Origin of the sequence: Streptomyces pseudovenezuelae, from assembly GCF_001513955.1 — a bacterium.
GTDB classification, from domain to species: domain Bacteria; phylum Actinomycetota; class Actinomycetes; order Streptomycetales; family Streptomycetaceae; genus Streptomyces; species Streptomyces pseudovenezuelae.
This window is the reverse complement of sequence record NZ_KQ948146.1, coordinates 326,075-381,997: the sequence shown is the minus strand read 5'-3', so window position 1 is coordinate 381,997 and position 55,923 is coordinate 326,075. Positions and strand designations below refer to the sequence as shown.

Genomic DNA, 55,923 nt, shown 5'->3' with positions numbered 1-55,923 from the left:
GTCCGTCATGGCACTCCCTCCCCCCACGGTTCAGGAGACTCGGCGTGAGTGACGGCGACGTAGTGGTGATCGGCGGCGGCTATGCGGGCGTCCGGCTGGCGAAACGGCTGGACGCGACAGCCCGGGTCACGCTGGTGGATCGCAAGGAGGTCTTCTTCCACCGTATCTCCTCCCTGCGAGCGGGAGTTCGCAGGGAGTGGAGCGCGACCCCCTTCATCCCCTACGACCGGCTGCTGCGCCACGGCCAGGTCGTCGTGGGCAAGGTGGTGCGCATCGACACGGCCGAGCGGCAGGTCGTGCTGGCCAACGGCACCCGGCTGCCCTACGACGTGGTGGTGATCGCGACCGGCGCCGACTACCCGGAACCGGCCCGCTTCGCCGGGACCACCACCGAGGAGGCGATGAAGTCCTTCGCGGAGCACCAGCAGAAGATCACCTTCGCCGAGCACGTCCTCGTCGTCGGCGGTGGGCCCTCCGGGGTCGAACTCGCCGCCGAGATCCGGCTGGCCCGGCCGGACGCCCGGGTCACGCTCGCGCACTCCGGTCCCGCCCTGCTCGGCAACACGGGCAGCGAACGGGCCGGCCGCAAGGCGCGCGCCTGGCTGGAGTCCCATGACGTGGAGGTGCGGCTCGACTCCTTCATGTCCCCGGGCAACGACTTCGGCACCTACCGTGACGCCCGCGGCGACGTCATCACCGCGGACCTGTCCTTCTGGGCCACCGGCACCACTCCCAACACCCTCTGGCTGCGCCTGGGCGGACACGGCGACTGGCTGACCCCCTCCGGGCATGTCAAGGTCGACCGCTCGCTGCGGGCCGAGGGGCAACTGGACGTCTTCGCGGTCGGCGATGTCAACGACGCCACCGAGCTCAAGATCACTCCGGCGGCGCTCGCCCAGGCCGACCTCGCCGCCTGGAACATCCGCGCCCACCTGAACACTTCGGGCCGGCACCGCAAGGAGCCCCGCTTCTACCGGCCCATCCACCGCACCCCGCTGATCGTGCCCTTCGGCCCCGCCGACGGGGTGACGATGCTGCCGGTGCCGGGCGGCGAGACGGCGGTGCTCGGCAGCCGGACCAGCACCCTGGCCAAGGCGAAGACCCTCATGACGCCCTATATGAGGCGTCAACTCGGCTATACCGCCGCCTGATCGGCGCTGTCCCGCTCCTCGGCCGGGAACACGCGCTGTGCAACGCCGAACATCCGGTGCCCCGGGCGAATCACAGTACGCCGGGGGCACCGGAGCTCACGCGTGCAGCACGTGCTGCGGGGGCCGCACCAGGCCCGACTCGTAGGCGAACACCACCGCCTGGACCCGGCCGCGGGCGCCGATCTTGGTGAGGATGTTGCTGACGTGGGACTTCACGGTGGTCGGGGCGATGGAGAGCCGGTCGGCGATCTCGGCGTTGGAGTCTCCGGAGGCGACCGCGGTGAGCACGTCGCGCTCACGTCCGGTGAGGGTGCCCAGCCGGTTGCCCGGTACGGAGCTCTCGACGGCGCGCCGGCTGCGGACGACGTCGATGAGGGCGCGGGTCAGTCCGGGGGAGACGACCACGTCGCCGGCGGCCACGACCCGTACGGCCGCGACCAGTTCGTCGGCGGTGGCGTCCTCGCGCAGATGTCCGGCGGCTCCGGCGCGCAGAGCGCCGTAGGGATCGGCGTCGTCGCTCGTGGTGAGCAGCAGGACGTGCGGGGCGGGCCCGTCCGGCGCGTGGACGAGGCGGCGGACGGTCTCGACGGTGTCCGTGCCGGAGCCGCGGCCGTCCAGCAGGACGATGTCCGGCCGGAGCAGGGCGCTCAGCCGGACCGCCTCCGGCCCGTGAGCCGCCTCCCCGACGACGGTCAGATCGGGCTGGGACTCGAGGAGCATTCGAAGGCCGACGCGCTGAAGTGACTGGCCTGTGGCGATGAGGACGCTGGTCATGGCGTGCGTGCTCCATTCTCGTCCAGCGGGCAAGGTTCTGAACGAAACGGTTTCGTACTCGTGGGAATCAGGCTAACTCCAGAACTATCGAAACGGGAGCGTATCGATTGTGGGGTGGCTCACATCCCGCCCGTGTTTCGGTCCGCGAAGGCCGAAACCGGTCCGGCGTCCGTCGCGCGTGAGGGAGGGGGCAACCCGGGGCGCCCCGGCGGCGACCCCCCAGTGAATCCCGCCCCCACGAAGGGAGTTCACTCCATGCGCACACGCATCGTGCGTCTCGTCACCGTCCTCGCCGCCCTGCTCGCGGTGTTCGCCACGCCCGCCGTCACGGCGACCCCGGCCCAGGCGGCGGACAACTGGAACCCGCCCGCGAACCTCGTCCAGCCGCTCGACGAGGTGTGGCGCCACGTCGAGTCGACCTACCCCGATCTCTACGGCTTCCGCAACTACGGCTGGGACCAGGTCATGGCCAACAAGGGAAGCGTCAACTACTGCGTTCGCTGGGAGTCCGACGCCCCGGTCAGCGCCGCCCTCCGCGACCAGGTCCACGCCGCGCTGAAGAAGCAGTTCGGCAAGTGGACGGCGGCCATGCTCGACAACGGCACCGGCACCAACGCCTGGCCGTACACCACCGTCCCCGTCAACATCGTCGGCTGGGCGGTGAAGAACCGCTCGACCCTGCAGTGGACCGACAACTCCGTCGACATCTACGCCGGGAACCTCGACTCCGGCGGCGCCCCGCAGTGCGCCCCCGACTGCGGCCGCTTCTTCCACCAGGACGGCAACTACGCGAAGTGCCCCGGCGGCGTGACCCGCCACTACGACCAGTCGCTCTGGCTGACCAAGGGCTTCCAGGGCGGCGCCGGCGGGGACTGGGGTCAGCGGGTCGGCCAGGAGTACTTCACCGGGGCCCTCGCCCAGGAGGACATCCACATCTACCTCCACGAGGTCGGCCACACCTTCGGCCTCGACGACTTCTACGACTGGACCCCGACCGGCCAGTGCTGCTTCCTGATGAAGGCGGGCAGCGCGACCCGGATCACCGACTTCGACCAGTGGATGCTGCGTGACTTCTGGCGCCATCTGAAGAGCCGGTACGGCTACTGAGAGCGCGGGCGGCCGGCAGGTCCGGCCGCCCGTCCCGTACGCGACATCGCGGGGAGGGCGGGGGTGCGGGACGTACTCAGCCGCTCTCCACCAGGCTCTGCGTGCCCAGGACCGAGATCAGCCGCAGCTTCTCGGCGGCCTCCGTGCCGGGCTCGGCCGAGTACACGAGGATGTGGAGGTCGTTCTCCTCCACCCGGAGCAGGTCGCAGTCGAGCGTGAGCAGGCCTGCCTGCGGATGCTCGATCGTCTTGTGCGAGGTGGCGAGACGGCCCACCACTCCCGCGTCCCACAGTTCGGCGAACCGCTCACTCCTCGTGCGCAACTCCGCTACGAGAAGAGCGAGTTGGCGGTCGGCGGGATAGCGGGCCACGGTGGCGCGCAGTTCGGCGACCAGGCCCGCCTCGAAGGCGAGCCGTTCCTGCGGGGTGTGCCGTACCCGGGTCGGAGCGCCCGTGAAGTTGCGCCACACGCCGTTGCGTTCGAAGCCGCGCAGGACGGACGGATCACCCATCAGGGCCGCGTACATCGGGTTGGCCAGCAGCAGCGTCATGGCCGCGTCGGAGACCGCGACGGGGGTGTCGACCAGCCGGTCCAGCAGCCGCTGCACGCTGGGCGTGATGAAGCCGGGCACGACGTCGGGACCCGGCGGCACCAGTCCCGCGAGGCCGAAGAGATACGTCCGCTCGTCCCCCGAGAGCCGCAGCGCCCGGGCCAGTGCCTCGACGACCTGCGCGGACGGGTTCGCCGCACGCCCCTGTTCGAGCCGCGTGATGTAGTCGGCCGAGATACCGGCCAGCAGGGCCAGTTCCTCGCGCCGCAGCCCGGCCGCGCGCCGATGGCCCCCCGACGGCAGCCCGGCCGCGTCCGGGGGGACCCGGTCGCGCCAGCGCCGCAGCGCCTGTCCCAGTTCTGTTGCCGCCATGCTCCTCAGTCAACACCGTCGGCCGGGGATGTGCCTGGTACCGCCAGTCCCAGGAAGAAGGGTCTTCTGGCTGATCCCGCCGCGGCCCGGCAGCCTGGGTGCCATGACGACCACACTCATCACCGGAGCGAACAAGGGCCTCGGCTTCGAGACCGCCCGCCGGCTCGTCGAAGCCGGCCACACTGTCTACGTCGGCGCCCGTGACGCCGACCGCGGCCGCCGCGCCGCCGACCAGCTCGGCGCGCGGTTCGTGCAGCTCGACGTCACCGACGACGCCTCCGTCGAGGCCGCGGCCAAGACCCTGGAGGCCGCCGGCGGCCTCGACGTCCTGATCAACAACGCGGGGATCGAGACGCGGACCGAGGACAACAGCGTGCCGGTCGCGGCGACCGTGACCGCCGACCACATGCGCACCACCTTCGAGACGAACGTCTTCGGTGTGGTCCGCGTCCTGCACGCCTTCCTGCCGCTGCTCCAGCGCTCTGCCGCACCCGTCGTGGTCAACGTCAGCAGCGGCCTGGGCTCGCTGACCCATCTCTCCGACCCGGACCACCCCGCCCACTTCTACCCGGGCATCGCCTACCCGACCTCCAAGACCGCGGTCAACATGCTCACCGTGCAGTACGCGAAGGCCTTTCCGGCCCTGCGGATCAACTCCGTGGAGCCCGGGTTCACCAGGACCGACCTGAACGGCAACACGGGCACGCAGACCGTGGCGGAGGGCGCCGAGATCATCGTCCGCATGGCTCAGGTGGCCCCGGACGGCCCGACCGGCGGCTACTTCGACGTCAACGGCCCGCTGCCCTGGTGACCCGCGGGCTCAGACGACCCCGTCGGCACGCAGCGCCGCGATGTCGTCGCCGGTACGGCCGAGTTCCGTGAGGATCGCCTCGGTGTGCTCGCCCACCCCCGGGACCGGGTCCATGCGGGCGGGCAGTCCCGCCAGATCGGCCGGGGGCAGCAGCGCCTCCACCACGGCCCCGCCGGGGACGGCGACCTCGTGCCAGCGGCCACGCGCGGCCAGGACCGGATGGTCGAGGAACGCGGCGACGTCGTTGACCCCGGCGCAGGCGATGCCGATGCCCTCCAGGTCCTTCAGGACCTGCGCGGCGTCGTGGCGCGCGATCCGCTCGGCGACCACGGCGTTGAGCTCCTCGCGGTGGGCGACCCGCGCCGAGCCGGTGGCGAAGCGCGGATCGCCGGCCAGCTCGGGCCGCCGCAGGAAGTCGGCGCACAGGACGATCCACTCGCGTTCGTTCTGGATGGAGAACAGCACGTCCTTGCCGTCGGCCGCCGTGAAGGCGCCGTACGGGGCGATGGTGGCGTGCTGGGTGCCCAGCCGCGGCGGCTGACTGCCTCCGTAGCGGGTGTAGTTGGCCGGCTGGCTCATCCACTCGGCCAGTGCCTCGAACAGGGACACCTCCACCGCGTGGGCCCTGCCGGTGGTGGCGCGGGTGTACAGGGCGGTCAGGATGCCGCTGTAGGCGTACATCCCGGCCGCGATGTCGGCGACGGAGATCCCGACCCGCGCGGTCTCCTCCGCGGTCCCCGTCAGCGACACCAGCCCCGTCTGACACTGCACCAGCAGGTCGTACGACTTGCGGTCGGCCCACGGCCCGTCGGTGCCGTACCCGGAGATCGTGCACGGGATCAACCGCGGCCGGCGCTCGGCGAGGACGTCCGTGCCCAGACCCAGCCGGTCGGCGGCGCCGGGAGCCAGGTTCTGGACGAACACGTCGGCGTCGTCGAGGAGTCGGTCCAGGATCTCCAGGCCGCGCGGGTCCTTCAGATCCAGGGTGAGCGACTCCTTGGACCGGTTGAGCCACACGAAATAGCTGGAGTGGCCGTGCACGGTCGTGTCGTAGCGGCGGGCGAAGTCACCGTCGCCCGGCCGCTCCACCTTGATCACCCGGGCGCCGAGGTCGGCGAGCTGACGGGTCGCGTAGGGCGCGGCCACGGCCTGCTCCAGGCTGACCACCGTGACTCCGGACAGGGGACGCTGCGGCAGGCTCATGCGGCCCTTTGTACGGCCCGTCCGAAAGGGTGTCAACGACTGCCCCGGCCCTCTGACCTGTGCGGTTCACCACCACATGACCCGATGACGGCCGACGGGCCCGGCGGTGGCGGCCGCTGATCCCCCGCTCTGTCCGAGCGTGTGACATGTCGTCCCCCGGGGCTGACTCAGGCAGACACGCCGTGAGCTTCCAAAGCCCGCACCAGGGGGGCGAGTTCGGGGTTGGCGGCGGCCTGGTCGAGGGCTTCTCGCAGGGCCTTCTCGTTGGTGGGGCGGGCCTGTTCGAGGAGGGCACGGCCGGTGTCGGTGACGTCGGTGTAGATACCGCGGCGGTCGGTGGGGCACAGGTAGCGGGCGAGCAGGCCGCGGTCCTCCAGGCGGGTGACCAGCCGCGTGGTGGCGCTCTGACTGAGAACGACGGCGTCGGCGACCTGTTTCATCTGCAGGTGTCCGCCCTCGCCGTCGTGCTGGCGGCCCAGGACGTCGAGCAGGGAGTACTCGCGCACGCTGAGGTCGTGTGCGGACTGCAGGGCCTTCTCGATGTGCGCCTCGATCCGTCCGTGCAGCAGGGAGAGCGCGCACCAGCCCTGGGCGAGGGCGGTGAGCGAGGGGTCTGTGGCGGTCATGGGGCCTGCTTCCTCCGTCCCGATACGGATACCCCCAGGATATTGCATCGCTGAAACTTTCAGCGTCTGCTTCTATAGTGCGCGCGCAACTATCGAACAACGACTATCGGCCCGTACTCCCCTCCACCCGCCCCCGCAGAGAGCGACTCCGATGACGATCCGGCCCTCCACCACAACCCTCTGGCGCCCGACCGGCCCCGTGGAGCTGGACCTGGTCCGTGAGCTCGACTGGCGCGCGTGGCCGCCGAGGCTGCCCGAGCAGCCGATCTTCTACCCGGTCCTCGACGAGGACTACGCGATCAAGATCGCCCGGGACTGGAACGTCAAGCACGACGGCGCGGGCTTCGTGACCCGTTTCGAGGTCGACTCGGACTTCGTGAGCCGCTATCCCGTCCAGCAGGCGGGCGGCCGTACGATCCTCGAACTGTGGGTCCCGGCCGAGGAGCTCGACGAGTTCAACACGCACATCGTCGGCCGGATCGAGGTCGTGCACGAGTTCCGATGAGCCGGTGAGTCACGGCTACGATCGTGCCAAGTGCCGCATCGCCAGGGCCAGTTGCAGCCGCAGTCGCCCCTGGGGGGTGCGCAGCGGCCAGCCCAGCAGGTGCTCCGCGTGGGACAGCCGGTCCTGGAGCGTGGAGTGGTGGACGTTGATCTCGGCGGCGGCCGCCCGCAGGCTCGCCGTCGAGACCACGGCGTGCAGGGTGGCGAGCAGCCAGGGCGTGCCCGCCCCCGCCGCCTCCAGCACCCGGACGTCGGGCGGCGGCTCCGCGCCCGGTGCGACCAGGCCGGCCAGCAGCGCGACGCCGCCCAGTTCGTCGGCGCGCACGACCTGCGGGCCGGGATCCTGAGCCGTGCCCTCGGCGGTGAAGCGCAGCGCGGTGCGGGCGTCCGCCCAGGAGCGCGGCAGATCGAGCACGGGCACGGCGGGGCCCACGCCGAGGCGCCCCGCGGGCAGTTCGGCGTCGGTCCGCCCGGCCACGATCCGGGGCCGCCCGTCGAGCGGGGCCAGCGCACGCGCGGTTCCCGCGGGGTCCAGTCCGAGCGCACGTGCCGCGTGCAGTCGGGCGGCCTCCGGGGCGGCGGCATCCAGCACGGTCTCGACCAGCGCGGGATCATCGGCGGGCGCGCGTCCCCGCGTACGGTCCAGAACGACCCGTACGGCTCCCGCGGCCCGCTCCAGGATCACCGCGTCGACCACACTGGGCGCCGCTTCGGCCCGCTCCAGCCACAGTACGGCGGCCCCACCGGGCGTCAGCGCGGCGCTGGGCCAGCCGGGCTCGGGCGGCACCGCGGAGTCCCGGCGCGTCCCGTCGGCCTCGACCCGGACCTGCACCCGCCGCTCGGCGTCGACCAGCCGCGCGGGCACCCCGGCCAGCACGGCCGCCCCACGCACCAGAGCCTCCAGCCCGGCACGGGACTCGGACAGCCGATCGAAATAGCCGATCACCCGCACCGCGGCCCCGGCATCCGGATCCAGAGCGGTCAACCGCCCGGCCAGCTCTTTCATACGCCCATGGTGCGGCATGAACCCGAACAGGAGCACCCACGACGCCGCAGCAGCCGTCGACGCTCCCGCGGTAGCCGATGCCGCCGAAGGTCCCCGGCCCGGCATCGCCCTGAAGGGGCGCGGGGAACGGCGCGCCCGGCCACGACACCGCCGCAGCCGTCGACGCTCCCGCGGAGGGCGGTGCCGCCGAAGGCCCCCGGCTCGGCAGCGCCCTGAAGGGGCGCGGGGAACGGCGCGCCCGGCCACGACACTGCCGCAGCCGTCGATGCTCCTGCGGAGGGCGGTGCCGCCGAAGGTCCCCGGCTCGGCATCGCCCTGAAGGGGCGCGGGGAACGGCGCGCCCGGCCACGACACTGCCGCAGCCGTCGATGCTCCTGCGGTAGCCGGTGCCGCCGATGGTCCCCGGTTCGGCATCGCCCTGAAGGGGCGCGGGGAACGGCGCGCCCAGCCCCCACACCGCCGCAGCCGCCACCGCGACCGCCGACGCACTTCCTCTCGCGCCCCCGCAACACCCGTAGGGCCCTCGCACTCCCCTAGCTGCCCAACAGCCTCCGCAACCACCCCACCTGCGCCCCCCGCGCCGCCTGCGACAACGCGGCCTGTGGCGCGAAGCCGTCGAAGCCGTGGAAGCCCCCCGGCCACACATGCAGCTCCGCCACTCCACCCGCCTGCCAGATCCGGGAGGCGTACGCGACGACCTCGTCCCGGAACGTCTCCGCCGACCCCACGTCGAGAAAGGCGGGCGGCAGTCCCGACAGGTCCTCGGCCCGGGCCGGCGCCGCGTACGCCGGAACGTCGGGGCCGCCCCGCAGCTCGCCCAGCAGCGCCGTCCAGCCGGTCTCGTTGGCCGTGCGGTCCCAGACGCCGAGTCCCGCCATCTGATACGTCGACGGGCTGTCGTTGCGGTCGTCCAGCATCGGGCACATCAGCAGCTGCCCCATCGCCCGCGGCCCCTTGCGGTCCCGGGCGAGCAGCGCCAGCGCCGCCGACAGCCCGCCCCCCGCGCTCGCCCCGGCGATGACGATCCGCTCGGCGTCGCCCCCGAGCTCCCCGGCGTGCTCGGCCGTCCACACGAGCCCGGCGTAGACGTCCTCGACGGGCGCCGGATGCGGGTGTTCGGGCGCCAGCCGGTACTCCACCGACACCACGACCGCGTCCAGTTCCTTGGCCCAGGCCAGCGGACTGTCCACGCCTACGCGGTTGTTGCCGAGGACCATGCCTCCGCCGTGGACGTGGTAGATCACCGGGCGCCCGGTTCCCGCGGGCGCCGCGGCGGCGGGCCGGCAGATCAGCAGCGAGATCTCCGGGGCACCCTCGGGTCCCGGCACCGACCGGTCCTCCACCTCGAAGAACCCGTCCAGCGTCAGGTCCAGGTCGGCCAGCATCTCGATGCCCGGACCCTGGCGCGCGTCGTCGATCTCGTCCAGGGCGAGGCCGGGTGAGATCACGTCCTTGATCAGATCCAGGGCGGCGCTGAGCTCGGGGTCGAACGGGGGCGGCACATGCGTCATGGCTTCTCCTCACGCGGGGCGCGGCGGCTCGTGGCGTCATGATCGGGGCAGCGGCGTGCGTCCGGGGCGCCGCCGTACGGCGGAACCTGCCCGCCGTACGGCGGGTGGTGGACTTCGGCCATCCGCCATGTTCCGCGTGACCTGCGATTCCTTGCCATCACATGACCCGTTGTTCACCTCATGGAGGTGGAAGGGATCCCGGGTGGTGACAACGCTGTCGATGCCCCCCTGCACAGGAGAAACCAGTGAACGTCTCTCTCACCGCCTGGCTGCTGACCGTCGTCGCCCTGTGCGTGCTGGTCGGCGCCGACTTCTTCATCGGCCGCAAACCCCACGACGTGTCCGTGAAGGAGGCCGGCGTCTGGACCGTCGTCTGGGTCGTGCTGGCCTGTCTCTTCGGACTCGGACTGTTCCTGTACGCCGGTGGGAAACCCACGGGCGAGTTCTTCGCCGGGTACATCACCGAGAAGTCCCTGAGCGTCGACAACCTCTTCGTGTTCGTCCTGATCATGGGGAAGTTCGCGGTGCCCTCGCAGTACCAGCAACGGGTGCTGATGGTCGGCGTCGTGCTGGCGCTCGTCCTGCGCGCAGGGTTCATCGCGGCCGGCGCGGCGATCATCTCCGCGTTCTCCTGGGTGTTCTACCTCTTCGGCGCCTTCCTGATCTGGACCGCCTGGAAGCTCGTCCAGGACGCCCGCAAGGACGGACACGACGAGGAGTACGAGGAGAACAAGCTGCTGAAGATGGTGGAGAAGCGTTTCGGCGTGGCGGACCGCTACCACGGCACCAAGTTGTGGATCGAGCAGAACGGCAAGCGGGTCATGACCCCGATGCTGGTCGTGATGCTCGCCATCGGTTCGACGGACGTGCTGTTCGCGCTCGACTCGATCCCCGCGATCTACGGCCTCACCCAGGACCCGTACATCGTCTTCACCGCCAACGCCTTCGCCCTGATGGGCCTGCGCCAGCTGTACTTCCTCATCGGCGGCCTGCTGAAGAAGCTGGTCCACCTCTCCTACGGCCTGTCGATCATCCTCGGCTTCATCGGCGTCAAACTCGTCCTGCACGCCCTGCACGAGTCCGGCGTCCACGTCCCGGAGATCAGCATCCCCTTCTCCCTCGGCTTCATCGTCCTCGTCCTGACGATCACCACCCTGACGAGCCTGCGCGCGTCGAGGAAGCAGGACGTGGCCCAGGCGGAACGCGTGGGGTGACGGGAAAGCGCGCTTCACGCGCCCCTCGAACCCGTCCGCCCTTGACTTCGAGAGCACTCCAGGATCTAGCGTCGACGAGGTCGGCGAAGGCCCCCTGAACGGAGACGACCATGCGCGTGGGTGTGCACATCAACCGGTTCAACCACCCCGCGGGAGCGCCCGCTCTCGGTGCCGAGCTGGCCGCCGCGGGTGCCGCGGCCGAGGCGGCGGGGGTCAGCTGGCTGTCGGTGATGGACCACTACTTCCAGATGGAGTTCAACGGCGGCGCCGAGGACCCCATGCTGGAGGCCTACTCGACCCTGAGCTTCCTCGCGGCCCACACCGAGACGGTCCGGCTCGGCGCGCTGGTGACCGGAGTGACGTACCGCCACCCCGGGCTGCTCGCCAAGATCGCGACCACGCTGGACGTGCTCTCCGGCGGCCGGGCCGCCCTCGGCATCGGAGCCGCCTGGTACGACCGGGAGCACGAAGGACTGGGCGTGCCGTTCCCGCCCCTCGCCGAGCGCTTCGAGCGGCTGGAGGAGGCTCTGCGGATCTGCCTCCAGATGTGGGACCCGGCGGCGAACGGCCCCTTCGAGGGCACCCACTACCGGCTCGCCGAGACCCTGTGCGTACCGGCCCCGGTCAGCAGCCCGCACCCCGAGATCATGATCGGCGGCAGCGGTGAGAAGAAGACGCTCCGCCTGGTCGCCCGCTACGGCGACGCCTGCAACCTCTTCGCCACCTCGCCCGAGGAGGTCACGCACAAGCTCGACGTGCTGCGCCGCCACTGCGACACCGAGGGGCGGGACTACGACGAGATCCGCAAGACGATGACCTACTCGGTCGACGAGGCCGACGGCGACCTGGAGGCCTTCGGCCGGGACATCGCCGGCTACACCAAGCTCGGCATCGACACGGTCATCCTCGCCCCGCGCACCGGCGCCCCCGCCGAGTGGATCGAGGCCTTCGCGGCACCCGCCGTACGGCGGCTCGCGGACCTGGACTAACCCGCCCGCGCGGCGGAGGGCCGGCTGCGGGAGACCACGCGGGTCCCGCAGCCGTCGCTCACCCGGACCTGCAACGAGCCGCACGCGCACCGGGTCCACACCGTGCCGCCCGTCGCCGTGCCGTGCCGGGACACCACCTGGAAGGGTTCGGCGCCGTCCGGCCAGCCGCAGTGCGGGCAGACGGCGCGGGTCGTGCTGGTCATGGTGACTCCTCGTACCTCGTGGCTGTGTGCGGCCGTCGCGACACAACCCAGGATGCGGCGGAGTCTTCTTGTACGTCCAGGTTGACTTCCCGGACCCGACCTTGAAGCGTGGGCTTCATGATTGACCTGCGCCGGCTCCACGTCCTGAGGGCGGTCGCCCACTACGGCACGGTCACCGCGGCCGCCCGCGCCCTGCACTTCACCCCGTCCGCCGCGTCCCAGCAGATCCGCCAGCTCGCCCGCGACCTGGACGTCGATCTCCTCGAACCCCAAGGCCGAGGGGTGCGGCTCACGCCGGCCGCCGAGAGCCTGCTCGCGCATGCCGACGCCATCCAGGCCCGGTGGGAACAGGCCGAACTCGATCTGCGCGCCGGCCACGGGGAGCCCGCGGGGCCGTTGCGGGCGGGTGGTCTGGCCGTGGCCGTGTCCGCGCTGCTCGCCCCGATGGCGGCCCGGCTGCGCGAGCGGCACCGCCGGCTGAGCGTCAGCATCCAGGAGACGGGCGTGCCGGAGAGCTTCGACCTGCTCTTCGAGGGGGAGATCGACCTGGCGGTCGTGGAGGCGACTCCGCACAACCCGCCGATGAGCGACACCCGCTACGACCAACAGCCCTTGCTTGACGACCCGTTCGACCTGGTCGTCCCCGCGGATCATCCGCTGGCGGACCGCGACCGCGTGGATCTCGGCGACGCGGCCCACGAGGACTGGATCGCCCCCTTCGCGGACAGCCCCTGCCGCACGCACGTCATGGCGGCCTGCGGCGCGGCGGGCTTCACCCCGAGCGTGGTCCACCACGCACGGGACTGGAACGTCACCGCTCACCTGGTCGCCCACGGCCTGGGCGTGGCACTGATCCCCCGCCTGGCCCACCTGACGCCGAACCTGCCGATCACGAGGGTGCGCTGTGCGGGCGACCCCCACCGAAGGCTGCTGACCTGCACCCGGCACGGCGGCCACGAACGCCCCGCGATCGCCGTCGCACTCGGAGTGCTACGGGACCTGGCACCCACGGCGGTGGCCTGAGACGCGTCGAAGTGGGCGCCGCTCAGGGGCGCGGGGAACTGCGCGACCAGCCCCCACCGGCCCGCAGACAGAACACGACAGGGGCCGGAGTGCCAACACTCCGGCCCCTGTCAGGAAACCCGTTCACGCGCCGCAGGCTCAGGCGGCCGCGACCTCGCCCGTGTTGCTGTGCAGCTGGGCGACGACCTCGGTCAGCTGCGCGGCGACCTCGGCGTCGTCGGCCGGGTGGGTCTCGGCGAAGCGGACCACGGAACCCGGGATGGACAGCTTGACGTCCTCGAGCACCTTGCCGCCGGCGATGCCCACGGCCTTACGGGTCTCGTCCTGCGCCCACACGCCGCCGAACTGACCGAAGGCGGTACCGACCACGGCCACCGGCTTGCCGCCGAAGGCGCCGGCGCCGTAGGGGCGCGACAGCCAGTCGATGGCGTTCTTCAGCACGGCCGGGATGGTGCCGTTGTACTCGGGGGAGAAGAGCAGGAACGCGTCGGACGCCTGCGCGGCCTCACGCAGCCTGGCGGCGGCAGCGGGGACCGCGCCCTCCACGTCGATGTCCTCGTTGTAGAAGGGGATCTCGGCCAGGCCCTCGAACAGCACGACCTCCGCGCCCTCGGGGGCGTGCTTGACGGCCGCCTCGGCGAGCTGGCGGTTGTGCGAACCGGCGCGAAGGGAGCCGACGAGCGCCAGGATGCGAACAGACATGCGTAACTCCAAGGATGCTGAAACACGGCGACAATGTTCCGGACCGGGGTCCGGTTAACGTTTCTAGCATCCTAAACGGACCGAGGTCCAGTTTTCTTCCCGATGCTTTACGCTGGCTTCATGTCCGCGACCCTGCCGCCGTTCCCGAAGTCTCAGGAGCCCTTCGACCCGCCCCGACTGCTGGAGGTCGGCTCCGCGCCCGACGAGCCCTGTCTGCGCGCCGACGCGGCCCGCAACCGTGCCCGTCTGCTGGAGGCCGCGACCCGGCTGATCGCGGAGCACGGTGTGGCGGGAGTCACCATGGAGGCGGTGGCCGCCGCGGCCGGCGTCGGCAAGGGCACCGTCTTCCGCCGCTTCGGCGACCGCACCGGACTGCTCATGGCGCTCCTGGACCACTCCGCGCACACGCTCCAGGCGGACTTCCTCGGCGGCCCGCCGCCGCTGGGTCCCGGTGCCCCCGCGGTGGACCGGCTGCGGGCGCTCGGCGTGGCCGTGCTGTACCGCTCCGCCGAACAGCTGGACCTGCTGCTGGCCGCGCAGGCGGAACCGACCCGTCGCCACTCCCACCCGTCGACCCGGGCGCTGCACATGCACACCACCATGCTGCTGCGCCAGATCGTCCCGGACGCCGACTGCGACCTCCTGGCCCAGACGCTGTTGGGCTATCTCGACCCCGCCCTCATCCACCACCTCACCCGGCAGTGCGGAATGCCCCTGGAGCGCCTGGAGGCCGGCTGGAACGACCTCGTCGCCCGGGTGACCGGCACGGATGCGCCGCACTGAGCGAAAGCGCAACCCCTGGTGTGGGAACCGTCACAGCTTCTGCAAAGATGACGATCGTCATGGTGCAGATACAGAACACGTCCGCGTCCTCCGCCACGCGCTCGGTTCCCACGAGCGCCGACGTGGCCCGCGTGGCCGGCGTCTCGCGTGCGACCGTCTCCTACGTCCTCAACAACACCAGCGCCGTCCGGATCAGCGAGCCCACCCGCCGCCGTGTCCACGCGGCCGCCAAGGAACTCGGGTACGTCCCGCACGCGGCCGCCCGCAGCCTGCGCGCCGGTCACAGCCGGATGGTCCTGATGCCCGCCCCGTCCATTCCGGTCGGCCCGCTCTACAGCCAGTTCATCAGTGAACTCCAGTGGGCCCTGGGCCGGTTGGACTACACGGTCGTGCAGTACGGCAGTGTCGGCCTCCAGGGCGAGGAGGCGGCCCGCGCCTGGGCGGAGCTGCGCCCGGTCGCCGTCCTGGTGCCCGGTGTCGGACTCGGCCCGCAGGGCGTGGCCCTGCTCCGGCGCTCCGGTGCCCGGGCCGTGGTCACCCTCGCTCCCGAGGCGGTCGAGGGGGCGCACGCCCTGCTCATGGATCACGCGGGCGTCGGACACAGCGCCGCCGCCCATCTGTACGCCCGCGGCCGGCGCCGTATCGGTGTCGTGGTGCCCGAGGAGTCCGGCCTGGAGGCCTTCTCGCTGCCCCGCCTCGCGGGGGTGCGCCGCGCTCTGCAGGGCACGGACGCCACGCTGACCGAGCTGCCCCTGGCCTACGAGGAGCAGGCCGCGGCCAAGCTCGCCGTGCGCTGGCGGGACCTCGGCCTCGACGCCGTGTTCGCGTACAACGACGAATACGCGATGCTGTTAATGCGCGCCCTCCAGGACGAGGGCGTGCGGGTACCGGAGGACACGGCGGTGATCGGAGCCGACGACCTGCTCCTCGGCCGGCTGCTGCGGCCCCGGCTGAGCACGGTCCACATCGAGCTCCCGTCCGGCCGTGACCTCGCCGAACTGGTCGATCGCGCGGTGCGTGAACCGGGCGCCGCGACCGAGACGCACACGGTGCTGGGTGCCACGGTCGTGCACCGCGACTCCAGCTGACGCAGGAGGCCTGCCATGCGCACCACGGTCGGGATCATCGGCGGCGGCCCCGCCGGACTGCTTCTCGCCCGTCTGCTGCACCTGGCCGGCATCGACTGCGTGGTCCTGGAGAGCAGGACGCGGGAGTACGTCGAGCACCGTCAGCGCGCCGGGATGCTGGAGCAGGGCACGGTCGACGTCCTGCGCGCGGCCGGCGCCGCCGGGCGTCTGGACGCCGAGGGCCTCGTCCACCAGGGCATCGAGCTGCGGTTCGCCGGGGAGCGGCACCACCTCGACTTCCCCGTCCTCACCGGTGGCCGTACGGTCACGATCTACGCCCAGACCGAGATCGTGAAGGACCTGGTCGCGCTCCAACTGGCCGAGGGGCCACCGCTGTTGTTCGAGGCGGAGGCTCTGGCGGTCGAGCGGCCGGAGAGCGGGGCCCCCGTGGTGCGGTTCCGGCACGAGGGTCGTGAACAGACGCTGACATGCGACTGGATCGCGGGCTGCGACGGCTTCCACGGCATCGCGCGCGGGGCCTTCCCGGCGGAGACGAGCCGGACCTACGCGCACGACTACCCGTACTCCTGGCTCGGGATCCTCGCCGACGTCGCCCCGTCCTGCGAGGAGTTGATCTACGCTCGCGGGGAGCGCGGCTTCGCCCTGCACAGCATGCGCTCGCGCGCCGTGTCCCGGCTCTACCTCCAGGTCCCCAACGGCACCGATCCGGACGACTGGCCGGACGAGCGGATCTGGGACGAGCTCGCCGCGCGGTTCGCGATCGAGGCCGACTGGACCCTCGCGCGGGGGCCGATCACCGCCAAGTCGGTGACGCCCATGCGCAGTCACGTCCACGAACCGATGCGGCACGGCCGTCTCCTGCTCGCCGGCGACGCCGCGCACATAGTGCCGCCGACCGGGGCGAAGGGACTCAACCTCGCGGTGTCGGACGTATCGCTCCTCGCCCGGGCCCTGACCGATGTGCACCGCACAGGATCGACACAACTGATCGACAGATATTCGGAGTTGTGTCTCTCTCGTGTGTGGCAGGCCACGCGCTTCTCGTATGACATGACTAGGATGTTGCATGCTCAACCAAATGGGGATGCGTTCGACAGTCGGGTGCAGCTCGCACGGCTGCGCCGCATCACCGCATCCCGCCATGCGGCCGCCGAACTGGCCGCGAACTACACGGGACTACCGCTCCCCGTGTGAGTCCCACCGGTGATCGAACGGAGAGCCGTCATGTCGTTGCTCGACCCCAAGAGCTGGCAGCCCCACCCCCTTTCGGGACCTGAGTACGCGGTCACCGAACCCGCCACCGGCGACACGCTCGCCACCGTCACCCTCGCCGGCGGCGAGGACGTGGAGCGCTCCGCCGAGGCCGCCCGCGCCGCCCAGAGCGAGTGGGCCCGGCTTCCGCACTTCGTCCGCGCGGGAGTGCTGCGCAAGGCCGGTGACCTGTTTTCCGCGCACGCCGACGAACTGCGCGGCTGGCTCGTCCGCGAGTCCGGGTCCATCCCCGGCAAGGCCGACTTCGAACTGCACGTGGCCGCCCAGGAGTGCTACGAGGCCGCCGCCCTCGCCTCCCGCCCCGCCGGCCAGGTCCTGCCCAGCGAGGCGCCCCGGCTGTCCTACACGCGCCGGGTCCCGGTCGGCGTGGTGGGCGTGATCTCGCCGTTCAACGCCCCGCTGATCCTCTCGATCCGCTCCGTCGCCCCGGCCCTCGCCCTCGGCAACGCCGTGATCCTCAAGCCCGACCCGCGCACCGCGGTCTGCGGCGGACTCTCGCTCGCCGCGGTCTTCGCCGAGGCCGGGCTGCCCGAGGGGCTGTTCCACGTCTTGCCCGGCGGCCCCGACGTCGGCCAGGCCCTGGTCGCCGACCCGCGGGTCCCCGTCATCTCCTTCACCGGGTCGACCGCGGCCGGCCGTGCGGTGGGAGAGGCGGCAGGACGCCACCTCAAGCGCGCCCACCTGGAACTCGGCGGCAATTCCGCCCTGATCGTCCTGGAGGACGCCGACATCGAGGCCGTGATCTCCACGGCGGCCTGGGGATCCTTCTTCCACCAGGGCCAGATCTGCATGACGACGGGCCGCCACCTGGTCCACGCGTCGCTGTACGAGGAGTACGTGGAGCGGCTGGCGGCGAAGGCCGACTCGCTGGCCGTCGGCGACCCCCACCTGGAGCAGGTCCACCTCGGCCCGATCATCGACGACAACCAGCTGGCCAAGGTGCGCGGCCTGGTCGACGCCAGCACCGCGGAGGGCGCCAAGCTGGCCGCCGGCGGTACCCACGAGAAGCTCTTCTACCGCCCAACGGTCCTCGCGGGACTCGACGACAGCACGCCCGCCTACGCGGAGGAGGTCTTCGGCCCGGTCGCGCCCGTACGGTCCTTCAGCACCGTCGACGAGGCCGCCGCCCTGGCCGCCGCGGGGCCCTACGGCCTCTCGCTCGGCATCGTCACCGGGGACGCGGCCCGCGGTCTCGACCTGGCCGAGCGGATCCCGACCGGCATCGTGCACATCAACGACCAGACCGTGAACGACGAGGCGGTCGCGCCCTTCGGCGGTATCGCCGCGTCCGGCACCGGCGCCCGGTTCGGCGGCGAGGCCAATGTGGAGGCCTTCACCGACGTGCGCTGGACGACGGTACGCGCGGACGTGGCGACGTACCCGTTCTGAGAACTACTGGTCGTTCTGCTCGGCCTGGGCCTGCTGCGCGGCCACGGACTTGCGGACCTCGTCCATGTCCAGCTTGCGGGCCTGCCCGATGACGTCCGTCAGGGCCGACTCGGGCAGCGCGCCAGGCTGGGCGAACACCGCGACCTGGTCGCGGACGATCATCAGCGTGGGGATCGACTGGATACCGAAGGCCGCGGCCAGCTCCGGCTGCGCCTCGGTGTCCACCTTGCCGAACACCAGGTCGGGGTTGTCCTCGGCGGCCTTCTCGTAGACCGGGGCGAACTGGCGGCAAGGACCGCACCAGGACGCCCAGAAGTCGATCAGAACGAACTCGTTGTCCGTGACCGTCTGGTCGAAGTTCTCCTTGGTGAGCTCCACGGTGCTGCTCATGACGTGATCCCTCTTCCTGGTCTCGGAGCGAAGCCGTCCGCACAACACGGCCGGTCGGTCCGGTATTCCACAGCTGTCACCACTCGGTATCCCGCGCGCGTACCCCTGGTGGCCCGAGCGCACACCACCCACCAGACTGGGCCCATGACGGAAACGGAAAACATCGCCTACGACGTCGTGGTGCTCGGTGCCGGGCCCGTGGGGGAGAACGTGGCCGACCGCACCCGCGCGGCCGGCCTCTCCACCGCGGTCGTGGAGAGCGAACTGGTCGGCGGAGAGTGTTCGTACTGGGCGTGCATGCCCAGCAAGGCCCTGCTGCGGCCGGTGATCGCCCAGGCGGACGCGCGCCGCCTGCCCGGCCTGAGCGCCGTGGTGCAGGGCCCCCTCGACGCAGCCGCGGTCCTCGCCCGCCGGGACTATTTCACCTCGGACTGGAAGGACGACGGCCAGGTCGGCTGGCTGGAGAGCATCGGCGCCGACCTCCACCGCGGTCACGGCCGCCTCAGCGGGGAACGCACCGTGACGGTCACCGGGCCCGACGGCGTGCGGAAGGTGCTGACCGCCCGGCACGCCGTGGCCGTCTGCACCGGCACCCGGGCGGTGCTGCCCGATCTGCCGGGGCTCGACGAGGTCAAGCCCTGGACCAGCCGCGAGGCCACCAGCGCCAAGGCCGCACCGGGCCGTCTCGTCGTGGTCGGCGGGGGAGTGGTGGCCACCGAGATGGCCACGGCCTGGCAGGCCCTCGGCTCGCAGGTGACCCTCCTGGTACGCGGGAAGGGCCTGCTCAACCGCATGGAGCCGTTCGCGGGCGAACTCGTCGCCGAGGCGCTCACCGAGGCGGGCGTCAGCGTCCGCACCGGCACCTCGGTCCGGTCGGTCACCCGCGAGAACGGCACGGTCGTGGTCGTCACCGACACCGGCGACCGCATCGAGGCCGACGAGATCCTCTTCGCCACCGGCCGCGCCCCCCGCACCGACGACATCGGCCTGGACACCGTCGACCGGGAGCCCGGCAGCTGGCTGGAGGTCGACGACAGCCTCCGCGTGACCGGCAGCGACTGGCTCTACGCGGTCGGCGACGTCAACCACCGAGCGCTCCTCACCCACCAGGGCAAGTACCAGGCCCGCATCGCCGGCGCCGCCATCTCCGCACGGGCCTCCGGCTCCGCGGTCCAGGCCGACGCCTGGGGCGCCCACGCGGCGACCGCCGACCATGACGCGGTGCCCCAGGTCGTCTTCACCGACCCGGAGGCGGCCTCCGTCGGTCTCTCCCTCGCGGAGGCCGAGCAGGCGGGTCACCGGGTCCGCGCGGTCGACTACGACCTCGCCTCGGTGTCGGGCGCCGGCCTCTACGGCGACGGCTACCGCGGCCGCGCCCGCATGGTCGTCGACATGGAACGCGAGATCCTCCTCGGCGTCACCTTCGTCGGGCCCGGCGTCGGCGAACTGATCCACTCCGCCACGATCGCGGTCGCCGGGCAGGTCCCGATCAGCAGGCTGTGGCACGCGGTCCCGTCGTACCCGACGATCAGCGAGGTGTGGCTGCGGCTGCTGGAGGCGTACCGGGACAACTGACGGACGGCACGGGGGCGGGGCGGGCGGATCGCGGGCCGTCCCCGGCACGGGCGTCGCCGGTGGGCGCTCGGCGCCGGGCAGAGGGCGCGGGGGAGTGTGCGGCCGGCTTCCGTACCGTGGCCGCCTCGCGGGATCCCGGCACCCCCACGCTGCCGCCCGCCACCTCCTCGGCCCGCCGACCCGTCAGCCCGGCAGCTCGAAGCCGAGGGACGCGGCCGCCCGCTCCGGCGTCGGCTGCGTCCAGCGCTCGGCCACCGTCTGGTTCGAGGACAGCGAGCGCAGCTCGGCGCGGTCGAGGTAGAGCGCGCCGTCGAGGTGGTCCGTCTCGTGCTGGACGATCCGCGCTGGCCAGCCGCCGAACACCTCGTCGACCGCGCGGCCGTGCTCGTCCTCGCACCTCAGCCGGACCTCGGCGGGCCGCGCCACCACGGCCTGCCACCCCGGCACGCTCAGACACCCCTCGAAGAACGCCACCCGTCCGGCGCCGACCGGCTCGTACGCCGGATTGACCAGGACCCGGAACGGTTGCGGCACCCGCCCACGCGCCAGCCGTACCTCCTCCGGTACGGGCGCCGGGTCCTCGATCACCGCGATACGCAGCGGCACCCCCACCTGCGGGGCGGCCAGTCCCACGCCCGGCGCCGCGTGCATGGTCAGACGCAGTGCCTCGACGAAACGGGACAGCAGCGCTGCGTCCAGCTGGCCGTCGTAGCGCTCGGTACCGGCTCGCAGGACCGGCTCGCCGGCCGTCACGATCGGCAGCGGACCGTCCGTGTCCAGGAGTTGCTCGACCAGCTCGGCAAGGGGCGCGCGATGACTCGGAGTTGCCATCGCGCCAGGATGCCATGGAGCGCCTTGTGATGCAGGTCACTTCGGGGCCCGGGAACTCGACGCCCCCGTCCTCCGACTACTGGACCGTCACCGTCCCCAGCCCCCGGAGAAGCCGCCGATGTCCATCGCCCCCTCGACCACCAAGGACGAGGTCCCTCAACCGGCCGCCCCCGCGCCGGCCCCCAGCAGATGGGCCCCGCTGCGCCCGCTCGTGCTGCGACTGCACTTCTACGCCGGTGTGTTCGTGGCGCCCTTCCTCCTCGTCGCCGCCGTCACCGGGTTCCTGTACGCGGGTGCCTTCCAGGCCGAGAAGATCGCCTACCGGGACGAGATGACCGTCGCCGCCGTCGGCGACCGCAAGCTGCCCGTCTCCGAGCAGGTGGACGCCGCCCGCAAGGCGCACCCCGAGGGCACGGTCTCGGCGATCCGTCCCTCGCCCGCGGCCGACGCCACGACCCGGGTGCTGCTGTCCGGCGTGAAGGGAGTCGACCCGAACCACACCCTCGCCGTGTTCGTCGACCCGTACACCGGGAAGGTCCGCGGCACGCTGGAGCAGTACGGCTCGACCGGCGCGCTGCCGCTGCGGACCTGGATCGACGAGTTCCACCGCGATCTGCACCTCGGCGAGAACGGCCGCCTGTACAGCGAGTTCGCCGCGAGCTGGCTGTGGGTGATCGCGGGAGGCGGCATCGTGCTGTGGTTCTCCCGCCGCCGGGCCCTGCGCAAGGTCCGCGGCACCAGCGGGCGCCGTCGCACGCTGGGACTGCACGGCAGCGTCGGCGTGTGGGCCGCGGCCGGCTTCTTCTTCCTGTCGGCGACCGGACTGACCTGGTCGACGTACGCCGGCGCCAACATCGACGAACTGCGCACCTCGCTGGGCCAGTCCACGCCGTCCGTCTCCGCGGCCGCGGGCGGCGACCACGCGGGTCACGGCGCGTCCGCCTCGGCCGGGGACGCCGAGCACGGCGTCGGTCTCGACAAGGTGCTGGCCGCGGCCCGCGCCGAAGGTCTCGGCGACCCCGTCGAGATCGTGCCGCCCGCCGACGCGTCGTCGGCCTATGTCGTACGGCAGGTGCAGCGCAGCTGGCCCGAGAAGCAGGACTCGGTCGCCGTGGACCCGACCGCAGGCGAGGTCACCGACACGGTGCGGTTCGCGGACTACCCGCTGCTCGCCAAGCTGACCCGCTGGGGCATCGACCTGCACACCGGCGTCCTGTTCGGGCTGGTCAACCAGCTCGTCCTGATGCTCCTCGCGCTGTCGCTGGTCCTGCTGATCGTGTGGGGCTACCGCATGTGGTGGCAGCGCGGCCGGGGCTCCGCCTTCGGCCGGCCGATCCCGCGCGGCGCCTGGCAGCAGGTCCCGCCGCAGATCCTGGTGCCCGGCGTGGTCCTGATCGCCGTCCTCGGCTACTTCGTGCCGCTGCTCGGCATTCCGCTGGCCGGCTTCATCGCCGCCGACGTGATCCTCGGCGAGATCGCGCACCGGCGGGGGAGGAGCGGCACGACGGCCTGAGACGACCGGCTGCTTCCCCAACCCCTACCGGGGCAGGGCGGCGAGCTCCGCGTCGGCCCGCTCGGTGATGAGGCTCAGTACACGTCCGGCGACCTCGAGGTCCTCGGTCGGGATGCCGGCGTAGACCCGGGCGCTGATGGGGGCGGTCTCGGCGGACGTCGTCTCGAACAGCTCCCGGCCGGCGTCCGTGATCCGCACCTGGGACGCCCCCTGAGGAGCCACCAGCCCTGTGGAGATCAGCTCGTCGACCACGGAATGCGCCTGAGGCGGATCGATCTTCAGCGCGCCGACGACGTCCTCGACGATGCGGGCACGCTCGACCGGCCCCTCCGCCACGGCGGCCAGGCGCAGCGTGACCGACTGCTGGAAGGTCACGCCGTGGCGGGCCAGGACGTTCTCCAGGAGCGCGCGGGCGGCGTAGTGGGCCAGGGCTATGACACGGGGGTTCAGGACGGGAGTGGCGGTGGTCATGACTGCTCCTTGAGGTTCTCGTGCGTCGGGTCGAGAGGTGCGTCGAGCAGAGTCGTCAGCTCACGCCTGAACTCCCGCGTGCGTGCGCTGTCCAGGCCTCCGAGCGGTGCCAGCAGCTGCTCCAGGAGACCCTGGACGAGCTCGATGGCCTGCCCGGTCCGCTCGCGGCCCTCCTCGGTGAGCGCCAGTTGCACCGCGCGCGGGTCGCGCGGGTCGCGAGTGCGCTCCAGGAGCCCGGCGCTCTCCAGGGAGCGCGCCAGCTTGGAGACGTAGAGCGGTTCGAGGCCGGTCCGGTCGGCGAGGCGCCGCTGGCTGGGGCGTTCGCCGCCGCGCTGCATGCCGTACAGCGAGGCCACCAGCGAGTACTGGGCGTGCGTCAGGCCGAGCGGCGCCACCGCGCGATCGACCGCGACCCGCCACTTCATCGACAGTCGCCAGACCAGGAAACCGGGCGTCGCGCCCTCGGATGCCGTACTCATGCTCGATACAGTACATGGCTACTATGTCCATGGCTACTATTTTGCCCGCGGTCACAGCCCGGTGCGCGGTCCGTCGCCCCGGAGCCCGGGGGGACGGACTGACGGGAAACGCTCCGCGGGGCTAGGTTGGGCGACATGAGCAATCTTGATCGCCAGGCGGTTCCCGCTCTGTGCGGCGGCCGCGGCTTCGTGGTGGCGGAACCCGTGCGTGAACTCCTCAGCCCCCGCCGCGTGAAGCTGGGCGAGTCCAGCGAGGTGCGCCGGCTGCTGCCCAACCTGGGCCGCCGTATGGTCGGCGCCTGGTGCTTCGTCGACCACTACGGCCCCGACGACATCGCCGACGAGCCGGGCATGCAGGTGCCCCCGCACCCGCACATGGGCCTGCAGACGGTGAGCTGGCTGCACCAGGGCGAGGTCCTGCACCGGGACTCCACCGGCAGCCTGCAGACGATCCGCCCCCGCGAGCTGGGCCTGATGACCTCCGGCCGCGCGATCAGCCACTCCGAGGAGAGCCCGAAGGCGCACGCCCGGTTCCTGCACGGCGCCCAGCTCTGGGTCGCCCTCCCGGACGGCGACCGCCACACCGACCCGCACTTCGAGCACCACACCGGGCTGCCCCAGATCACGGCCCCGGGCCTGACGGCCACGCTCATCCTGGGCGAGCTCGACGGCGCGCGCTCACCCGGAACGGCGTACACCCCCATCGTCGGCGCCGACCTGAGCCTGGCCCGCGGCACGGACGTACGCCTGCCGCTGGAACCGGACTTCGAGTACGCCGTGCTGTCCATGTCCGGCGAGGCCCACGTCGACGGAGTGCCGGTGCTGCCCGGCTCGATGCTCTACCTCGGCTGCGGCCGCACCGAACTCCCGCTGCGCGCCGACTCGGACGCGGGCCTGATGCTCCTGGGCGGCGAGCCGTTCGAGGAGGAGCTGGTGATGTTCTGGAACTGGATCGGGCGCTCCCAGCAGGAGATCGAGCAGGCCCGCCAGGACTGGATGACGGGGTCCCGCTTCGGTGAGGTGAAGGGGTACGACGGTGCGCCACTGCCTGCCCCGGAACTGCCGCCGCTGCCGTTGAAACCGCGGGGGAGGGTGCGCTGAGCCGCGGGGACGCGCGGCACGGCGGCGCTCACCGGCTCCTCTTGTCGAACCATCCGAACGACCGGAGGAGGGAGGCGCCCATGAAGAGGATGCCGAGCGGGACGATCGTGAACCAGATGGCAGCGGCGCCCGCCGATGCGAGCAGGGCGATGGCTCCGATGGCCAGCGCCAGCAGCACGAGCATGCCCAGAAGGACACGAATCTTGGAAACCAACGGATGACTCTCCCGTGTTCGGCTGGGCTCTGTCGACCGGACGGGGTTCGCTGCCCGCCGGAAGCTCATGAGGCGAGTCTCCCCACGCCGATCGCCGAAGGCGTTCGTAGAACTACCTGATCGAGTACGTAGGTTCACCGGCCGGCACGGGGCGCGAGTCGGCCGACGGGATGGCCTAATATCCGAATTGACCATTAACAGGTGGTCGTTTCGGGTGCTCGTCCATGGGAAGGGGGAGGGCCACTTGCCTCCCAAGGATCAGGCCCATGGGAACGGCGCCGTGCTCGTCGGCAGACAGACGCAGATCGAGTGCCTTTCCGCGGTCGTCGAGGGGCTGGCCGACGGCCGGGGAGTGGTCCTGGAGGTCGCTGGAGAGCCGGGGATCGGAAAGACCGCCCTGCTGGGTCTGCTCGCCGAGCGGGCCGGCGCGGCAGGGGCACGGGTGGCGCGAGCCCATGCCGCGCGCGGTGCGACACGACCCGGCCAGATCATCACCGAAGTGGTGGATGCCCTGGAGGTGCCGGATTCCTCGATCGCCCGGGAGCCGGATGCCGGGGTGCGGAGCGTGCTGGGGCGCTGGGCGGCGCGGCGCGGCGGCGTGCTCGTCCTCGACAACGTGCACCTGTGCGACGACCAGTCCGCGAGGCTGATCGCGCAACTTGTGCGGACACCCCCGCCCGGCCCGTTCGTCCTCGCGCTGGCGCACCGCCCGCGGCAGACCGGCCCAGTGCTGAGAGAAGCCCTCGAACACGGAGCGGAGACCGGGTCGGTCGTCTGCCTGACCCCCTCCCCCCTGGACCTCCGGGCGATATCCACCCTGCTCGGACACCCGGGATCCCCCACCGACACCCTCTCCCCGCACGCCGTCTCCCGCCACGCGTACACCGAGTGGCGCGCCGCGGAGGCACCCCTGGTCGACGGCACCTACGCCGAGCAGTTGCACGCTGCTTCCGGCGGCAACCCGCGGATGCTGCGCATCCTGCTCGCGGCGCGCTGGGACCCGGACGAGTGGCCGCTCAGCGCCGGTCCGGACCGGGACGGCATGCTCCGGGAGGCCGTCTCCGTCGTCACCGAGCTGGACTCGCTCAGCGCTGACGCCGCGCACTCGGTCCAGGTCGCCGCCGTTCTCGGCGATCCCTTCCTGCCGGACGACGTCGCCGAAGTCTCCGGTCTCGGTCTGGAACGGACCCTCGGAGCGTTCACCGAACTCGTCGAAGCGGACCTGATCCGGCCGCTGCCCTGGGGCGGCGGCTACGCCTTTCGGCACCCGGTACTCGGCCACGTCGCCCTGGAACACGCGTCGCCGGCCCTGCGCGTCACCGCTCACGGACGGGCCATGGAACTGCTCACCGCACGAGGGGCCTCGGCGCTTCAGCGGGCCCGGCAGGCCGAGCACCTGGTGGGCGCCGGCAGCGCTCAGGTCCGGCAGGCGCTGGTCGACGGCGCGGCGGAGGCGATGGCCAAGTCCCCGGCCACCGCTGCCCGTTGGCTGCGCCTGGCGCTGGACCAGCTGCCCGCCGGAGAGCGGATCAGCGCCTCCCGGGTCGTCCTGGTGCTCGACCACTGCCGGGCCCTCGCCGCCGTGGGCCGCCTGCAGGAGGCACGGTCCCTGGTGCACGAGTTGCTCCGGCACCAGTCGGATCTCTCCGGGGACCTGCTACTGAGCGCCTACGCCGTCTGCGCGGAGCTGGAGCGGTTGCTGGGCCGTCACCAGGAGGCCGACGCGGTGGTCCGGACGGCACTCGACCTCGTACCCCGCCCCCTGCCGGTCCCGCTGCCGGCGCCGGCGGCCGAACTGATCACCGCGTACGGGCGAGTGCAGTTGTTCCGGGGCACGTACGGCGAGGCACGTGAGGTGGTCCGGGAGGCGGCCGAGGCCGCCGGCACCGCCGGCCCGGCGGTGCCCTACCTGCGGGCCCTGGGTGCCCTCGGCGACACCCAGCTCGGGCTGCTGCCCGAGGCCGTCGCCGAGGTCACCGAGTGCGCGCGGATCGTGGACGCCCTGCCGGACTCCGCCGCCGTCACCATGCCCGACGTCCTGGCGATGCTCGGCTGCGCGGAGTTGTTCCAGGAGCGCTTCCATGACGCCTACCGCCATCTGGAACGAGGACTGCAGGCGACCACCGGTGCCACCCGGAGGTTCATCCGGATCAACCAGCTGGTGGCCCTGTGCCACCTCGACCAGCTGACGGGGCGTCTGGAGACGCTCTGCCACCGCGCCGAGGAGGCCCATCGGCTCGCCCGGATGAGCGGGGTCGACGAAGCCGCCGGAGTCGCCCTGGTCCTCAGAGCGACGGGACTGCTGTGGACCCGGCCACGCCGGGACACCGACAGGCTGCTCGAACTCGCCGGGGAGGGGCTCTCCCTCGCCCTGCGCAAACAGGGCTGGCGGGCAGCCGTGGCGGTCGGCCTGCGCGCCCAGGCCCAGTTCCTCGCCGGGGACCCGGAAGGCTGTCTGCGCACCCTCGTCGAGGAGGGCGGTCCGCAGCTGCACCGGCTGCCGCGGGCCTGGCAGCCTTCCCTCCTGGCCCTCGCCTCCGTGGCGGCCCTGCGCTGCGGTGACCGCGACGCCGCACGCGAGTGGGCCACGACGGGGGAGGCCGTGGCCGAACAGCTGGGGCTGCCGCTGCAACAACAGCACGTGCGCAGGGCCCGGGCCGAGCTCCACGCCGCCGAAGGCGAACACCGCCTGGCGGCAGGGCTGTTCCACGAGGTCGCGGAGTCGTTCCGCCGAGCTGGCCTGCCGGTGGAACACGCCTGGACCCTGGTGACCGGGGTGCCTTCGGTGCACGCGGCCCACGGCATCGAGCAGGCGCTGGAGTGGCTCGACAGGGCGGGAAAGGCGGCTCGGAGTTGCGGAGCGCAGCGCATCCTGGAGGAGGCGGCGAGAGTCAGGAGCCTTCTGCCCACGTCCCGCACGGCCACCGGTGCGGCGGTCGCCACGGCGCAGGAGGCGAGCGCCCGGGCGGCGGTGGCCCTTCTCACCGAGCGAGAGCGGGAGATCGCGGAACTGGCGGCAGGGGGCAAACGCACCAAGGAGATCGCGGAGCAGCTCTTCGTCAGCGCCAGGACGGTCGAAGCCCACCTCGGCCGCGTCTACCGCAAGCTCGACATCCCCTCCAGGGCGGCACTGTCGCGCGCACTCGGCGGAGCGGACCACCGGCCGACCGTCTGACCCGTCGCCGGCGGGCCTTGCCGCGCAGCTGCCCACGGTGACCGTGCCGAGGCCGCCCAGGACCTCCGCGGTCAGGCGACGATGCAGGTCATGGCGGCCCACAGCAGGGGGGAGTGCTCGATCCGGCCGTCGGCGCGCCAACGGTCGAGCTGCTCCCGCTGCCAGCGGCCGAGCCGGTGCACGGGGTCGGGGTGCTCGTGCGCGGAGTCGACGGCGACGACCGCCTCCGACAGCGGACGTACGGATTCGGACAGACCGGCGAGTCGATGGAAGGCGAAGCTGGTCGGCAGGACCCAGCGGGTCGCGGTGACCAGCTCGGCACCGTTGTGGATCATCGCCGTGGCCGGCCCGAACGACTCGGCGAACCGCAGATCGCCGCCGCTCTCGCAGCCGATCAGGGCGACCCGCGGGGGCGCGGGCCAGATGCGCCCACCCGGCTCCCCGTCCGCCCGCAGGGGGAGCGTGCCCAGCAGGAGGTCCTTGGCCGACAGCGGCCGATGGGTACGGACCGCCGCGGCCAGTCCGGTGCTCTCCGGGCCGCAGCACAGGTGCAGGGAGCCGTCCTCGCTCTGCCCGCCGTCGACCGGTGCGCCGCTGACGTGCCCGACGTACAGGAGTCTGCGGGCCCCCTTGCGAAGCACCGCGCTCAGCCAGTCCCGGTCCAGGTCGGTGCGGCGGAACGCCTCGGCCGGGGTGTCGAGGGCCGGCTCGACGGCACCCGCGTCCATCCGCGCCCGCACCAGCGACTGGAGCTCCTGATCCGAGCCGGGTGGCCCCAGGACCGAGCCGAGCGGGGAGTCGGCCCGGAATCCCGGCACCCGGGGGTCGAGGACGAGGACGACCGGGCCGGTGTCCCGCGCCGGAGCACCGGGACGCTCGGAGGGGGGTCGCCGTCGCAGCGAGGTCGCCGTGGTGGTCACCACGTCCGCGAGCTCGACGAGCCGGACATCGCCGTCGACGGCCAGGAGCTCCCAGGGGACCTGGGCGACCCGCGGCGACGGCTGGATCCGTATCAGCGGGCGGCCCGCGCGTTCCGACACCTGGCGTATCTGCGCTGTCAGCCCTTCCGGCCACAGCGCCTCGGCCAGCGTACGGGCGAGTCGGCGCTCGGCGATCGGATCGGTCAGCGCCCCCGACGCGAAGGCCCGCCGCATCCCCGCGGCTCCCTCACCCGCCCCGGGCAGCGCCGCCGCCAACTCGCCGACCGCCCGGTCGACTTCGGCGGCCGGACCCCGGCCGGTGCCGAAGCCCCGGGCGCCGCCGGCCCACGTCCAGGTCATGAACAGGTCGCCCGCGTCGGCCAGCCGGACCTGGACCACCGGGCGGTCCGTCAGGTCGTCGGTGAACCAGAAGGGAACCTCCTCCTCGTCCACGATCCGCCGGCGATAGCGGTGCTCGGCCGCCTCGATGAACTCCTGGAGCGCGATCCGTCCGGTCTCCGGCGACATCCGCACCTTCGGCGGCGGCGCCACCCTCAGCCCGGCGGAGGCGGCGGCCTCCGCCGCCACGCCGCCGAGCGACGGCGCACCCTCGCCGGAGTTCCCGTACGTCTTCATCGCCGCGTCCGGGAAGAGCGGCGCGGTGGCTTCGGAGGACCTCGCGGACCCCGGCGCCGGGCTCAGCGCGAGCGCGGCGCCCGCGCAGCGGTGTTCCACCAGCTCGAACAGGAGCCCCTGGTCCTGACGGCGTACGGCCAGCCGGAACGCCAGGCCCATGGCGTCGTCCGCCAGCATCAGCCACTGGCTGCGCGCGTGGGCGGTGACGAAGTCATGGCGTGCGGCGGCCAGGGCCAGGGCGGCCGGGACAGCCAGCGAGAGTGCCGTATCGATGGACCGCCTCTCGTGGTCGCCGTGGTCCGTCCGGTCCAGGTTGTCCTCCAGGGTCCGCGCGAGCATGAGGTCGACCTGCGCGCACCGCTCCAGGATCCCCCGTTCCTGGTAGACGTCACGGGCCCCCTGGGCCAGCCGCTTCATCTCCTCGATGTCACCCCGGTCGTACGCCTGCTGGGCGCCCAGCAGCATGGTGTCGGCCGCGGCCACCGCCGCACCGAGCTGCGCGAACCGGTCCAGGCTCGCCGCCATGAGGTCGTGCGCGCCCGTGGCGTCGCCGCGCCGGTCCGCGAGGAAACTCCGGGCCTGCTCGCAGACGGCCAGGTCGCCGAACCGTCGCTGCTGCTCGAAGAAGGCGGACGCCTCGGTGAACAGGCTTTCCGCGAGGTCGAGTTGACCCCGTTGCATCGCGAGGGAGGCCCGGTGCGCGAGCATGGTCTGCTGCTCGCCGGTGTTGCCCAGCGACCGGAAGGCGTCCTCCGCACGGGCGAAGTGGTCCTCGGCCGCGTCGAACCGGCCGGTCGAGGAGCAGATCACGCCGAGCGCGGTCAGCAGCCGGGGCACGGCCTCCGCCGCACCCGCCGCAGTGCCGGACAGCAGCAGCGTGGCCTGTTCCTCGGCTGTTCCCCACTCGCCCCGGTCCATCAGCAGGAGTACGCGGTTCAGGCCGAGTTCGGCACCGCGCAGCCCGTCGGGATCGTCGAACCCGGTCAACTGGGCCGTGGCCTCGTCGAGACAGGCCAGTGCCTCGTCCGGACGACCGGTCCGGCGCAGGAGGTCGGACCTGGCGATCAGGGTCCGCAGCACGGTTTCCCGCCACAGTTGACGGCCTCGCGGCCCCATCGGCGCCGAGGCGATGCCGTCCAGCAGGGCACGGGCCCGGTCCACGGCGTCCTCGGCGCCTGGCAGGTCCGAGGCGTCGAGGAGGACCGTGCCGAGGTCCGTCAGCAGGTGCGCGCGCAGGAACCGTACGTCGGGAGAGTCCTCCAGGGACTCGGCCACGGCCAGCGACTCGTCGTAGACGGCGCACGCGGCGTCGAAGTCGGCGGCCATGTGGTGCTCGTGGGCCTGGGCGAAGGCACGGTCGAAGGGGTCTCCGTACAGGGGCGCGGGTGCCTGTGCGCTGGTCTCGTCCGCCATGTCTCAGTAGTCCTCGCCGGTGGCGGCGGCCAGGATCTCGGCGAGAAACGGTTGCGTGCCGTACGCGCCGGGCTGTGCCGCGTCCGCCAGTCGCCGCCGGGCCAGGTCCCGGATCGCCGCACGCTCGACCCCGGTATCAGGGCCGTGGCCCGGATCGAAGCCGGGCAGCAGGACACCGACCTCGATGCGCGGCGGCGCCGTGACCGGCAGGCCCGCTCCGGGGCGCAGATCCAGTTCCCCCCGGCCGGTCCACACGTCGTCGCGCCGGGTGAGCGGCACCCGGTGCGGGTCGCCGCCGTTCACCCGGACCTCCGCGGCGAGCGGCACGCCGGCCGCGGGTGCCGTGACGTGTGCGACGACCTCGACCTCGATCTGCCGTAGCTCACCGTGCGCGCGAGCGGTCCAGGACACCGCGTCCTCGGCGGCGTCGACGAACCCCGGCGGGTAGCGGCGCCAGTCGTTCGTCCCCGACCCCCGGGCGATCACCCTGCCGCCCGCACCGGGCGCGGCGCCCGCGGCGAGGGCATGGCCGTCCCGCCCCGCGAACAGCGCGGAGAGGTCCACCGGCGCGGAGGTACGGCCGTGGCCCCGCTCCTCTTCGAGGGCCGAGCGGAGGCGGCGCAGCTCAGGACCGTCCAGCCCGGCGCAGTCCGCCGCGTCGTCGATCAGACGCAGGACACTCCCCAAGTGGCGTGCTGTCTGCGCCGGTCGGGGTGTCGCATGCCACCACCGCAGAAGCGGGTCGAGGGCGGCTCGGTGCTCCTCGATCAGTTCGGCCACGCCGTCGTCCAAGTCGTCGAACAGTTCCTGGCATTGGTGGGTGAGCGCGGCCAACTCAAGTCCCAGCACGTCACCTTCGAGCTCCGCGATGCCGTCCGTGTACGACGCCGGCCACCACCGGGCCGCCCAGTGGCCGAGGCCGAGCCGGGCGGCGGTGCCGGCGAGAGCGCCCGGCCTCGCCCTGACGCGTACGCCTGCCGGTTCCCCTGCCGCCGCGTCGTGCACGGCTGCGGCCACGCCGTCGCCGTAGACCGCCCACAGCCACTGCTGCGCCCGCCGCACGTCATGGACGTCCGCCACGGGCGGCGTCTGCGCTCCGAGGACGGGCCAGACCAGGAGCGCCCCGGCGACGTCCAGCACGGATCGCGTGAAGTCCGGGCCCAGGGCGCTCTCGTCGTCGCCACCGGGGGCGGCAGCCACGCGGATCGAGCCGTCGCGGCCGCGCGCCACATGGACCTCTGTCATCACGCGCTCCTCGGCTCGGCCGCGTCCGCAGCGGTCGCGGGCGCCGCGGACAGGGCGCGCAACGCCGCTCGGACCCTCGCGCGGTGGTCCATCATCACCGAGCGGGCGACCCCGTCGAGGACCGCCCACACCGACGCGAGGTCGGCCGGTGGCGCGCCGCGGACGTCCCTCCCGTGCAGCCGCACCCACAGCCGCCGCATGTAGGGCACCCAAGGGGTACGCAGATCCTGGGCGAGGGCGTCCAGGGCGCCGCCGTCCGGGTCGGGGTGGGGAGAGACGGTCATCCGGCGGGCCCGCAGCACCGAAGCCTCCCGCCGCCAGCGGCTGTTGACGACCTTGTGCGCGGCGGTCCGCGCCGGCCCGGGGGCCCCGGTGCCCAGGGGATCGAGGCCGACCGCGAGACATGCGCCGAGGACGACGGCGACGCGCAGGCTCTCGTCGTACAGGCCGAGCGGGGCGCAACTGCGGCCGGATTCCCGCGCGACGAGCTCCGGCACGGTGGGCAGTTCCTCGCGCCGGGCCGACGACTGGAGTACGACGAACAGGCGCTCGAAGAGCGTGCGGTCCAGGGGCGCGGGCAGGGTCGCGGTGGAGGCGCCCCGGCCGATCTCCGGCCGCGGCGGCACCGGCCGCGCGGTCAGACCCAGATGAGCGGGCGGCTCCGCGCCGCCCCAGAGGCCGCCCGGCTGCGCCCACACGACCCGGCCGAACAACTCCCCGTGCCTCAGCTCGATCATCCGCGCGTACGCCGACGGGTTCGGCTCCGGTGCGGTGCATGTCTCCAGGACCTCGGCCGCCGGCGCCAGCGCCTCGGCCGCGTCCCTCGCCGGCCCACGGCTCTCCCAGGCGGCGGCCAGTTCCTCGGCGAGCCGGGCCCGCAGGGCGGGATCCGCGAGACAGTCCTTCAGCGCCTCCACGGTCCGTCCGCCGCCCGCGTGCACGACCTCGTCGACCACGGCCCGCGCCACCTCGTCGGCCCCGGCCGAGGGCGCCCCGTGTTCGGTCGCCAGCTCGAAACAGCGCTGGAAGTACAGATCCTGGGGATTGCCCGCCACGACCCCCAGGGCCCGGCGCGCCTTCTTGAGCAGTGTGAACCACTGCGCCGTCGCCGTGAGAAGGCTTCCGGACTCGCGGATCAGGGCGTCGAGCCGCGCGGCCTCGGCCGGTTGGAGGAAGTCCGCCGCGAGTTCGGCGTGCAGTGCGGGCCGAACGATCAGCGGCAGCACGATCAACTTGACCGTCCGCGTCAGCGGCGCGCCGCCCGGTCCGCTCAGCGACTCCAGCCCCGCCCCGAGGTCACGCCAGGCGTGGTCGATGACCTGGGCGCGCGGTCGGCGCTCGCCGATCGGCTGGCTCGGAGGCGGCATGGGGGGAGAGTACGTCGTCCACGAACAGGCGGTCGAACCTGGGATCGGTAGGCGTCCCGGGCCTCCTAGCGTCCCCTCCATGCACCGCGCCGGATGCGGTGCTCACCACAAGGAGAAGCGGACATGGGAATCTTCGGCAAGCGCGGCAGGAACCGCGAGGAGCGGGCCGCCGAGATCGCCGGCAAGGTGGCGAGCGGCAAGGGCTTCTACGGCCGCACCACGCGCGCGTTCCTCGGCGCGGAGGACTTCGCCAAGGTCCAGCAGTCGATCGGCGCGTACCAGTCCGGCCACGACGTCCGGCAGTTGCTCGCGCAGGGGGCGCCGACCACGGCCGCCGTCGTCCTGTCGATCAGCGACACCGGGCGGCTGGTCAACTTCGACCCGGTCGTCGACCTGATCCTCCAGCCGGCCGGAACCACCGACCGGGTCCCCCTGCAGACCATCGTCTCCAAGCTGCGCATCCCCCGCACCGGCGACCAGGTCCTGCTGATCGCCGACCCCGCCCGCCCGGGCGGCTACCTCTACGCCGGGGACGGCGTGACCCCGTGACACCCGCCCCGCCGCACGAGGCGCCGGTGAACGGACCATCGCGCCCGGGGCCAGGAAGACCACCGTGCACACGATGCCGAACATCAGGACGCCCGAATGCGTCTGTCCCGGGGGGGGGGGGAGATCCGATGACATGGCACGACCTGCCGGCGCTCTGGTGGACGGTCCCCGCAGCCGTGGCCCTGCTCGGATACGGCCGCTCGGTCGCCGGGGTGACCCGGGCCCAGCGGGCGGTGTGGGTGAAGGCGCGGATCGTGGACGTGGGGCTGCCGGCCCACGGTGACTCCAAGCGACCCGGGATACCGGTGACGCTCGCCTTCCAGGACCCGGCCACCGGGCGGGAGTTCGCCCTGCCCAACGCCGGCGACCACGGCAACGCGATCGAGGTGGCGTGGGTGGGCCGGGAGGTCGAGGTGCGTTATCCCCCGGGGCGACCGCTCCGGTTCGCGGTCGTGCTCGACACCGACGGGGAGAAGAACGGACGCATGGTCCCCGACTGCGCGGTCATGCTGCTCCTCGTCGGGCTGGTGATCGACGCGACCGTCCGCTGGGGGTACCCGTGGGCACTGCTCGGCTTCGGCGCCCTGCTGACCGCCGCCGCGGTGCGCAGCCCCGACATCCGCGTGGCACGCGCCCGCAAGGCCCTGCTGGCGTCGGCTGTCGCCGTCCCGGCGCGGGTCGTGGCCGTCACGAGGGACGTCCATGCCGACGGCGAGGGCGGCGAGCTCGTCAGCCACGCCCCCGTCGTCAGGTTCACCACCCGTGAGGGCACCCGCGTCACCGTCCTGTCCCGCGACGGCATCCGCGATCCCGGCCGCTCCCTCCACCGGGCCCTGACCATCCACTACGCCCCCTCCGACCCCTCCGTCCACACAACCGACCCCACCGCCGACCGCCGGTCCGGCGCGATGAGCACCGCCTTCGTCCTCGCCCTGCTGGTCACGGGCGTGACGGCATTCGTGGCGGGCACGATCGAGTTGACGTGAGGGAGGGGTCGTGGGCCGCGGTCGGCTCGAAGCTCCGGGCAGCTCCGTCCCACGTATCCGGACCGCCGGGGATGGGGAGCAGGCCCTAGGCTTGGCAGCGCTGTTGGAAGAAGTGCGGACGGCCGTCGACTCCGTCCCGAGGCCCGGCCCCAGGGGGTACGACGGGGCGTTACGTGAGGGTGGGGAGTGCGTGTCCGATCAGCCGGTGTTCGTCCTGGGCGAGGAACTGCAGGCGCTGGAGCTTGCCGGGTTCGAGACCGAGGCGGAGTTCCAGGAGTTGCTGGCGCGCCATCCACGGATGCTCGACTTCGGCACCCTGGCCGACGGACGGCCGCTGCGGCTGGTGCTGGTGGCCCGTGAGATGAGGGTGCCGACGGGCACCGAGAGCGGGACGGCGTACTGGCTGGACCATCTCTTCGTCGACGCGGACGGCGTGCCGACGCTGGTGGAGGTCAAGCGTGCCACCGACACCCGGATCCGCCGCGAGGTCGTCGGGCAGATGCTGGACTACGCGGCGAACGCCGCCCGTTACTGGCCGGCGGCCCTGCTGCAGCGCTCCTTCGAGGACACCTGCGTCAAGCACGGGCGAACGTTGGAGGAGGGGTACGAGGAGCTTCTCGGCGGCCGTTCCGCGGACGAGTTCTGGACGTCGGTCGAGGAGCGGTTGGCCGCCGGGCAGATGCGGCTGCTGTTCGTCGCTGATCAGATTCCGCTGGAGCTGCGGGCGATCGTCGAGTTCCTGAACCGCCAGCTGCGGCAGACCGATGTGTACGCGGTCGAGCTGACCCAGTACCGGGGCGGGGGAAGCCTTCGTGTCCTCGTCCCGCGCATTCACGGTGAGGTCGCCTCGGTGGCGAAGTCCCCGTCCGGTCGCCGGACCACGCGGCGTACCACGCGGACCGAGATGGACGCGGCCCTTCGGTCCCGTCCCGATCCGGAGGTTGGGCGGATCGCGACGGCCCTGCTCGATCACGCCGCGGCCAACGGGCGCCTGGAGGGCGGAACGGCCAAGTACCCGAGCATGTCCGCCCATTACTCCGTCTCCGGACGGCAGGTGCCGTTCTGGAGCCTGTCCGTGCTGGACAAGCCCGTACGGGACGACCTTTCCTTCGCCTTCGGATCGATCAGTTATCACCTCGGTCAGGAGCGGGCGGCGGGGTTCGCGGCCTCACTGCCCGTCGTCCCCGGCCTGGCCGAGCGGCTGGAGGCGCTGCCGGCCAAGGGCTACAACGCCTGGCCGTCCGTCTCCCTCGACGCTCTCGCCGCGGAGCCCGGTGCCCTGGAGGGCGTTCTGTCCGCGGTCGAGAGGCTCGTCGAGGGTCCGGACCCCTCCGCCTGATCCTGGCGGCCGGCCTGCCGGCGCTGCTCGGCAGGCCGGCCGCCTCGCTCAGGCGGAGGGGTCGAAGGGGATCCCGGACGGTTTGGAGTGGTCGAGGGCGTACTGGAAGTCGCCGTCGTCGATCTTGAGGGTGGCCGAGCCGAAGTCCGCGGAGATCAGCTTGTCGCGGTAGCCGGCGGGATAGCCGTTCCAGCCGACGAGCCGGGGGAAGAACCAGCCGCCGGTGGCGTTCTCGGGTGGCTCGTCGCCGCCGGTCGCGAAGCGGAAGCAGTGGGTGGAGACGCCGTCCTTGTGGTAGACGATCTTCGGGTGGGTGCCGTCGAAACGCACCGCCGAGCGGGCTGCGACCTGGTAGCCGGAGTGCTGGGACACCGACACGTACTGGACCTGGTCGTCGTGGACCCACACCACGACGTGCTCCCAGTCGTGGGTGTGCCCGATGGCCGCCGGACCGAGGGTCGCCTGGTCCTTCTCGAAGTAGCTGGCGTACATCACGGCACACCAGCCGTTGTCGCACTTCGCCCGTGAGTAGGTGTTGGCGTTGGCGAGCTGGGCGGGGTCGTGGCACTTGCCGTTGACGTCGCCGCCGAGCTTCAGCCCGGGGTTGATCGTGCCGTCGGCGCCGATCGCGGCGGTGGCGTAACAGCCGTCGCGGTCGTAGTCGTAGGCGGGGGAGAAGGTCTGCTCCAGGCCGTCGGCGTTCTGGGGGAGCAGGGTCAGGACGTTCGCGTGGGCGGTCGCGGGGATCGCCACGACGAGCGCCAGGGCGGCGCCCAGAGCCGTGGTCAGTGATCTCGACTTGCGCATGTCGTGCCCCTGTTCAGCAGTAGAGGTTGCCGCCGGGGGAGACCCCGAGGATCGACGTGAAGCGGTTGTAGGCGTCGACGCGGCTCTGCACCTGGGCCGGGTTGCGCCCGTCGCACTCCAGGGAGCCGTTGATGGAGCGGATCGTCTGGCCGAAGCCGGCCTGGTTGACCATGGCGTTGTGCGGGGTCATGGTGCCGGGGCCCGACTGCGTGTTCCAGTACCAGAGGCCGGTCTTCCACGCCACGGCGGAGTCGTTCTGCACCAGCCAGGGGTTGTTGAGCAGGTCGATCCCCAACGCGTCGCCCGCCGTCTTGTAGTTGAAGTTCCAGGACAACTGGATCGGTCCGCGACCGTAGTAGGCCGCCTGACCGGCCGGGCAGCCGTACGACTGGTTCCAGTCGCAGTAGGTCGGGTAGTTGGCGGTGTTCTGCTCGACGATGTGGACCAACCCGCCGGTCTCGTGGTTCACGTTGGCGAGGAAGGCCGCCGCCTCCTGCTTCCGCACCGTGTCGCTGCCGGTGCCGGCGAAGCCGGGGTAGGCGCTCAGCGCCGCGACCAGGCCGTTGTAGGTGTAGAAGGAGTTCCGGTTCGGGAACATCTGGTTGAACTGCGCCTCGGAGACGACGAATCCGGACGGTGTGCCGCCGCCACCGCTCGCGGGCGCGTTCCACTTCTGGTTGGCCGTACCCGCACAGGTCCAGATCTGGAGCCGGGTGCCGTTGGCGCTGTTGTTGTCCCGGACGTCCAGGCACTTGTTCGCGGCCGGGTTGACGATGTCGCGCGCGCCGGAGACCACCCACTGCTGGTTGGCGCCGCCCGAGCAGTCCCACAGCTGTACGGCCGCCCCGTCGGCGGTGCTGCGGTCGGCGATGTCCAGACACTTGCCGAGCGCCCGCAGGGTCCCGTCACCGGAGTCGGACCAGATCTGGGCGCCGGTGCCGTTGCAGTCGTAGAGCTGGACGGCGGTGCCGTTGGCGGTGGACGCGCCCGCCACGTCGACGCACTTCCCGGCGAGACCGGTGATCGTGCCGGAGGCGGCGTGCGCGGGTGTCACCGTGAGCAGCGCGGTGAGCACGGCGGCGAGGACGGCGAAGACCGCGAGGCGGCCACTGCGGAGGGATGAGGACATGGGTGGGCACGCTCCTTGAGGGGGGTGGGGGAGGCCGCCCCCCTGGCGAGGAGGGGGCGGCCGAAGGCGGAGCTCTACGGGTAGCTGGTCAGATTCGCCACATTGGTCGAGGAGTTGGACGGGCCGCCGGTGCCGTTGACGACATGCCGGATGGTGCCGGTGCCGCCGAGGGAGACCGTCACCATGCTCTGGAAGCGCACACCGGCGGTGTTCGGCGCCTCGATGGCCCGTTCCGCGACCACACCCGGGTTGACGTTGAAGTAGCAGTAGCTGCCGAGGCCGTAGGCCTGGTGGCTGGTGACGGAGTCGGCGACCTTGTAGGCGGCGTAGCCCTGCGTCGAACCGTTCGTCCAGGCCGCCTGGTTGGGCGGGTCGTAGGGCATCTCGTTCTGGTAGAAGTACGTGCGGCCGCCGTTGCCGTTCCAGACGGTCTGGTACTTCTGGTAGTGCTCGACGAACAGGCCGTACGCGGTGACGTTGTCGCCGTTGACGATCAGGCCCGTGTCCGCGGTGTTGGTGTTCCAGCCGACGCCGCTGCCGTGGTCGGCGCGCCAGATCCACATGTGGTCGCCGATGACGTTGTCGCTGTTGATGACGAGACTGGTGGTCGCCTTGCCGACGCCCGCGCCGCCGACGCGGAAGTACACGTCGTGCAGGGAGGTCGGGTTCGCGGCGTGGGACGCGGCGGAGCCGGCCGGCCCGACCTCCATCAGGGTGGGCGAGTTGGTGGTGCCGGCGTCGAAGAGGACGCCCGCGACCTTCACACCGTCGACGTCGGCCACCTTCATCGCGGTGACGCCGTTGTCCGGCACGAAGGTGGCGAGGCCCAGGCCGAGGACGACGGTGTCGGGGCGGGTCACCTGGAGCGTCTGGTTGAGGTGGTACACGCCGGGAGTGACCAGGAGGTTCTTGCCCGCCGCGAGTGCCGCGTTGATGTCCGCGGCACTCGCGCCCGGCTTGACGACGTAGAAGGTGTCCAGGGAGAGCGAGCTGCCGGGCGGGGTGCCGTTCGCCCAGCTGGTGCCCGTCGAGTTGGACCGCACCGACGGCACGAACACCTTGTAGGCGCCGTCGGCGTCGACGTACAGGAAGGGCTTCTCCCGGCTGACCGGGGCCTGCGCGACGGTGGTGTGGGGCGGGTTGGGGAAGGTGGTGCCGGGGACGCCCTGGCTGCCGACGAAGACCATGTTCCAGTTGGCGCCGGTCCAGCTGCCGAGCTGGGAGTTGCGGGTCAACCACTGTTGCTGGCTGCCGGAGTTGACCTGTCCGTCCACCTTGGTGTCGGCGAGCAGTCCGCCGCTGGACCAACCGTTGTCGTCCAGGGCGAGATTGCCGCGCAGATGCATGCGCCGGTACGCCGCCGCCTGCGACACCGCCCAACGGTCGCTGCCGTTCACGGGGTTGACGGACAGGTTCTCGGCGCCGCGCCAGAAGTTCTGGGTCGCGTTGCCCTGGAACCAGTCGGCCTCGGCGTGCACCGCCCCGTTGACCGTGACCGCGTCCGGGGTCAGGCCCAGCCCCGCGACCTGCGTGTAGAAGCCGACGTTGGCGTCCGCGGTGTAGGAGCCGGGCTTGAACAGGACGGCGTAGCGCTGGGAGCCGAACTGGTTGGTCTCCTGCTGCTGGAAGATCGAGTTCAGCCGGGACTGGATCGTCGAGGACGACATCGACGGGTCGAAGACGACCACGTTGGGGCCGAGATCGGGGTTCGTGGCGGACTGGGTCACCGGGACCACCTGGAAGCGCTGGGCCGCGCTGCCGTTGCACGTGTACTGCACGAACTGCACGCTGTCGGCGGTCGAGGCGCCCGGGTCGTCCAGGCACTTGCCGCTGCCCCGGTTGACGAAGTGGTAGGCGCCGCCGCCGTCGTGGACGGGCAGCCACTGCTGGTTGGCGCCCCCGCCGTAGGTCCACAGGTGCACGGGCGCGTTGTCGGCGGTGGAGACGTCGGCCACGTCCACGACCTGGCCGGTGTTGTTGCGGTTGTCGATGCGGACGTAGCCGTCGCCGGCGGCGGTGAAGCTCCACTGCTGGGCCGTGGTGGTGTTGCACGCGTACTGCTGGACGACGGTGCCGTTGGCGGTGCCGGCCGATCTGGCGTCCAGACACCGGCCGCTTGCCGCGTTCATGACAGTAGAAAAGCCGGTCGGGAGCGCGGTGGCGGCGGCGTGAGCGGGGGTGGGGAGGGAGATCAGGGCAGACGCGGCGGCCATGGTGACGAGCGTGGCGGCGCCGGATCTGCGAAGACGCGTGAGGGTGTGCATGCGCAGAGCCCTTCATGGGGGTGGGGGTGTCGCGAGGTGTCTGGCTGACCCGTGAACCTAAAGGTCTGGACCACTTACGTCAAGAGATGAAGTAAGGTTTGAGGGAAGGCGGTTGGTGTGGGGGAACACGCGAACCGCCCCCGCCTCCCAACGGATCGGGGAGAGCGGGGCGCGAAAAGGTTCCGGTGCGGCGGACTTGAGCGGCCGCCGGTGGGCACCCGGCTGCGTGTTGTCGGCCGGGAGGAACCCGCGTTGTGATCGCCGTCGCCGTGTCGCTGCTGCCCGCCCTGGGAGTGCTGCTGTATGCCATGGACCGCGTCGAGGACCGGTTGTCGGCCAGGTCGCCGGCCAGGTCGTCGGCCCCGCGTCACGCCAGAGGACGTCATCTGCGGCTGATCCGTGGCGGCGCCCCGTCCCGCAGCGAGCAAGGTCCTGCCGCAGGATCCGAGCGACGTCTCGACGCGGCGTGAGGGTGCCGGTGCCGCGCGGCGGTTCATGATCCGTGGCGTCATCCGTGGCGTCATCCGCGGCGTCATCTGCGTCTGATCCGTGGCGGAGTCCGGACTCGGGACGCGGAAGACGGTCCCCGCGCCGCCGCGGGGCGTCCGCGACCCGTTCGGGCGACTGCCTGCCGGAGTCCTGATTGGGCGGGGGTCCGGGGGTACTCGACGCACATGAAGCCGCATCTCCCTGGACGAAAAGACCACCACGGCAGCGACGAGGCTCCCGAGCGGGAGGTCCCCTCGTCCGAGGACGTGGGCCCCGGGCCCACCGTGGAGGAGCGTGCGCCGGACACGCCGGCGCACCTGCCGAAGGCGGCGTGGGGGGCGGTGCTGCGGGGCAGTCTGCGGGAGTTCAAGGACGACGAACTGAGCGACCGGGCCGCGGCGCTGACGTACTACGGCCTGTTGTCGCTCTTCCCGGCCATCCTGGTCCTGGTGTCGATGCTCGGTCTGACCGGCAAGTCGGCCACGGACACGGTGCTGAGGAACCTGAAGCAGTTCACCCCGGGCTCCGCCCGCGACATCATCACCAGTGCCGTCGAACAGCTGCAGAACAAAGCCGGCGTGGGCTCGGTCATGGCCGTCGTCGGCATCGTCCTGGCGGTGTGGTCGGCATCCGGGTACGTGGCCGCGTTCATCCGCTCGGCCAACCGCGTCTACGACATGCCGGAGGGCCGCCCGATCTGGAAGATCCTTCCGGTGCGGGTCGGCCTGACGGTCGTTCTCATGGTGCTGGCTGTCGTCAGCGCCCTGATCGTCGTCTTCACCGGCACCCTCGCCCACAAGGCCGGCTCGGCGCTCGGGATCGGCGACACCGCCCTGACGGTGTGGTCGATCGTCAAGTGGCCGGTCCTGGTGGTCCTGGTCACCATCATGATCGCGCTCCTGTACTGGGGCACCCCCAACGCCCGCGTGAAGGGGTTCAGGTGGATCACGCCGGGCAGCTTCCTCGCCCTGGTCGTCTGGCTGATCGCGTCCGCCGGGTTCGCGTTCTACGTCGCCAACTTCGCCTCCTACAACAAGACCTACGGCACGATGGCCGGTGTCATCGTCTTCCTGGTCTGGCTGTGGATCAGCAACCTGGCGATCCTCCTGGGGCTGGAGTTCGACGCCGAGACCGTCCGGCAGCGGGCCATCGCCGGAGGGCTGCCGCCCGACAAGGAGCCCTACACCGAGCCGCGCGACACCAGCACGTGGGACGAGCAGGACCTTCGCAGGCTGGACGACTCAGGGGCGGCGCGCGGCGAGTGACGGGTCGATCGGGATCCGGACCGCTTGTCCCGGGGAGCTTGGGACACCCGCAGGTCATGAGGTTGCTGACCGACGTGCACAAGGTGGACGAGGCTCTGACGCGGCGGGCGGCCGCCCGAATCCCGGCGGGCGTGGGCAAGGTGTTGTCGGCGGTGGAGGAGACCGCGGAGAGCACCAAGCTGTGGTGCGGTGCCGCCGTCGTGATGGCGTGGAAGGGCGGCGGGCGGGGCCGCAGGGCGGCGGCCGCCGGACTGGCCGCCCTGGCCATGGCCCAGCTGGTGTCGAACGGCCTGTGCAAGCAGCTGGCCGGACGTCCCAGGCCGCCCGCGGAGTGGATCCCGCACGACGAGGTCGACGACCGCCCCGACTCGTCCTCGTTTCCCTCCGGGCACACGGCGGCCGCGGTCGCCTTCACCGCCGCCGTCGCCCCCACCTGGCCGGTCGCGGGCGCGTTGTGCGCGGTGCCGGCCACGATGGTCGCCGTCGAACGGGTGCAGTCGGGCGCGCACTATCCCAGCGATGTCGCCGGGGGCGCCGCCATCGGCCTGGCGGGCGCCTGGCTCACGCGTCGCGCCGCGGCCCTGTTCCTGCGCCACCGCCCGTAGTCGTGCCACGACGCTGCCCGTAGCCGGGCCACGCTGCCGTCCGTGGTCGTGCCACGGCCACCGCCCGTAGTCGTGCCATGGCCGCCGCCCTTAGTCGTGCCACGCTGCCGGCCGTAGTCGTGCCACGGTCGCCGCCCGTAGCCGGGCCACGCTGCCGCCCGAGTCGTGCCACGGTCGCCGCCCGTGGCCGTGGCACGGCCCCCGCCCATAGCCGCGCCACGGGCCGCTGAACAGCGGCGATCCGTCGCGTGGGCCTTCGCATGGGCTTCCGCGTGGACGGGACGAGCGGATCGGGCCCGCAAGGAGCAGAGGAGGCGCCGGGGACGGCGGGAACGCGACGACCGCCGCCGCCGCGCGGGCGCCGGCATTCGCGGGGTGCGCGTCGGCCCGCTCGAACCTGCTGAGCGGGCCGACGTCACTGTGTGCCGGCAGCCCCACACCGCGGGCACACACGGCAAGCCACCGTGGGCCGCCGCCGCGGCTCCCCAGGGACCCGGCGTGCGGGTAACCCGTCTCCCCCGGGGTAATCCTCGTGAACCGTGACGCGTGAGACCGGAGAGGGACCGCCCTGTGCGTTGACCGGAGAACACGGTTCCGCCTACCGTCGTCCACGAGGTGCCGGAACGTTCCGGCAAGGTGCGGCGACGCCTCGCCGCGAAAGCGGAGCGGAGCGGACTCATGGGCCTGCCGTCCACGGAATGGCTGGTGCGACCCGTCGCACCGATCGACGAAGCCACCGCGTCGGCCGTGCTGGCGGCCCGGTTCGGGGTGCGGGGCAGTGTGCGGGACCTGGGCAGCCAGCAGGACCGCAACTACCGGGTGCGCGGCGACGCGGGGGAGTACGTCCTCAAGGTCGCCAACCCCGCCACCGCGACGGCCGAGCTGAGGGCCCAGTGCGAGGCCGTGGGGCACCTGGCGGACGCGCTGCCCGGCCTCCGGCTGCCCCGGGCGGTCCCCGGCGTCGACGGTGACGTGGTGCAGCCCTTCCCCCTGGAGGGGGCCGAACTCGCCTGTCGGCTGCTGGACTTCGTGCCGGGTGAGCCGATCATGGACAGCCGCTATCTCGCCCCGGCCGTCGTCGCCCGCCTCGGCACACTCGCCGGGCAGGTCGCCGCAGCCCTCGCCGACTTCACCGCCCCCGACCCCGACCGCTTGCGGCCCTGGGACCTGCGCAACGCCCTCGACGTGGTCGAGGCCCTCGCCCCGCACTGGCCGGACCGGACCCGCGCCGAGCGGGTGCTGAGCGCCGCCCGCACCGCGTACGCCCTCGTGGAGCCGCACGCGAAGGACCTGCCGGTCCAGTGCGTCCACGGCGACATCACCGACAACAACGTCGTCTGCGAGACGGCGAAGGACGGTCGGCCGATGCCCGTCGGCGTGATCGACTTCGGGGACCTCGGCAGCGGTTGGACCGTGGCGGAACTCGCCGTCACCTGCACCTCCGTCCTGCATCACCACGGCGCCGCCCCCGCCTCCGTCCTGCCCGCCGTCCGCGCCTTCGACGCCGTCCGCCCGCTCTCCGACGCCGAGTCGGCCGCACTGTGGCCGCTCGTCGTGCTGCGGGCGGCCGTCATGGTCGTCAGCGGCCAGTACGACGTCCTCCAGGACCCGGACAACGGTTACGCGTCCGACGCCCTGGACCGGGAGTGGACCATGTTCGAGGCGGCCGTCTCCGTCCCGGTACAGGTGATGACGGCCCAGCTGCGGGAGGCACTCGGCCGCCCGCAGCCGCAGATCACCGTCGCCCCCGCCCACCGCATGCTGCCGGACCTGCCCGACGACGTCCCGGTGCTCGACCTCTCACCCCAGAGCGACGACCTGCACACGGGCCGGTGGCTGGCGGCGGGCGCCGAAGCCGACCTGGCCTGCGGCCGTCCGGCGGCCCGCACCCGGCACGGCGAGTTCCGTCTGACCCGGACCACGATCGACACCACCGACGCGCCGGCGACCTGTGCCCTCGGAGTCGACCTGCACCTCGCGGACCCCCTGGAGGTCCGCGCACCCTGGGCGGGCACCCTCACCCGGCACGCCGACGGCACGCTCGACCTGCGCGGCGAGGGTCCCGTCCTGTGGCTGCACGGCATCGCCGGCCCGCCCGCGTCCGGGCCGATCGCCGCCGGACAGCGCCTCGGCACCGTCGCCGAGCGGGACGGCGGGCACACCCTCGGCCTCCAGCTGTCGACCCTGACCGACCGGAAGCCCCCTGGGTTCGCCACACCGGACCTGGCCGCCGGCTGGCTGGCGGTCAGCCCGGATCCGACGGCACTGATCACCGGGCGGGATGACCCGGCACAGCCGCCGGCCGACAAGGATCTCCTCGACCGCCGCGACCGGGCCTTCGCCGGCGTCCAGGAGCACTACTACGACGAGCCGCCCCGCATCGAACGCGGCTGGCGCCACCACCTCGTCGACACCCAGGCCCGCGGCTACCTCGACATGCTCAACAACGTGACCGTCCTCGGCCACGGCCACCCCGCCCTGAGCGACGCCGTGCACCGGCAGTGGCGGCGCCTCAACACCAACTCCCGCTTCCACTACGGCTCGGTGGTGGAACTCTCCGAGCGGCTCACCGCGCTGCTGCCCGCCGAACTGGACACCGTCTTCCTCGTCAACAGCGGCTCCGAGGCCGTGGACCTCGCCCTGCGCCTGGCCTGGGCCGCGACCGGACGGCAGGACACGGTCGCGGTCGAGGAGGCGTACCACGGATGGACGTACGCCGGCGACGCGGTCTCCACCTCGGTGGCGGACAACCCGAACGCCCTGTCCTCCCGCCCGGGTTGGGTCCACACCGTGGCCGCCCCCAACTCCTACCGGGGCCGCCACCGCGGCGCCGAGGCGGCACGGTACGGCCCCGAGGCCGCCGCGCGGATCACCGAACTCGCCGCGCAGGGCCGCCCGACCGCCGCCTTCCTCTGCGAGCCCTTCTACGGCAACGCGGGCGGCATCCCCCTCCCGGACGGCTACCTCCGGGAGGTCTACGAGGCCACCCGCGCCGTCGGCGGTCTGTGCATCGCGGACGAGGTGCAGGTCGGCTACGGCCGACTCGGCACCCACTTCTGGGGGTTCGAGCAGCAGGGCGTGATCCCGGACGTCGTCACCGTCGCCAAGGCGATGGGCAACGGACATCCGCTGGGCGCGGTGATCACCCGGCGCGAGATCGCCGACGCCTACCGCAGCCAGGGCTACTTCTTCTCCTCGGCCGGGGGCAGCCCGGTCAGCAGCGTGGTCGGGCTGACCGTGCTGGACGTGCTGCGCGACGAGCGGCTCCAGGACAACGCGCTCGCGGTGGGCGATCACTTGCGGGGGCGGCTGGAGGAACTCGCCGCCCGGCATCCGCTGATCGGCGCGGTGCACGGCTCGGGGCTGTATCTGGGCGTGGAGTTCGTCCGGGACCGCGAGAGCAAGGAGCCCGCCACCGAGGAGACCGCCGCGATCTGCGACCGGTTGCGCGAGCTCGGCGTGATCGTCCAGCCGACCTCGGACAGACAGTGCGTACTGAAGATCAAGCCACCGCTGTGCCTGACCCGGCGGAGCGCCGACGTGTTCGTCGCCGCGCTGGACGACGTGCTGACCCACGGCTGGTGAGGCGGGTGCGGGCCGGGAAGCCGAGCACGCCGGCCGGGCCCGGTGTGTCCGCCACCCTCGCCGACGTCGCCCGTGGAGCGGGGGTCTCCAAGACCACCGCGTCGGACGCGCTGCGCGGCCACGGCCGGGTGTCCGACGCGACCCGCCAGGCCGTCCTGGACGCCGCCCGACGCCTCGGGTACTCGCCCAACCGCAGCGCCCGCAGCCTGCGCACCTCCGTGACGGACACCATCGCGCTGCACATCCCGGAGTTCCTCACCAGCGCTGAGTACTACATGGCGTTCGTGTTCGGCGTCGCGGAACAGGCCGCGCGCGCCGGACTCAACGTGACCCTGGTGTCCTCCGGCCGCGTCCCACAGGTCGACGGACTGATCCTGTGCGACCCGATGCCGGACAACCCGGTCGTGGACCAGCTGATGAACGCGGGGCTCCCGGTCGTCACGGCCGAGACATACGGCGGGGACAGCCGGCCCTCCGGTGTGATCTGGTCCGACCACGGGACCTCCCTGACGGAACTCCTCGACCACCTGCGCGCGCGGGGCGCCCGCCGGCCCGTGCTCATCGCCTCCGACTCCACCGCCGACTGGACCCTCACCCTCCAGCAGACCTACGCGCACTGGTGTGCCGAGCACGGCATCCCACGGCTGCTGCGCAAAGCGCCGTTCGGTGCCGCGCCGGAGGTGTTGCGGGGCCTCGTGGGGGAGTTGCTCGCCGGGACGCCGGAGACCGACGCGATCGTGTGCGCGGCCGACGGGGCCGCGGCGGCCGTCCTGCCCGAGATCCGGTCCGCGGGCCGGGTCGTGGGCGAGGACCTGCTGCTGGCGTCCTGCGTGGACAGCCTGGCGATGCGGACCGCGGAACCACCGATCACCGCGATCGACCTGAGGCCCCGTCACATGGGGTCGGAATGCGTCCGGTTGCTCTGCGCGCTGCTCGCCGGCGAAGCGCCGCACGGCACCACCCGCACCCTGGCCATCGACATGGTCGTCCGGGCGTCCACGCGCGCGTGAGGCGTCAGGACGGACCGGGACGGCACCGCCCTCAGCGCCCCGGTGCCGCCCCGCTGCTCGCGCGGATCACGAGGTCGACGGGGACGAGGGAGTCGGGAGGCGGCGGCTCGGCCGAGTCGTCGATCCGGCTCAGCAGGAGCCGCAGGGACCGGGTGCCGATCTCCGCGAAGTCCGTGCGCACGGTCGTCAGCGGCGGCAGCAGATGCGCGGCCTCGGGGATGTCGTCGTAGCCCACCACGCTGATCTCGCCCGGCACCGAGCGGCCCGCCTCGTGGAAGGCGTGCAGGACGCCGAGGGCCATCTGGTCGTTGGACACGAACACCGCGGTGACGTCCCCGCGCGCGGCCAGCCGGCGCCCGAGGTGGTAGCCGGAGTCGGAGCTCCAGTCGCCGAACAGCGGTTCGGGGACCGGCGCCCCGGCCGCCTCCAGTGTGGAGCGCCAGCTCTCCAGACGCTGGTCCGCGGAGGTCCAGCCGCTCGGTCCCGCGATGTGCCACACGGTCGGGTGGCCGAGCCCCAGCAGATGCGCGGTGGCCTTGCGGGCGCCCTCGCGCGAGTCACCGGTGACCCGCTCGGTCTCCGCGTCGAAGCCGTTCTCCAGCACCACCAGCGGGGTGTCCAGACGGGTGTCCGCCAGGGCGCGGCCCACCCACAGCTGCGGGGCGATGGCGATCACCCCGTCCGCGCCCTCGGCACAGAGCCGGTCGACCGCCTCGACGACCGTCTCGTGCTCGGCCGAGTCCAGGGAGATGGAGCTCAGCAGATAACCGGCCTCCTGGGCCGCGGTGTTGATCGCGGTCAGGATCGCGGCCGGCCCGTAGCGCGCCGCGTCGAAGGTGATCACCCCGAGCATCCGGGTCCGCCCGCTGGCCAGCGACCGGGCGCTGCGGCTGGGCCGGTAGCCGAGGGTCCGCATGGCCGTCAGGACCGCCTCGCGGGTCTCGGGGCGCACGGACGGGTGCTCGTTGAGCACCCGGGAGACGGTCTGCTTGGACACACCGGCCAGCCGGGCCACGTCGTCCATCACCGGGCGCGCACCGGCGAAGTTGCGTCGGCTGCGCCCCTTCGGTACGGCTCCCTCGGCGGGGCTTGGGGTCATGGTGGCGGTTTCCTCGACGTGGTGGTGGCGGTGGTACGGCGGTCCCGGCCCGCCCGGGGAGCACAGCATAGGCGGGCCGGGACCGGGGATCCGGCAGGTGGACGGGGCTCCACGGGCAGGTCAGGACGCCCGGAGGGACCAGGTGTGCCGGGGGATCCACTCGGCGTGCGTGACGGCGGCCGTCTGCCGGGCACCGCGCGCCCGCTCGGGCAGATGGACCGGCGCCTCGGCGTGCAGCGGCAGCACCCGCAGCCGCAGACCCTCGGCGCGCAGCGTGTCCGCGGGCAGCCGGTCCAGGCCGATGTCCCAGACCCGCCCCGCGCAGAACTGGTCGGCGACCAGCGTGTCCGCCACGTAGGCCCGCCCCACGTCCCCGCTCCAGCGCAGCCGCAGCAGCGTCCCGGGCGGCAGTCCGTCCGGCACCTCGACGTGGTACTCGGCGGCCACGGTGTCGAAGTACTTGTCGGCCGGGAGGCTCGCCCGGCCCAGGACGCCGGTGACGCTCTCGGGGGCGGGACCGGCGGCCCGCACGAGGGTGACCCGGGGCGCGGAGGCCTCGACGGCCCGCGCCGCCGGGACCGCGTAACGGGTGAACACCCCGTCCGTGACCGCCTCCGCGCGCACCCCGTCCACCACCGGCGCCCGCTCGGGCGCGGGCAGCACGGCGAACGACGTGGCCGTCCCCGACCCGTGCAGCCGTACCTCGTCCCGGTCGAAGACCACACCGTCCCCGCTCAGCACCAGCCGCTCGGCACCCCACGCCTCGCCCCGGTAGGCGGTACGGGCCGTCGCCGCGTCCAGGACCAGCAGACCGGCCCTTCCGCCCTCGGCGGTGTCCACCTCCACGAGGGCCTCGGTCCCGGGACGCAGCCCGGTCACCAGCAGCCGGTCGCCGACCGGGGTGACGGCACCGCTGGGCGTGTGCACGGCCGACACCGTGGCCGCGTCGAGGGCGAGTTCGGGCGCGACGCCGTCCGTCGCGGCCAGCACCAGGACCGTCCGGCCGTCGACGTCGACCGTGCACACCGGCTGGGCGGTGGCCCACTCCAGCCGCAGACCGGCCACGTCGAGACGCAGCGGCCAGCAGAAGTACGCGCCGCTCGGGACCGTGACAGGAGTGCCGGGCAGCGTCAACTCCCCACCGCCCGAGGGAAACTCGACGGTGAACGACGTCTCGGGGTGCTCCGGCAGCCGCTCGTGCGGCTGGTGGTTGTTGACGAACAGGAAGCCCGAGGTGCCGTCACCGCGCACCGCCCAGCGCAGGGTGTCCCGGTCGAACTGCCCGTCCGGCAGCCGGTCGGGAAGCGTGGACCGCATGGGGGCGATCAGATGCCCGAAGTCCGCCAGCAGCAGGTGCTGGAGCCGGAGTTCGTGGTACGTCCGCCGGTACTGGCCGTACTCGCCGAGCGGTGCCTGGAAGTCGTACGTCAGGACGGGCAGGTCGTTGGGATAGCCGGTGGCGTGCGACTCCTGCAGGGTGCTGAGCTCACCTGCCGGGTTGGTGCCGCCGTGGAACATGTAGTAGCCCTGCCAGACCGAGCCGCAGCCGATCTTGGTGAGGCCGAGCGCGCCGATGTCATCGGGATCGACGTACGGCCTGCGGTGGTACGACACCGCCATGCCGCCGCCCAACTCGCAGGTGGCCCACGGGAACCGGTCCGCGAACGCGTCGGGTTCGCCGCCGCGCACGCGCACCGGGCGCAGATCGGATCCGATGCCCTCGTCGTCGCGCTGGTGGGTGAAGAAGAAGTGCTTGCGGCAGGTGTCGGGCCAGCCGCCGTCGGCCTCGGTCCAGAAGGCCTCGGTGTAGCCGCCGTACAACGGAAGGAGCTCGTCCGGCGGGAGTTGCACGCCTCCCCACGCGGTCGAGGTCCACAGGGGCGCGCTCAGGCCGGCCTCCTGGGCCATCCGCTTCAGCGTCAGCAGATGGCCGGGCTGGTCGTAGAGCTCGTTCTCGATCTGGATCGCCACGACCGGACCGCCGTGCGCCCGGTCGAGGCCGTCCAACTGGCGGGCGATCGCCGCGAACCAGGGGCGTACGGCGTCCAGGTACACCGGGTCGTCGGTGCGGGGCACGCAGTCGCGGGCCACGACCCAGTCGGGCAGACCGCCGTTCCGGACCTCCGCGTGCGACCAGGGGCCGATGCGGGGGATGAAGTCCAGGCCGTGCCGGGCGCACAGCTCGGCGAAGCGGCGCAGGTCGCGGTCGCCGTCGAAGCGGACGCGGCCCTCGATCTCCTCGTGGTGGATCCAGATGAGGTAACTGGCGACGGCGGTGACCCCGCCCGCCTTCATCTTCAGCAGTTCCTCCTCCCACTCACCGGCCGGACAGCGGGAGTAGTGGAACTCGCCGGACACCGGGAACCAGGGACGGCCGCCGCGGGTGAGCCAGCGGCTGGTGACCGCGATCGGGTCGGACACCCCGGGGGCGTCCGCGAAGGGCAGATGCCCGGTCAGCGGGGGCCCGGCGGCGTAGGGGAGGCGCAGACGGTGCGGATGGGACATCAGTCGGTCTCCGGTCCGAGGTCGGGCGTGTCCGTGAGCTGGGCGCGTGTGCCGGTGGTGGCGTGCAGTTCCAGCAGCACCAGGTCGTTGGTGCCGGGGCGCAGGACGGGGGCGGGGACGTACAGCGTGTGCTGGGGGCCGCGGTTCCAGTAGCGGCCGAGGTGGAAGCCGTTGACCCAGGCCTGTCCCTTGGTCCAGCCGGGCAGGGAGAGGAAGGTGTCCGCGGGGCTGTCCACCTCGAAGGTGCCCCGGTGGAAGGCGGGTACCGCGTCCGTGGTCGCCTCGGACGGCCCGAACGGCACGGCGGTCAGGTCGTCCAGCGGCACGGGCCGGCACTCCCAGCCGCGCAGTGCGGTGCCCTGGAAGGACACCGGGCCGAGCAGTCCCTTGGGCGCTCCGATGCGTGGCCCGTAGTTGACCCCGCCCATGTTCTCGACCAGGACCTCCAGGACGGCACCGGCGTGCGGGACCCGTACGGACAGCGTCTCGTCGTGCCGCTCACGCTCCAGTACGCCCACGCAGGCGCCGTCCACGAAGACCTGGGCGCGGTCCCCGACGCCGCCCGCGAAGTGCAGCAGCCCGTCGCCCGAGCCGGGAAGCGTGGCGCGGTAGAGCACGTAACCGGTGTGCACGCCCAGGTCGTTCATCGTCACGGGGGTCTCGGTGTGCGTCGACGAGATCCCGCGGAGGTACGGCAGCAGCTGCGCCCGGTGGTCCAGGTCCACGTCGGTGAGCGGGAGCCGGGGCGCGATCGGGGGCACCGGCTCGTCCGGCGTGGCCGTGTGACGGGCGATCACCTCGCGGAACGCGTGGTACTTGGGGCCGGGGTCGCCGCTCTCGGTGAGCGGGGCGTCGTAGTCGTAGGACGTGACGGTGGGCTCGTAGGCGTGCTTGTGGTTGGCGCCGTTGGTGAAGCCGAAGTTGGTGCCGCCGTGGAACATGTAGATGTTGACCGAGGCGCCGGCCGACAGCAGGCGGTCCAGGTCGGCGGCGGCGTCGGCGGCGGACCGTACGTGGTGCGGGCCGCCCCAGTGGTCGAACCAGCCGATCCAGAACTCCGAGCACATCAGCGGGCCTTCGGGCTGATGAGCGCGCAGGGCGGCCAGGTTCTCCTCGACCCGGCTGCCGAAGGTGACCGTGGCGAGCGTGCCCGGGAGGGTGCCGGCCGCCAGGTGCTCGGCGTTCGCCTGGTCGCAGGTGTACAGCAGCTCCTCGACACCACGGTCCCGCAGCGCCTGGTGGACGTGCTTGAGATACGCGGTGTCGTCGCCGTACGCCCCGTACTCGTTCTCCACCTGCACGGCGATCACCGGACCGCCGTGCGCGGCCATGAACGGCCGGAGCACGGGCAGGAGCCGGTCGAGGTAGCCGTCGAACGCCGCCGTGAACCGCGGGTCGCTGCTGCGCGGCCGGATGCCGGGGTCCGCGAGCAGCCAGGCGGGCAGACCGCCGTCGTCCCACTCGGCGCAGATGAAGGGCCCCGGGCGCAACAGGACGTGCAGGCCCTCGTCCTGGGCGAGACGCAGCCAGCGGGGCAGATCGAGGAAGCCGTCCAGGACGAGCCTGCCCGGCTCGGGCTCGTGGAGGTTCCACGGCAGATACGTCTCGACGGTGTTGAGGCCCATCAGCCGGGCCTTGCGCAGCCGGTCGGTCCACTGGTCGGGGTGGATACGGAAGTAGTGCATGGCCCCGGAGATGATCCGGAACGGTTCGCCGTGCAGGAGGAAACCGTCGGTGGACGTCGTCAGAGCGGGCATGCGGGGCATCCCTTCGAGTCAGCGGGAGTGCAATGTTACCGGTAACATGACAGCCGTCAAGATCCGCGGACAGGGTGGAAAGGGGTAACAGGATTGGACTGGTGGTCCAGAGGGTGGATTGCTAGTCTGGACGTACTGGTGGAGGGGAGGCCGTGATGGAGGCCGAGCGGGACGCGATCATCGCGGCGCTCACACCGGTCGTCGACGGGATCGCGGCGACCTTCGGACCGGTGTGCGAGGCGGTGCTGCACGACTACCGCAGACCGGAGCACTCGGTGGTGGCCGTCGCCGGCTCGCTGACCGGGCGCACGGTGGGCGGGGCCATGAGCGAGATCGGCATGCGGATGCTCACGCGCGGCGACGAGGCGGCCGACGAGCTGAACTACGTCACCCGGACCGACACCGGCAGGCTCCTCAAGTCGTCGACGATGCTGCTGCGGGACTCCTCGGGCCAGGTCTTCGGCGCGTTGTGCGTCAATGTCGACGTCACCGCGGCGAGCGAGGTCCACGCCCTGCTGGGCGCCCTCGCCGGCACCGCCACGGCTCCCGCGGAACCGCCCGTCACCGCCTTCGGTGACGACATCGACTCCGTCGTCGACGTCATGCTCGACGCGCACCGGCACCAGTCGTGGGCGCTGCTCGACCGCGCCGGGCGCCTGGACCTGTTCCGCAGCCTGGACGAACGGGGCGTGTTCGCGGTCCGGCGGGCGATCGAGCAGGTGGCCGGACGGCTCGGGATCTCCCGTGCCTCCGCCTACAGCTATCTGTCCCAGTCCCGAAAACAGGCGAACACCGGAGGCCACTCGTGACGACCACCACCCCGCCGGTCACCCTGGACGACGTCCGGGACGCGGCGGCCCGGCTCAAGGGCGTCGCGCACCGCACACCGGTGCTGCGCTCGCGGACCCTCGACACCCTGGTCGGCGCCGAGGTCTTCCTCAAGTGCGAGAACTTCCAGCGGGTCGGCGCCTTCAAGTTCCGCGGCGCCTACAACGCGGCCTCCCGGCTCGCCCCGGAGCAACTGGCCCGGGGCATCGCCGCCTACTCCTCCGGGAACCACGCCCAGGCCGTCGCCCTGGCCGCCCGCGAGCTCGGCACCACCGCGGTGATCGTCATGCCCGAGGACGCCCCGGCCTCCAAGCGGGCGGCCACCGAGGGCTACGGCGCCGAGATCATCACGTACGACCGCTACACCGGCGACCGCGAGGCCATCGCCCAGGCCCTGGCCGCCGAGCGGGGCCTGGAGCTCGTCCCGCCGTACGAACATCCGCACGTGATGGCGGGACAGGGCACAGCGGCCCTCGAACTCCTGGAGGAGACGGGCGAGTTGGGTGCGCTGCTCGCACCGGTCGGAGGGGGCGGGCTGATGGCGGGCAGCGCGACCGCCGCCAAGGGCCTGCATCCGGGCATCCGCATGATCGGTGTGGAGCCGGAGGCCGGTGACGACACCATGCGGTCCCTGGAGGCGGGGCGGCGCGTCAGCATCCCGGTGCCGAAGACCATCGCCGACGGACAGGCCCTCGACACGCCCGGCGAGCTGACCTTCTCGGTGAACCGGCGGCTGGTCGACGAGATCGCGCTGATCTCCGACGACGAGATCCGCGCGGCCATGCGATTCGCCTTCGAGCGGCTGAAGATCGTCGTCGAGCCGAGCGGCGCGAGCGCACTGGCCGCCCTGCTCGGCGGGCGGGTGAGCGGCCTGCCGGACCGGGTCGGGGTGATCGTCTCCGGTGGCAATGTCGACGCGGACCGCTTCGCGCGGCTCTGCGCGGGCGGGGACTGACCGCTGCGCCCGTCACCCGAATGGCGGGCCCGGCTGGACAGGCGGACGATGGGGTGATGGGGCTCGGCCCCCGCCGGTGCTGCCCAGGAAGGGCGGGAGACGGAGACCGGCCCCGGCCGTACCGCAACACGGCCGGAAGGGAGAGCCGTCATGTTTGAGGTGAAGACGCTCGACAAGCCGGACGAGCGCCGCGACTTCCCGCGTGGCCACCTGGAAGCGGTCCACATGAGCGGACTGGACTTCGCCGTGGGCACCTTCGAACCGGGCTGGCGCTGGTCGGAGTCCGTGGGTCCCATCGCGGGCACCAAGAGCTGCGAGGTCCACCACAACGGATACGTGGTCCAGGGCCGTATGCACGTCGTCATGGACGAGGGCGGCGAGGGCGAAGTGGGTCCCGGCGACATCTTCGTGCTGGCCCCCGGGCACGACGCCTGGGTCGTCGGCGACGAGCAGTGCGTGGTCTACGACTTCGCGGGGGGCATGGCGAAGGACTACGCGAAGGGCCAGTGAGGCACAGCGCTCCCGGTCCGTCCCACCGCACGCCGTGACGGCACCGGCACCGCTCACCGCTCACTACGCACCGCTCACACCGTGACGACGATCTTCGCGCGCGCGTGCTCCACCTCCAGATGCCGGATGGCCTCGGCCGCCTCGTTGAGCGGGTACGTCCGCTCGACGACCGGGGCGATCCTGCCCGCCTCGGTGAGTTCCCGCAGTGCCGCGAGGTTCTTCCTGCTCGCGCGGGCCGGAAGCTGCAGGACACGCTGGCGCACGAAGGGGGAGAGCAGCCGCCCGCCCAGCAGGAGCCGCATCGGACCGAGGACGCTGCCGCCCTCGTAGACACCGCCGCCGGACAGGACGATCGTCCCGCCGGGGGTCGTCGCGCGCCGCAGATCGCCCAGGGACCGATTGCCCACCAGGTCCAGCACCACGTCGTGGCGGCGTCCGGTCCGGGTGAAGTCCTCCCGGGTGTAGTCGACGATCTGGTCCGCCCCGAGGGAGCCGACGAGTTCGACGTTGCGTGCGCCGCACACACCGGTCACCTCAGCCCCGTACGCCTTCGCGATCTGCACGGCGAAGGTCCCCACGCCGCCCGACGCGCCGTTCACCAGGACGGACTGTCCGGCCCGGACTCCGGCCACG

At 72.3% G+C, this 55,923-nt stretch carries 48 protein-coding genes (1 of these 48 running past the window's edge); 25 read left to right on the top strand and 23 right to left on the bottom strand.

What is annotated here, in order from left to right:
* Positions 1-44 precede the first annotated feature (44 nt).
* Positions 45-1,151, top strand: a complete 1,107-nt coding sequence (locus AQI94_RS13835; RefSeq protein ID WP_031049703.1) for an NAD(P)/FAD-dependent oxidoreductase — start codon at positions 45-47, stop codon at positions 1,149-1,151.
* Between the two features lie 96 nt (positions 1,152-1,247).
* Here the strand turns inward: AQI94_RS13835 and AQI94_RS13830 are convergent, their stop codons facing one another.
* Positions 1,248-1,925 carry a LuxR C-terminal-related transcriptional regulator gene (locus AQI94_RS13830; RefSeq protein ID WP_031049700.1) on the bottom strand — a complete coding sequence of 226 codons (678 nt, stop codon included), beginning with the start codon at positions 1,923-1,925 and terminating at the stop codon, positions 1,248-1,250.
* A gap of 255 nt (positions 1,926-2,180) precedes the next feature.
* On the opposite strand from AQI94_RS13830, the gene AQI94_RS13825 reads away from it, so the two are divergent.
* Positions 2,181-3,032 (top strand): hypothetical protein, encoded by an 852-nt coding sequence (locus AQI94_RS13825; RefSeq protein WP_031049697.1) that lies wholly within the window; start codon positions 2,181-2,183, stop codon positions 3,030-3,032.
* Positions 3,033-3,108: 76 nt separating this feature from the next.
* Here the strand turns inward: AQI94_RS13825 and AQI94_RS13820 are convergent, their stop codons facing one another.
* Entirely contained in the window at positions 3,109-3,954 is an 846-nt protein-coding gene (locus AQI94_RS13820) for a helix-turn-helix transcriptional regulator (RefSeq protein ID WP_031049694.1), read from the bottom strand.
* A 103-nt stretch (positions 3,955-4,057) separates the two neighbouring features.
* Between AQI94_RS13820 and AQI94_RS13815 the strand changes: the two genes are divergently transcribed.
* Complete coding sequence (locus tag AQI94_RS13815) at positions 4,058-4,765, top strand: SDR family oxidoreductase (protein ID WP_031049691.1); 708 nt, start codon at positions 4,058-4,060, stop codon at positions 4,763-4,765.
* A gap of 9 nt (positions 4,766-4,774) precedes the next feature.
* Here AQI94_RS13815 and AQI94_RS13810 read toward each other — a convergent pair whose 3' ends face one another.
* Together AQI94_RS13810 and AQI94_RS13805 are read right to left on the bottom strand one after the other, a co-directional pair.
* Entirely contained in the window at positions 4,775-5,968 is a 1,194-nt protein-coding gene (locus AQI94_RS13810; protein ID WP_031049688.1) for a CaiB/BaiF CoA transferase family protein, read from the bottom strand.
* 167 nt (positions 5,969-6,135) lie between these two features.
* A complete protein-coding gene (locus tag AQI94_RS13805) occupies positions 6,136-6,594 on the bottom strand; it encodes a MarR family winged helix-turn-helix transcriptional regulator (protein WP_031049684.1) in 459 nt (152 codons plus the stop codon).
* Positions 6,595-6,745: 151 nt separating this feature from the next.
* Here AQI94_RS13805 and AQI94_RS13800 point away from each other — a divergent pair, with 151 nt between their 5' ends.
* Positions 6,746-7,099, top strand: coding sequence for a hypothetical protein (locus AQI94_RS13800; RefSeq protein ID WP_031049681.1), 354 nt, complete (start codon positions 6,746-6,748; stop codon positions 7,097-7,099).
* A 15-nt stretch (positions 7,100-7,114) separates the two neighbouring features.
* On the opposite strand, the gene AQI94_RS13795 is transcribed toward AQI94_RS13800, so the two are convergent.
* Positions 7,115-8,104 carry a helix-turn-helix domain-containing protein gene (locus tag AQI94_RS13795; protein WP_062229785.1) on the bottom strand — a complete coding sequence of 330 codons (990 nt, stop codon included), beginning with the start codon at positions 8,102-8,104 and terminating at the stop codon, positions 7,115-7,117.
* A 533-nt stretch (positions 8,105-8,637) separates the two neighbouring features.
* Positions 8,638-9,615: an alpha/beta hydrolase gene (locus AQI94_RS13790; RefSeq protein WP_031061364.1), complete on the bottom strand. Its 978-nt coding sequence runs from the start codon at positions 9,613-9,615 to the stop codon at positions 8,638-8,640.
* 245 nt (positions 9,616-9,860) lie between these two features.
* On the opposite strand from AQI94_RS13790, the gene AQI94_RS13785 reads away from it, so the two are divergent.
* Positions 9,861-10,829: a TerC family protein gene (locus AQI94_RS13785; RefSeq protein ID WP_031061367.1), complete on the top strand. Its 969-nt coding sequence runs from the start codon at positions 9,861-9,863 to the stop codon at positions 10,827-10,829.
* A gap of 110 nt (positions 10,830-10,939) precedes the next feature.
* Complete coding sequence (locus AQI94_RS13780; protein ID WP_031061369.1) at positions 10,940-11,818, top strand: LLM class F420-dependent oxidoreductase; 879 nt, start codon at positions 10,940-10,942, stop codon at positions 11,816-11,818.
* On the opposite strand, the gene AQI94_RS13775 is transcribed toward AQI94_RS13780, so the two are convergent.
* Complete coding sequence (locus AQI94_RS13775; protein WP_031061372.1) at positions 11,815-12,021, bottom strand: hypothetical protein; 207 nt, start codon at positions 12,019-12,021, stop codon at positions 11,815-11,817. The genes AQI94_RS13780 and AQI94_RS13775 overlap by 4 nt on opposite strands.
* A gap of 117 nt (positions 12,022-12,138) precedes the next feature.
* On the opposite strand from AQI94_RS13775, the gene AQI94_RS13770 reads away from it, so the two are divergent.
* Positions 12,139-13,044, top strand: a complete 906-nt coding sequence (locus AQI94_RS13770; protein ID WP_031061375.1) for a LysR family transcriptional regulator — start codon at positions 12,139-12,141, stop codon at positions 13,042-13,044.
* A gap of 138 nt (positions 13,045-13,182) precedes the next feature.
* Here the strand turns inward: AQI94_RS13770 and AQI94_RS13765 are convergent, their stop codons facing one another.
* Complete coding sequence (locus AQI94_RS13765) at positions 13,183-13,746, bottom strand: NAD(P)H-dependent oxidoreductase (RefSeq protein WP_031061378.1); 564 nt, start codon at positions 13,744-13,746, stop codon at positions 13,183-13,185.
* 102 nt (positions 13,747-13,848) lie between these two features.
* On the opposite strand from AQI94_RS13765, the gene AQI94_RS13760 reads away from it, so the two are divergent.
* The 4 genes from AQI94_RS13760 to AQI94_RS13745 are packed head-to-tail and all read left to right on the top strand — an operon-like array spanning position 13,849 to position 18,278.
* A complete protein-coding gene (locus AQI94_RS13760; RefSeq protein ID WP_031061380.1) occupies positions 13,849-14,529 on the top strand; it encodes a TetR/AcrR family transcriptional regulator in 681 nt (226 codons plus the stop codon).
* Positions 14,530-14,588: 59 nt separating this feature from the next.
* Positions 14,589-15,617 carry a LacI family DNA-binding transcriptional regulator gene (locus AQI94_RS13755; RefSeq protein ID WP_031061383.1) on the top strand — a complete coding sequence of 343 codons (1,029 nt, stop codon included), beginning with the start codon at positions 14,589-14,591 and terminating at the stop codon, positions 15,615-15,617.
* Positions 15,618-15,632: 15 nt separating this feature from the next.
* Complete coding sequence (locus tag AQI94_RS13750) at positions 15,633-16,811, top strand: 4-hydroxybenzoate 3-monooxygenase (protein WP_031061386.1); 1,179 nt, start codon at positions 15,633-15,635, stop codon at positions 16,809-16,811.
* Positions 16,812-16,841: 30 nt separating this feature from the next.
* Positions 16,842-18,278 carry an aldehyde dehydrogenase family protein gene (locus AQI94_RS13745; protein ID WP_031061390.1) on the top strand — a complete coding sequence of 479 codons (1,437 nt, stop codon included), beginning with the start codon at positions 16,842-16,844 and terminating at the stop codon, positions 18,276-18,278.
* A 3-nt stretch (positions 18,279-18,281) separates the two neighbouring features.
* Here the strand turns inward: AQI94_RS13745 and trxA are convergent, their stop codons facing one another.
* Positions 18,282-18,668, bottom strand: a complete 387-nt coding sequence (trxA, locus tag AQI94_RS13740; protein ID WP_031061392.1) for a thioredoxin — start codon at positions 18,666-18,668, stop codon at positions 18,282-18,284.
* A 144-nt stretch (positions 18,669-18,812) separates the two neighbouring features.
* Between trxA and AQI94_RS13735 the strand changes: the two genes are divergently transcribed.
* Positions 18,813-20,243 (top strand): dihydrolipoyl dehydrogenase family protein, encoded by a 1,431-nt coding sequence (locus tag AQI94_RS13735; RefSeq protein WP_031061395.1) that lies wholly within the window; start codon positions 18,813-18,815, stop codon positions 20,241-20,243.
* A gap of 183 nt (positions 20,244-20,426) precedes the next feature.
* Here the strand turns inward: AQI94_RS13735 and AQI94_RS13730 are convergent, their stop codons facing one another.
* Complete coding sequence (locus AQI94_RS13730; protein ID WP_062229745.1) at positions 20,427-21,074, bottom strand: peptide deformylase; 648 nt, start codon at positions 21,072-21,074, stop codon at positions 20,427-20,429.
* 118 nt (positions 21,075-21,192) lie between these two features.
* On the opposite strand from AQI94_RS13730, the gene AQI94_RS13725 reads away from it, so the two are divergent.
* Complete coding sequence (locus AQI94_RS13725; RefSeq protein WP_031050113.1) at positions 21,193-22,587, top strand: PepSY-associated TM helix domain-containing protein; 1,395 nt, start codon at positions 21,193-21,195, stop codon at positions 22,585-22,587.
* Positions 22,588-22,611: 24 nt separating this feature from the next.
* Here the strand turns inward: AQI94_RS13725 and AQI94_RS13720 are convergent, their stop codons facing one another.
* Both AQI94_RS13720 and AQI94_RS13715 read right to left on the bottom strand, forming a co-directional pair.
* Entirely contained in the window at positions 22,612-23,058 is a 447-nt protein-coding gene (locus AQI94_RS13720; protein ID WP_031050110.1) for a MarR family winged helix-turn-helix transcriptional regulator, read from the bottom strand.
* Positions 23,055-23,537 carry a MarR family winged helix-turn-helix transcriptional regulator gene (locus AQI94_RS13715; RefSeq protein WP_031050107.1) on the bottom strand — a complete coding sequence of 161 codons (483 nt, stop codon included), beginning with the start codon at positions 23,535-23,537 and terminating at the stop codon, positions 23,055-23,057. Before AQI94_RS13715 ends, AQI94_RS13720 begins: the two co-directional genes overlap by 4 nt.
* A 135-nt stretch (positions 23,538-23,672) precedes the next feature.
* Between AQI94_RS13715 and AQI94_RS13710 the strand changes: the two genes are divergently transcribed.
* Positions 23,673-24,638 (top strand): pirin family protein, encoded by a 966-nt coding sequence (locus AQI94_RS13710; protein WP_031050106.1) that lies wholly within the window; start codon positions 23,673-23,675, stop codon positions 24,636-24,638.
* Between the two features lie 28 nt (positions 24,639-24,666).
* On the opposite strand, the gene AQI94_RS13705 is transcribed toward AQI94_RS13710, so the two are convergent.
* Positions 24,667-24,852: a hypothetical protein gene (locus tag AQI94_RS13705; RefSeq protein WP_031050103.1), complete on the bottom strand. Its 186-nt coding sequence runs from the start codon at positions 24,850-24,852 to the stop codon at positions 24,667-24,669.
* A 244-nt stretch (positions 24,853-25,096) separates the two neighbouring features.
* Here AQI94_RS13705 and AQI94_RS13700 point away from each other — a divergent pair, with 244 nt between their 5' ends.
* Entirely contained in the window at positions 25,097-28,027 is a 2,931-nt protein-coding gene (locus AQI94_RS13700) for a helix-turn-helix transcriptional regulator (RefSeq protein ID WP_031050101.1), read from the top strand.
* Positions 28,028-28,098: 71 nt separating this feature from the next.
* Here the strand turns inward: AQI94_RS13700 and AQI94_RS13695 are convergent, their stop codons facing one another.
* The 3 genes from AQI94_RS13695 to AQI94_RS13685 are packed head-to-tail and all read right to left on the bottom strand — an operon-like array spanning position 28,099 to position 33,608.
* On the bottom strand, positions 28,099-30,996 hold the full coding sequence (locus tag AQI94_RS13695) for a CHAT domain-containing protein (RefSeq protein WP_062229744.1): 2,898 nt from the start codon (positions 30,994-30,996) through the stop codon (positions 28,099-28,101).
* A 3-nt stretch (positions 30,997-30,999) separates the two neighbouring features.
* Entirely contained in the window at positions 31,000-32,241 is a 1,242-nt protein-coding gene (locus tag AQI94_RS13690) for a hypothetical protein (protein ID WP_031048120.1), read from the bottom strand.
* Positions 32,241-33,608 carry a hypothetical protein gene (locus AQI94_RS13685; protein WP_031048117.1) on the bottom strand — a complete coding sequence of 456 codons (1,368 nt, stop codon included), beginning with the start codon at positions 33,606-33,608 and terminating at the stop codon, positions 32,241-32,243. The genes AQI94_RS13690 and AQI94_RS13685 overlap by 1 nt, the downstream gene beginning before the upstream one ends.
* 123 nt (positions 33,609-33,731) lie before the next feature.
* Between AQI94_RS13685 and AQI94_RS13680 the strand changes: the two genes are divergently transcribed.
* The 3 genes from AQI94_RS13680 (at position 33,732) to AQI94_RS13670 (ending at position 36,482) form a co-directional block, all read left to right on the top strand.
* Entirely contained in the window at positions 33,732-34,157 is a 426-nt protein-coding gene (locus tag AQI94_RS13680; protein ID WP_031048114.1) for a hypothetical protein, read from the top strand.
* Between the two features lie 128 nt (positions 34,158-34,285).
* Positions 34,286-35,143, top strand: coding sequence for a DUF3592 domain-containing protein (locus AQI94_RS13675; protein ID WP_031048110.1), 858 nt, complete (start codon positions 34,286-34,288; stop codon positions 35,141-35,143).
* Between the two features lie 190 nt (positions 35,144-35,333).
* Positions 35,334-36,482 carry a PDDEXK family nuclease gene (locus AQI94_RS13670; RefSeq protein ID WP_031048107.1) on the top strand — a complete coding sequence of 383 codons (1,149 nt, stop codon included), beginning with the start codon at positions 35,334-35,336 and terminating at the stop codon, positions 36,480-36,482.
* 48 nt (positions 36,483-36,530) lie between these two features.
* Here AQI94_RS13670 and AQI94_RS13665 read toward each other — a convergent pair whose 3' ends face one another.
* The 3 genes from AQI94_RS13665 to AQI94_RS13655 form a co-directional block, all read right to left on the bottom strand.
* Complete coding sequence (locus AQI94_RS13665) at positions 36,531-37,289, bottom strand: NPP1 family protein (protein WP_031048104.1); 759 nt, start codon at positions 37,287-37,289, stop codon at positions 36,531-36,533.
* A gap of 13 nt (positions 37,290-37,302) precedes the next feature.
* Complete coding sequence (locus tag AQI94_RS13660) at positions 37,303-38,418, bottom strand: chitinase (RefSeq protein WP_031048102.1); 1,116 nt, start codon at positions 38,416-38,418, stop codon at positions 37,303-37,305.
* 74 nt (positions 38,419-38,492) lie between these two features.
* The gene (locus AQI94_RS13655; RefSeq protein ID WP_031048099.1) at positions 38,493-40,682 is read right to left on the bottom strand and encodes an RICIN domain-containing protein; all 2,190 of its coding nucleotides are present in this window, start codon (positions 40,680-40,682) and stop codon (positions 38,493-38,495) included.
* Between the two features lie 674 nt (positions 40,683-41,356).
* Between AQI94_RS13655 and AQI94_RS13650 the strand changes: the two genes are divergently transcribed.
* From AQI94_RS13650 to AQI94_RS13635, 4 genes are all read left to right on the top strand, one after another.
* On the top strand, positions 41,357-42,436 hold the full coding sequence (locus AQI94_RS13650) for a YihY/virulence factor BrkB family protein (protein ID WP_031048096.1): 1,080 nt from the start codon (positions 41,357-41,359) through the stop codon (positions 42,434-42,436).
* Between the two features lie 56 nt (positions 42,437-42,492).
* Complete coding sequence (locus tag AQI94_RS13645) at positions 42,493-43,041, top strand: phosphatase PAP2 family protein (protein WP_031048093.1); 549 nt, start codon at positions 42,493-42,495, stop codon at positions 43,039-43,041.
* Positions 43,042-43,656: 615 nt separating this feature from the next.
* Positions 43,657-46,626 carry an aminotransferase gene (locus tag AQI94_RS13640; protein WP_225890186.1) on the top strand — a complete coding sequence of 990 codons (2,970 nt, stop codon included), beginning with the start codon at positions 43,657-43,659 and terminating at the stop codon, positions 46,624-46,626.
* On the top strand, positions 46,623-47,636 hold the full coding sequence (locus tag AQI94_RS13635; RefSeq protein WP_225890185.1) for a LacI family DNA-binding transcriptional regulator: 1,014 nt from the start codon (positions 46,623-46,625) through the stop codon (positions 47,634-47,636). The genes AQI94_RS13640 and AQI94_RS13635 overlap by 4 nt, the downstream gene beginning before the upstream one ends.
* 31 nt (positions 47,637-47,667) lie before the next feature.
* Here AQI94_RS13635 and AQI94_RS13630 read toward each other — a convergent pair whose 3' ends face one another.
* From AQI94_RS13630 to AQI94_RS13620, 3 genes are all read right to left on the bottom strand, one after another.
* Positions 47,668-48,735, bottom strand: coding sequence for a LacI family DNA-binding transcriptional regulator (locus AQI94_RS13630; RefSeq protein WP_031046055.1), 1,068 nt, complete (start codon positions 48,733-48,735; stop codon positions 47,668-47,670).
* A 120-nt stretch (positions 48,736-48,855) separates the two neighbouring features.
* Complete coding sequence (locus AQI94_RS13625) at positions 48,856-51,240, bottom strand: beta-galactosidase (protein ID WP_031046058.1); 2,385 nt, start codon at positions 51,238-51,240, stop codon at positions 48,856-48,858.
* Positions 51,240-52,997: a glycoside hydrolase family 35 protein gene (locus AQI94_RS13620; RefSeq protein ID WP_031046061.1), complete on the bottom strand. Its 1,758-nt coding sequence runs from the start codon at positions 52,995-52,997 to the stop codon at positions 51,240-51,242. Before AQI94_RS13620 ends, AQI94_RS13625 begins: the two co-directional genes overlap by 1 nt.
* A gap of 155 nt (positions 52,998-53,152) precedes the next feature.
* Here AQI94_RS13620 and AQI94_RS13615 point away from each other — a divergent pair, with 155 nt between their 5' ends.
* The 3 genes from AQI94_RS13615 (at position 53,153) to AQI94_RS13605 (ending at position 55,290) form a co-directional block, all read left to right on the top strand.
* Positions 53,153-53,806, top strand: coding sequence for a helix-turn-helix transcriptional regulator (locus tag AQI94_RS13615; RefSeq protein WP_031046064.1), 654 nt, complete (start codon positions 53,153-53,155; stop codon positions 53,804-53,806).
* Entirely contained in the window at positions 53,803-54,780 is a 978-nt protein-coding gene (locus AQI94_RS13610; RefSeq protein ID WP_031046067.1) for a threo-3-hydroxy-L-aspartate ammonia-lyase, read from the top strand. Before AQI94_RS13615 ends, AQI94_RS13610 begins: the two co-directional genes overlap by 4 nt.
* Before the next feature lie 150 nt (positions 54,781-54,930).
* Positions 54,931-55,290, top strand: a complete 360-nt coding sequence (locus AQI94_RS13605) for a cupin domain-containing protein (RefSeq protein WP_031046069.1) — start codon at positions 54,931-54,933, stop codon at positions 55,288-55,290.
* Positions 55,291-55,364: 74 nt separating this feature from the next.
* On the opposite strand, the gene AQI94_RS13600 is transcribed toward AQI94_RS13605, so the two are convergent.
* Positions 55,365-55,923, bottom strand: partial view of an NAD(P)-dependent alcohol dehydrogenase gene (locus tag AQI94_RS13600; RefSeq protein WP_031046072.1) — the 3' portion only. It continues 416 nt past the right edge of the window; 559 of the gene's 975 nt are visible here — the last part of the coding sequence; its start codon lies beyond the right edge, outside the window; it ends in the stop codon at positions 55,365-55,367.

What these genes read in the sequence shown, in the direction of transcription:
- AQI94_RS13800 (WP_031049681.1), top strand. Translation starts at nt 6,746, where the DNA reads ATGACGATCCGGCCCTCCACCACAACCCTCTGGCGCCCGACCGGCCCC.
- AQI94_RS13765 (WP_031061378.1), bottom strand. Translation starts at nt 13,746, where the DNA reads ATGTCTGTTCGCATCCTGGCGCTCGTCGGCTCCCTTCGCGCCGGTTCG.
- AQI94_RS13665 (WP_031048104.1), bottom strand. Translation starts at nt 37,289, where the DNA reads ATGCGCAAGTCGAGATCACTGACCACGGCTCTGGGCGCCGCCCTGGCG.
- AQI94_RS13605 (WP_031046069.1), top strand. Translation starts at nt 54,931, where the DNA reads ATGTTTGAGGTGAAGACGCTCGACAAGCCGGACGAGCGCCGCGACTTC.
- AQI94_RS13655 (WP_031048099.1), bottom strand. Translation starts at nt 40,682, where the DNA reads ATGCACACCCTCACGCGTCTTCGCAGATCCGGCGCCGCCACGCTCGTC.
- AQI94_RS13795 (WP_062229785.1), bottom strand. Translation starts at nt 8,104, where the DNA reads ATGAAAGAGCTGGCCGGGCGGTTGACCGCTCTGGATCCGGATGCCGGG.
- AQI94_RS13770 (WP_031061375.1), top strand. Translation starts at nt 12,139, where the DNA reads ATGATTGACCTGCGCCGGCTCCACGTCCTGAGGGCGGTCGCCCACTAC.
- AQI94_RS13755 (WP_031061383.1), top strand. Translation starts at nt 14,589, where the DNA reads ATGGTGCAGATACAGAACACGTCCGCGTCCTCCGCCACGCGCTCGGTT.
- AQI94_RS13830 (WP_031049700.1), bottom strand. Translation starts at nt 1,925, where the DNA reads ATGACCAGCGTCCTCATCGCCACAGGCCAGTCACTTCAGCGCGTCGGC.
- AQI94_RS13760 (WP_031061380.1), top strand. Translation starts at nt 13,849, where the DNA reads ATGCTTTACGCTGGCTTCATGTCCGCGACCCTGCCGCCGTTCCCGAAG.
- AQI94_RS13680 (WP_031048114.1), top strand. Translation starts at nt 33,732, where the DNA reads ATGGGAATCTTCGGCAAGCGCGGCAGGAACCGCGAGGAGCGGGCCGCC.
- AQI94_RS13690 (WP_031048120.1), bottom strand. Translation starts at nt 32,241, where the DNA reads ATGACAGAGGTCCATGTGGCGCGCGGCCGCGACGGCTCGATCCGCGTG.
- AQI94_RS13710 (WP_031050106.1), top strand. Translation starts at nt 23,673, where the DNA reads ATGAGCAATCTTGATCGCCAGGCGGTTCCCGCTCTGTGCGGCGGCCGC.
- AQI94_RS13805 (WP_031049684.1), bottom strand. Translation starts at nt 6,594, where the DNA reads ATGACCGCCACAGACCCCTCGCTCACCGCCCTCGCCCAGGGCTGGTGC.
- AQI94_RS13675 (WP_031048110.1), top strand. Translation starts at nt 34,286, where the DNA reads ATGACATGGCACGACCTGCCGGCGCTCTGGTGGACGGTCCCCGCAGCC.
- AQI94_RS13790 (WP_031061364.1), bottom strand. Translation starts at nt 9,615, where the DNA reads ATGACGCATGTGCCGCCCCCGTTCGACCCCGAGCTCAGCGCCGCCCTG.
- AQI94_RS13650 (WP_031048096.1), top strand. Translation starts at nt 41,357, where the DNA reads ATGAAGCCGCATCTCCCTGGACGAAAAGACCACCACGGCAGCGACGAG.
- AQI94_RS13620 (WP_031046061.1), bottom strand. Translation starts at nt 52,997, where the DNA reads ATGCCCGCTCTGACGACGTCCACCGACGGTTTCCTCCTGCACGGCGAA.
- AQI94_RS13815 (WP_031049691.1), top strand. Translation starts at nt 4,058, where the DNA reads ATGACGACCACACTCATCACCGGAGCGAACAAGGGCCTCGGCTTCGAG.
- AQI94_RS13645 (WP_031048093.1), top strand. Translation starts at nt 42,493, where the DNA reads ATGAGGTTGCTGACCGACGTGCACAAGGTGGACGAGGCTCTGACGCGG.
- AQI94_RS13730 (WP_062229745.1), bottom strand. Translation starts at nt 21,074, where the DNA reads ATGGCAACTCCGAGTCATCGCGCGCCCCTTGCCGAGCTGGTCGAGCAA.
- AQI94_RS13745 (WP_031061390.1), top strand. Translation starts at nt 16,842, where the DNA reads ATGTCGTTGCTCGACCCCAAGAGCTGGCAGCCCCACCCCCTTTCGGGA.
- AQI94_RS13725 (WP_031050113.1), top strand. Translation starts at nt 21,193, where the DNA reads ATGTCCATCGCCCCCTCGACCACCAAGGACGAGGTCCCTCAACCGGCC.
- AQI94_RS13685 (WP_031048117.1), bottom strand. Translation starts at nt 33,608, where the DNA reads ATGCCGCCTCCGAGCCAGCCGATCGGCGAGCGCCGACCGCGCGCCCAG.
- AQI94_RS13820 (WP_031049694.1), bottom strand. Translation starts at nt 3,954, where the DNA reads ATGGCGGCAACAGAACTGGGACAGGCGCTGCGGCGCTGGCGCGACCGG.
- AQI94_RS13825 (WP_031049697.1), top strand. Translation starts at nt 2,181, where the DNA reads ATGCGCACACGCATCGTGCGTCTCGTCACCGTCCTCGCCGCCCTGCTC.
- AQI94_RS13720 (WP_031050110.1), bottom strand. Translation starts at nt 23,058, where the DNA reads ATGACCACCGCCACTCCCGTCCTGAACCCCCGTGTCATAGCCCTGGCC.
- AQI94_RS13715 (WP_031050107.1), bottom strand. Translation starts at nt 23,537, where the DNA reads ATGAGTACGGCATCCGAGGGCGCGACGCCCGGTTTCCTGGTCTGGCGA.
- AQI94_RS13780 (WP_031061369.1), top strand. Translation starts at nt 10,940, where the DNA reads ATGCGCGTGGGTGTGCACATCAACCGGTTCAACCACCCCGCGGGAGCG.
- AQI94_RS13625 (WP_031046058.1), bottom strand. Translation starts at nt 51,240, where the DNA reads ATGTCCCATCCGCACCGTCTGCGCCTCCCCTACGCCGCCGGGCCCCCG.
- AQI94_RS13695 (WP_062229744.1), bottom strand. Translation starts at nt 30,996, where the DNA reads ATGGCGGACGAGACCAGCGCACAGGCACCCGCGCCCCTGTACGGAGAC.
- AQI94_RS13630 (WP_031046055.1), bottom strand. Translation starts at nt 48,735, where the DNA reads ATGACCCCAAGCCCCGCCGAGGGAGCCGTACCGAAGGGGCGCAGCCGA.
- AQI94_RS13660 (WP_031048102.1), bottom strand. Translation starts at nt 38,418, where the DNA reads ATGTCCTCATCCCTCCGCAGTGGCCGCCTCGCGGTCTTCGCCGTCCTC.
- trxA (WP_031061392.1), bottom strand. Translation starts at nt 18,668, where the DNA reads ATGAGCAGCACCGTGGAGCTCACCAAGGAGAACTTCGACCAGACGGTC.
- AQI94_RS13615 (WP_031046064.1), top strand. Translation starts at nt 53,153, where the DNA reads ATGGAGGCCGAGCGGGACGCGATCATCGCGGCGCTCACACCGGTCGTC.
- AQI94_RS13775 (WP_031061372.1), bottom strand. Translation starts at nt 12,021, where the DNA reads ATGACCAGCACGACCCGCGCCGTCTGCCCGCACTGCGGCTGGCCGGAC.
- AQI94_RS13735 (WP_031061395.1), top strand. Translation starts at nt 18,813, where the DNA reads ATGACGGAAACGGAAAACATCGCCTACGACGTCGTGGTGCTCGGTGCC.
- AQI94_RS13810 (WP_031049688.1), bottom strand. Translation starts at nt 5,968, where the DNA reads ATGAGCCTGCCGCAGCGTCCCCTGTCCGGAGTCACGGTGGTCAGCCTG.
- AQI94_RS13750 (WP_031061386.1), top strand. Translation starts at nt 15,633, where the DNA reads ATGCGCACCACGGTCGGGATCATCGGCGGCGGCCCCGCCGGACTGCTT.